Below are 57,671 nucleotides of genomic sequence, written 5' to 3' on the forward strand. Positions count from 1 at the left end.
CGCGGCGATGCATCCTGCGGCCACCATCGGCGAAGAGGGCGGTTGGGCGGTGGAGTTGATTCCGCTGGATTTCTATCTGGCGCGGTGAGGGCCCGAAAAGGGGCCGCGGCTCACGCCGGGATGCGATGCTCGTACTCCGCGCGCAGCCGCGTCCAGCCATCCCAGAACGGTTCCGGTGCCAAGCCGCTGGCGCGGGCGACGAGGGTGTCGAGGTGCTGGTGCCAACCGGCGCCGATCATCAGCAGGTTGTTGCGGTCGGAGATGCCGCGATGGGTGACGGTGAGCAGCACCTGCTCGCCGCGCGGTTCAAGTGTGAAGGTGACATCGCCGCCACCCCAGGTGAAGGCGAGCCGATGCGGTGGCTCGAAGACGGTGATGGTGCTGTCCATGCGGTGTTCGTCGCCGAAGCCTTCGGGCTTGTGGCCGGGCGGATCGGTGAGCTCGCTGTTGCGCCAGACCAGGGTGAACGCACTGTCTTCAGCCGCTTGCATGTCGCCGGCGGCCAGCCACTGTCGGCGCAGGTCGCTGTCGGTGAGGTAGTCCCAGATGCGCTCCACCGGACCGGGCAGCAGGCGCTGCAGGCGCACGGTCTGGGGTGCGACCACGCTGGCGTAGTCGGTCTCGGTCTGATGGGTCTGGGGATTCGCGTTCATCGCTTGGTCCTTGTCTTCGCGGAAGGGGTGCGTTTGCGCGCACGTGCAGGTTTCGCCGGTGCATCCGCCGCTCGCAGCAATGCGTCCAATGCATCCAGTCGGGTGGTCCAGAAGCGTTCGTAGTGGCGCAGCCATTCGACGCCTTCATGCAGCGGCGCGGCCTCGAGCCGGCAGGTATGCACGCGTCCCTGCACCTGGCGATCCAGCAGCCCGGCCTGTTCCAGCACCTGGATGTGCTTGGATGCACCGGCCAGCGAGATCGCATGCGGCGCGGCGAGCTCGCCGACCGTGCGCGGGCCGGCGGCCAGGTCCTGCAACATCGCGCGGCGGGTGGGATCGGCCAGCGCGCGGAACAGGTCGTTCAATCGGGCATCGGAATATTCAACCATGTGGTTGAATGTAAGCATCGAGAATTCGATTGTCAACCATCGGGTTGAATTTATCTTTTCGCCACGCGCATGGACTCAACGCCAGCGCGCGCACCACCCGTGGATCATCCCCGCCTGGTGGAAACGCAGCGGCGCATCGAAGCCGGCATCGTCCGGCAGCGTGTCGAGTACGCCGGCATGGAACGCGCAACGGTCGATGAAGCCGTCGCGCTGCGCACGCGCGCGTCCTCCGGCAGGTCGGCGAACACGGTTTCCAGCAGGAACGGCAGGCTCTCGCGGATCGGTGCCATCCGCACCCGTTGCGCGTCGTAGCCGGCGGCCTGCGGGTCGAAAAGGGCATCGAGTTCCTGCTGGTGCATGGGCGTCTCGGGGGGGCTTCATTCCACGATAAAGACGGTGTCGAGCAGGTCTGCGCGAGCCTCGACTCGTTGCGCCCGGGCGATGCTTCTGTGCGAGAGATTTCAGCCCGACAGAGGCAGGCATCGGGGCGCATGCGCGGACACGCATGCGCAAGGCGCGTCCCGCACAATCCGGGCCGTGACCCTGCCGTCCACCACCGATCCCGTTGCAACGCCGCGGCCGGCAGGCCGTACGGCCGAGGTCTTCCTTGCCTTCCTCATGCTGGGCCTCACCTCGTTCGGTGGGCCGATCGCGCATCTGGGTTACCTGCGCGAGGAATTCGTGCGCCGCCGCGGCTGGCTGGACGAGGCGCATTACGCGCAATTGCTCGCGGTCTGCCAGTTCCTGCCGGGACCTGCCAGCAGTCAGATGGGCTTCGCCATCGGCCTGTTGCGCGGTGGCTGGCGCGGGGCGCTGGCGGCGTTCGCTGGGTTCACCTTGCCGTCCGCGTTGCTGATGTTCGGCTTCGCCGCGCTGGCACCCTCGCTGGGCTCCGGCCTGGGTGCTGCCGCGCTGCATGGGCTGAAACTGGTGGCGGTGGTGGTGGTCGCACATGGCTTGCTGGGGATGTTGCGCCAGCTCGCACCGGACCTGCCGCGCGGGTTCATTGCGGCCACCGCGCTGGCACTGGTCGCGATGATCGGCAACGCGTGGATGCAACTGCTCGCGATCGCGCTGGGTGGCGTGCTGGGGCACTGGCTGTGCCGGCATGCGAGTGCGCCTGCGATGGCCATGTTCCCGCTGCGCCACGGGCGTCGCGCAGCAGCGGTGTTGCTGACCCTGTTCGTGGCCGGTCTGGCCGGCGCGCTGCTATGGCCGGCCACGCCATCGCCCACCACGCTTGGCCTGGCAGCGGCGTTCTATCAGTCCGGCGCGCTGGTGTTCGGTGGCGGCCACGTGGTCCTGCCGCTGCTGCAGCAGAGCGTGGTCGATCCCGGCTGGATCGCCGCCGACACCTTCCTTGCCGGCTATGGCGCGGCGCAGGCGATGCCGGGACCGATGTTCTCGCTGGCCGCGTTCCTGGGTGCCGAGATCCCGCTGGGCCTGCCGCCCGCCGCGGGCGCGGTGCTCGCCTTGCTGGCGCTGTTCCTGCCTGGCTTCCTGCTGCTGCTCGCGGTGCTGCCGTTCTGGGCGCGCCTGGCACGCCTGCGCCGCGCCGCGCGCACGATGGCCGGCATCAATGCGGCCGTGGTCGGCATGCTCGCCGCCGCATTCCTCGATCCGGTGCTGGTCGAAGGCGTGCGCGCACCGCTGGACGCGGCGATCGTCGCGATCGGCTTCGCCCTGCTGGCGATGTGGCGGGTTCCTGCCTTGTGGGTAGTGGCGTGGTGCGTGGTGGCGGCACTCGCCGCGGGATCGCTGGCCGGGGTGTAACGCGTTGCGGCTGCGATGTCACTCGCCGATGCGATGCTGCGGCCAGTGCCTCTTTCCCCCGCGTTTCGGCAACAATCCGCAGTCCTCGCCCACACCGAGCCGCCATGTTGCATCGCCTGCGCCTGCCTGCTTCGACCCTGCTCACCCTGATGCTGTTCCAGTCCTCGATGCCGGTCGTCGCGCAGCAGGCGCCCTCGACGCTGTCCACGCCGGACGACATCCAGAAGGATTTCGCCAGCGTTCCCTGCGACGACAAGGATCGCCTGGTCGCGGTCAGGGCGCTGTACGAAGGCGCAGGCGTTGCGGCATCGGACATCGCGCTGGACCAGCACGACAACGTCGAGAACCTGGTGGTGGTCAAGCAGGGCGCGTCGCCGGAACGGATCGTGATCGGCGCGCATTACGACAAGACCGCCGAAGGTTGCGGGGCGATCGACAACTGGACCGGCCAGGTTGCGCTGACCCATCTGTACCGGACGCTGAAGGACATCCCGCTCGAGAAGACCCTGGTGTTCATCGCCTTCGGGCGCGAGGAAAAAGGGTTGGTCGGCTCGAAGGCGATGACCAGGGCGATGAGCGAGGATCAGGTCACGCAGACCTGCGCGATGATCAACATCGACAGCCTGGGCCTGGGTCCGCCGCAGGTCGCCGACAACATGTCCAGCAGGAAACTGGCCGCGTTCACCGGTGAATTGGCGAAGGAGCTGGAGATCCCGTTCGCGCATGCCAGCATCGGGCGCGCGAATTCGGATTCCAGTTCGTTCGTCGCCAAGAAGATTCCCGCGGTGACGATCCACGGCTTGAACAAGGACTGGTCCCGCATCCTGCACAGCAAGCACGACCAGGTGGCGAAGGTGAATCCGGTCAGCGTCTATCTGGGTTACCGGCTGGCGCTGGCGATGATCGTGCGGCTGGATGCATCGGCCTGCGAGGCGTACCGGCAATGACGCCGGCTGCATCCGCGTGCGCAGGCAGGCGGAGCAGCCAGATCGCGATTCAATCGGCGGCAGGCGGGGCCATCGCTTCGGCAAGCGCCGCGTCGAGTTCGCCGGCACGGATCACTGCCGGGTGCGCGGACACGCGTTCGATGTAGGCCAGGATCACCGGCAGCCTGGGCACGATGCCGAACTCGGTGGTCCAGCGCAGGCCGGTGCCCCACAGCAGGTCGGCAGCAGTCAGCGTGTCGCCCAGGAGGTAATCGCCGCGCGACAGTTGCGCCACGAGGGTCTCGATGACGGTGTCGTAGTCGCGATACGGCGAGGTGGCCGGATCCAGCGGCGCGCGCTGGAACGCATGGTCCATCAACGCCGGCTCGAAACACGCGGCGTAGAACGCCAACCAGCGCAGGTACGGCCCGCGCAACGGGGCGTCGATGGCCGGTGCCAAGCCTGCAGACGGGAAACGGTCGGCCAGGTAGATCGTGATCGCGACCTGTTCGGTGATGACCGCGTCGTCATGCACCAGCGTGGGCAACTTGCCGAGCGGATTGATCGCCAGGAATTCGGGCGTGCGGTTCTGGCCGTTGGCGAAGTCGATGGTCTGCACGTCGTACGGCACGCCGAGCGCTTCCAGCAGCACCCGTGCACTGGCCGAGCGGGACTTGGGGTTGTGATACAGCGAGAGGTGGGGCATGGCGGGGTCCTGCAGAGGCGATGTGTGCGGCCAAGGTAGCGAGCATTGCGGACAGTATTTGTCCTCGATAGGCTGCGCCGATGCTCTCGACCTCGGCCCGTTTGTTGCGTCTTGCCAGCCTGCTGCAATCGCGCCGGCATTGGCCTGGCAGCGCGCTGGCCGACGAGCTCGGCGTGGATACGCGCACCGTGCGTCGCGACGTGGATCGCCTGCGCGAGCTGGGTTATCCGGTGCAAGCGTCATCCGGCGTCGGTGGTGGCTACGCGCTGGGCCGTGGTGCCGACCTGCCGCCACTGGTGCTGGACGATGAAGAGGCGGTCGCACTCGCGATCGCATTGCGCGCGGCGGGCGCGACCGTGGGCGGCATCGAAGCGACCTCGCTGCGCCTGCTCGGCAAGCTCGACCAGTTGCTGCCCACGCGGCTGCGGCGTCGCGCCACTGCGTTGCATGCGGTCACCTTGTCGCTGCGTGGCGGCATGCCGCCATTGGTGGATGCCGGCATGCTCAGCGAGATCGCCACCGCCTGCCGCGATACGCGGGTGTTGCGCTTCGGTTATCGCAGTCATGCCGGCGATCCCAGCCAGCGTCATGTGCAGCCCTCGCGCGTGGCGAACTATGGCCGCCGCTGGTACCTGATCGCCTGGGACATCGATCGCGGCGACTGGCGCAGCTTCCGCGTCGATCGCATCGACAAGGTGCGCGTCACCGGCGACACGTTCTTGCCAAGGCCGGTGCCTGCCGATGTCGCGACGCGCCTGGAACGCGGCATCGCCTATGAACCCTTCGCCTGCCGCATCTGCTTGCGACTGCAGGGCAGCGTGGACGAACTGCAGGCCGTGCTGCCGGTCTGGTGCGGCGTGCTGGAGCCGGAGACCGCCACCCACAGCCTGCTGCACGTGGGTGCCGAATCGCCCGAACACCTCTTGGCCCAGGTGCTGATGATCGGCCAGGACGTGGAACTGGTCGAAGCCGAGGCGATGGCGCCGGGATTGCAGCGGGTGCTGGCGCGGATGGCGGTGCTGTTCGGGGCTGCGGTGGCGGTGCCTGATTAGCCGTCACCACCGCGCATGTCGTCTGCCAGACTTCCAGCCAGGCCAAGACCCCCGACGTCTGTCGGCTCGCCCGAGATGGAGAACGGTGATTCCCGCAACGCCAGCAGCGACCAGCGAAACAGTGTGGCCGCATGCCGGCCTGCGCGCAGGCCTTGCGTTTGGTGTGGCGCTCGCTGCGTGCATGTGGCCGGCGATGCTGCTGGCGCAGGACACGGCGCGGACGCTGGACACCGTGGTGGTCACCGCCGCACCGCTGCCCAGCGATCGGTTGCGACAACCGAGTGCAACCTCGGTGGTCGATGGCGATGCGCTGCGCGCGCGCAATCCATTGTTCTCCACCGAGGAAGCGCTGCGCGGCATCCCCGGCGTCTCGGTGCGCGACCGCCAGAACGCCGCGCAGGATCTGCAATTGTCGATCCGCGGAGCCGGTGCGCGGTCCGCGTTCGGGATGCGTGGGGTACGCGTCATCGTGGATGGCATTCCGGCGACGATGCCGGACGGGCAGTCGCAACTGGGCCACCTCGACCTCGGCACCTTGCAGCGGCTGGAGATCCTGCGCGGACCGCTGGCGATCCTGCAGGGCAATGCCGCGGCCGGGGTGATCGTGGCCACCACCGAGCGTGGCCGCGAACCCACGGGCTTCGATGCGGACACCGGCATGGACAGCCTGGGCCAGCGACGTTGGGGTGCCGGCATGTCGACCGCGGCAGGTACCTGGGACCTGCGTGCGGGCATCGGCCGGTTGTGGGGCGACGGCATGCGTGCGCAGTCGGCGAGCGAGCGCGAGCATGCCAACCTGCGCAGCGGGTTCGAGCACGCCGCGCTCGGCCGCATCGACCTGATCGTCAACCACGTGCGTCAGTTCGCACAGGATCCACAGGGACTGACCCGCGCCGAGCTGGAACAGGATCCGACGCTGGCAGCACCTGCCGCGCTCGCCTTCGATACGCGCAAGTACAGCCGTCAGGACCAGGCGGGGTTCGCCTGGCACAAGGACCTGTCGGCATCGAGCGCGATCAACGTGGCGGTTTACACCGGCAGTCGCGACATCCTCCAATTTCAATCGATCCCGGTCGCGACGCAGGCAGCGCCCGGGCATGGCGGTGCTGTGATCGGTTTCGATCGCCGCTACGACGGCGTGGATGCGAACTGGCGCCATCGCGGGTCGAACGGGTGGCGTGCCAGCGCAGGACTCACCCGGGAGCACATGCGGGAAGACCGGCGCGGTTGGGAGAACTTCGTCCGCGACACGCGCAGCACCGTGCTGGGCGTGCGCGGCGTGCTGCGACGCGACGAGCGCAACCTGTTGCGCGCGGATGGCGCGTATGTGCAAGTGCAATGGCCGCTCGCGGAGGCGTGGTCACTGGACGCGGGCCTGCGCCACAGCCGCATCGACGTCGCCAGCCGTGATCGTTTCCTCGGCAATGGCGACGATGGCGGGAGCTTGCGCTTCGTGCGCAGTTCGCCGGTTGCCGCGCTGCACTGGCATTCGCGCGGCCCGCTGGCCCTGCACCTGGCGTGGGGTCGCGGCTTCGAAACGCCGACCTTGAACGAGCTTGCGTATGCGCCCGTCGGCGACGGCCCGAATCGCGCGCTGCGTCCGGCGGTGTCATCGCAATGGGAGTTGGCTGGGCGCTGGGTGGATGGCGCGCAAGAGTGGAACTGGGCGCTGTTCGACGTGCGCAGTCGCGACGAGATCGTGGTCGCTTCCAGCAGTGGCGGCCGCACCACCTATCGCAATGCCGCCAGCGGCGTGCGTCGGGGCGCGGAGCTGGGGTGGACGCTGCGTGGCGACCGCTGGGACGCGGCGTTGGCGTCGACCTGGCTGGATGCGCGCTTGCAGGACGCGGGCAGTGTGACGGAGCGCCTGCCGGGTACCGCGCGCGCATGGGGCTCGGCGGAACTGCGTTATCGCCTGGCGAACGATGTGGCGATCGGCATCGGGGTGGACGCCTCGACCGCGATCGAAGCGGGCGCTGGCGTGCGTGCGCCCGGCTTCGCCAAATGGCACCTGCTGGCCAGTCGTGCGTGGACGTGGCGTGGACGCCACGTCCAGGGCTTTGCCCGCATCGACAACGTGCTGGATCGACGCTTTGCGGGTTCGGTGATCGTGGCGCAGGCGCAAGGCCGCTATTTCGAGCCAGCGCCGGGTCGCTCGCTGGTGATCGGGATCGAAGTGGCGACGGGCGAACGTTGATACGGTGCATGCACGAACCGGCGGCGGTCAGTGCAATCTGGCGGCCGTCGTTTGCGCGGGTGCCATCGATGCCGCCACAAACGCACCACGCCGCTTCGCCATGCGCAGCAACCATAGCGTCGCCATGGCCGTGGTCGCGATCACCAGCCATGATGTTTCCGGGCCGAACATGCCGCCGGTCAGCCAGTCCGGGCCTGCCATGCGGCTTTCCATCGGCGCGAGTGCGCGCCAGTCCTCGATGCCGGACAGCGGCAGGCCGCTGAGCAGGATGGTGAAGTTCCACGCGGCATGATGTGCGGCCACCACCCACAGATTGCGGGTCAGCACGAACAGGCCGGCCCACAGCACGCCCAGCAGGCTGACCGACACCAGCATCGCGGCGAGGTCCAGCGCACTGCCTTGCGGCAGGTTTTCCAGATGACCGATGGCGAACACCAGTGCCTGCAGGAACAGCGCCGCGGTGGTGCCGACGGCACGCTCCAGCAACCGGAACAGCAACCCGCGATAGACCAGTTCCTCCAGCGTGGCGGCGATCACGATCAATGCGGCCACGCCCCACAATGCCGATGAGGCCCCACGCACCAGCACCGGTTCGTAGGCATCGATCGCGAACAGCATGGCGATCGGCAGGCCCACCATCAACGCGCCGCCGGCGGCACCCAAGGGCATGCCCAGCAGTGGCGGCTTCAATTCGGTCGGAGTGCGTTGTTCGTGCCAGCGCACATAGACCCAATATCCCGCGACCGCAGCCAGCAGGATCCCGATGCGCCGGATCGCGCTGAGCGTGTCGGCATCCGGCTGCAACCACGCGGCGATCAGCGGCAACAGCCCTTGGCGGAAAGCGAAGATCGAGCCCAGCACCGCCAAGCCACCGAGCAGCAAGGCGAGCAGCGTGCGCGCGGCAAGTCGCAACCGTGGCCAATCTGTCGCTGCGGGCGTGGTGGCATTCGAAGCGAGGGTCTCGGGCGGCATGGTGGCTTGTTCGCGTCTGCACGGTGCAGGGAGCGCAACGGTACGACGCATGCATGCGCCATCGTGGCGGCCTGCGACGAAGAAGGCGATGCGCGACGTGAATGCCCGCCAATGTGGATCGAGTGGTGAAGCCTGCCCACCGGATTGCGCCTAAGCTTGGTGGCTTCGCCCAGTGAGACTCGCCCGCATGCGCCATTCCCTGCTTGCCGCTGCCCTGCTGACAGCCATCGTTTCCGGCTGCAAGGCCGAAGCGCCCACGACTCCCGTTGCGTCGCCGACGTCCGCGACCGCGTCGTCCGCGCAGGCGGATGCGCAGTTCGCGGAACTGTCAAAGCGCTGGCTGGAAGGCTGGCTGCCGTTGAACCCGGTGGCAGCGACCCAGATCGGCGACCACCGTTTCGATGCCGAGCTCGACGATGTCAGTGCCGCCGGCCGCCAGCGCGCGCTCGACTTCAGCAAGAAGATCCTGGCCGAACTGGATGCGATCGATGCCGGCACGCTCTCGCGCGAGAACCAGGTCGACGCGTTGATCCTGCGCAACCAGCTGCGCGGCGACATCTGGTCCACCGAAACCCTGCAGGCCTGGGCGTGGGATCCGCAGGGTTACAACTCGCTGGCCGGCGGCGCGATCTACAACCTGATGGCGCGCGGGTTCGCGCCGCTGCCGGAGCGCCTGAAGTCTGCGACCGCGCGCATGGAGAAACTGCCGGCGATGTTCGTGCAGATGCGCGCGGAGATCGTGCCGGCACGGGTTTCGAAGATCCACGCGGAGACCGTGGCCAAGCAGAACGCCGGCCTGCTCAGCCTGGTCGATACCTTCATCACCCCCAGCGCCGACAAGCTGCAGGGCGACGACCGCACGCGCCTGGATGCGGCAGTTGCCGGCCTGCGCAAGGCAGTGGCGGAGCATCAAGCGTGGCTGGACAAGACGCTGGTGCCGAATGCGAAGGGCGATTTCCGCATCGGGCAAAAGCTCTATGACGAGAAGCTGCAGTTCTCGCTGAATTCCGAACTCACCCGCCCCGAGATCCGTCAGCGCGCCGAGGCCGAAATCGCCCGCGTGCGCGACCAGATGTACACCGTCGCGCGCGGCGTGCTGAAGGACAAGCCGAACGCCCCCGAGCTGCCGGAGAGCCCGACCGAAGAGCAGAAGCAGGAGGCGATCGAAGCTGCGCTGGAACTGGCCTACGCCGAGCGTCCGGCGCGCGACAAGGTGGTCGAGTACGCCACCCGGACCACCAAGGACGCCACCGACTTCGTGCGCGCCAAGGACCTGGTCACGGTGCCGGACGATCCGGTCAAGATCATCCTGATGCCGGAGTTCCAGCGCGGCGTTGCAGTGGCGTATTGCGATTCGCCGGGCCCGCTCGACAAGGGGCTGGACACCTACTACGCGATCTCGCCGATCCCCGATGAGTGGAGCACCGCGCAGGTCGATTCGTTCCTGCGCGAATACAACAACCGCATGCTGCACCTGCTGTCGATCCACGAGGCGATGCCCGGGCATTACCTGGAAGGCGTGCATTCGGCCGACCATCCCTCCGCCCTGCGCGCGGTGCTGCGTTCCGGCCCGTTCGCGGAAGGCTGGGCGGTCTACACCGAGGACATGCTGGCCGATGCCGGTTACCTGGACAGCGATCCGCTGTTCCGCCTGGTGCAGCTGAAGTTCTACCTGCGCGCGGTGGCCAACTCGATCCTCGACCAGGGCGTGCACGTCGACAACTGGACGAAGGAACAGGCCATGGACCTGATGGTCAACCAGACCTTCCAGCAGGAGCGCGAAGCCGCCGGCAAATGGGTGCGCGCACAGCTGACCTCGGCGCAACTGGCCACCTACTTCGTCGGCGCGCAGGAACACTTCGACATGCGCAAGGCGGTCGAGGCCAGGCAGGGCGCGGCCTTCAGCGCCAGGCAGTACCACGACAAGGTCCTGTCGTATGGCGCACCGCCGGTGCGCTTCGTGCGCCAGCTGATGCTCGACGAGCCGATCAAGTAATTCGCCGCGACAAACCACGACATCCCATCGGAGCCCGCCATGCACCGTTCGACCCTGTTCGTCGCACTGCTCTTCGCCACCGCACAGGTGTCGGCCGCCGAGCCACCGAAGGCGGACACCGCGGCTTACGCCGCGCGCGTGCTGGAAGCCAATTGCGACAAGACCGCGCCAGGCATGGCCGTGCTTGTGGCGCGTGGCGACGAGGTGCTCTACCGCGGTGCCTGCGGCAGCGCCAACGTGGAGTTGGGCGTGCCGCTCTCCGCCGACCAGGTGTTCCGGATCGGTTCGGTCACCAAGCAGTTCGCCGCCGCCGCGGCGCTGAAACTGGCCGAGGCCGGCAAGCTGTCGCTGGACGATCCACTGACGAAGTTCGTGCCCGGCTATCCGGGCGGCGACAAGGTCAACGTGCGCATGCTGCTCAACCATACCTCCGGCTTGCGCAGTTACACCGATATGCCCGGGGTGATGACCGGCACGCCGATCATGCGCGACGTCACCACCGCGGAACTCATCGACACCTTCAAGGCCGAGAAGCCCGACTTCGCACCCGGCGAAGGCTGGCACTACAACAATTCCGGCTACGTCCTGCTGGGCGCAGTGATCGAGGCCGCCAGCGGCAAGCCGTGGCACGTTTACATGGACGACGCCTTCTTCAAGCCGCTGGGCATGACGCACACGCGCTATGGCAACGTGCAGGATCGTGTGATCCCGGGCCACGTGGACGGCTACAGCCGCAAGGACGATGCATGGGCACGCGCCGGCTATCTCAGCATGACCCAGCCGCATGCGGCGGGTGCGCTGGTGTCCACGGTCGACGACCTGCTCAAGTGGAACCGCGCACTGCATGAAGGCAAGTTGCTGCAGGACGCCAGCTATCGCGCGATGATCACGCCAGTCGGCAAGGCGGTGGCGAGCAACTACGGTTTCGGGATTTCCACCGGCACCCTGCGCGGGGTCCCGCAGCTGCAGCACGGTGGCGGCATCCATGGTTTCAGTTCCTACCTGCTGTACATCCCGGGCAGCGACACCACCGCTGCGGTGCTCTACAACGCCGATGGCGGACGCCCGGGGATGCAGGGCGTTTCCACCATCGCCAACGTGCTCGCGGCATACGCGATCGGCAAGCCGTATCCGGAGAAGAAGGCGATCGCGGTCGACGCCGCCACGCTCAAGCAGTACGAGGGCATGTATCGGGTCGACAAGGACGTGGCGCGGGCACTGCGGGTGGTCGATGGCAAGCTGACGTCACAACGCACTGGCGGCGAGGCGTTCGTGTTGGTGCCGGTGGCAAGGGATGTGTTCCTCTTCGAAGAAGGCTACTCGCGGATGGCCTTCGAGCGTGGTGCCGATGGCGGCATCAAGGCGATGCGTTTCTTCCCCGAGGACGAAGGCCCGGGCGTGCTCGCGCCACGCAGCAACGAACCGCTGCCGTCGGGCCGCACCGCGATCGAATTGCCTGCCGAAGCATTCGCACGCATCGCCGGCGCGTACGCGCTGGAAGGCGCAACCCTGACCGTGACCAATGACGGCAGCGCGGCCAAGGCGCAACTGACCGGCCAGCCGGCGTTCGAGATCTTCCCCGAGTCGGCGTCGCGGTTCTTCCTGAAGGTCGTCGATGCGGTGCTGGTATTCGCGCCGGAAGACGGAAAGCCGGCAACCGTCACCCTGCACCAGGGCGGTCGAGAAATGGTGTTCAAGCGCGTCGATTGAGGCATGGCGCACATCAGGCGCGGCGCTGGACGCGCGTCCGCGCCGCTGCGCTTCCGTCGGCATCGCGATGCGGTGTTGACACGTGGTCGCCGACACTCCGCCATCGCACCATCACCCGGAGCCGCGCATGGACACCACCGAAAGCAACATGACCAACCTGTTCCTGCAGCTGGGCCTGCCGGCGGAGAAGCACGAGATCGCCGACTTCATCCGCAGCCATCAACTGCCGGAGGACGTGCGCGTCTCCGAGGCGGACTTCCTGAGCGACAGCCAGCGCCAGTTCCTGCGCGAGGAGTGGGTGGAGGATGCCGACTGGGCGATCATCGTCGATGAATTCAACGAAGCGCTGCACGCCGATGCGGTGACGGCGCGGGTGCAGGCGTCGAGTTAGCGTTTTCGGCGTCGATGCCCTTGCCGGTCGCGGCCCACCACAGCCCGCCGTAGAGGTGGTCGAGGTACAGGCGGTCGTCGTATGCGGCAGGCGTGTGGCCGAGCGCGGTGACGAACACGCGGCCGCCGTCGTAGGCGTGATACCAGGCCACCGGATGCTCCGCGCCCATCCCGCGTGCGACCTGCCCGGGCCAGATGCGGGTGGGGTCGTAGCTGGCTTCGTCCACCGACAGCACGGTACTCAGGCCGGGAAGCAGCGGCTCGCCGAACTCGTACCACTCGTCGCTCCAGGTCCAGCGCGCGGGCAGGCCGAACGTGGCCGGGAACGCGGGATCGCGCACGCGCACGGTGGCGGTCTGCACCATCGGGTGGATGCGGAATGCGCGGCCGATCAATTTCTCGAACCACGGCCAGTCGCCGGCCGGGTTGAAGATCAGTGCGCGATGCACGGCGACGATGCCGCCGCCGGCACGCACGTAGGCCTGCAATTTCTCGCGCTGCGGCTTCTGCAGGGCATCGCCTGGCGTGTTGAGCAGCACGATGGCGGCGTAACGGGACAGGTCTCCATCGAACGCGCTGTTGTTCCAGGCCCAGTCCATGTCGAAGCCGTGCCGTCGCGACATCTGCTCGAACTGCGGCTTGGCGACCACGGTGTAATCGTGGTGGTACTGGTTGGGGATGGCCACCACCAGCACCTTGAACTGGCCCTGCGCGAACGCGGGCAGGCAGGCGAGCAGGAGCAGCAGAAGGCAGGGCAGCAGGCGTTTCATGGGTCGATGCTAGCCGGGAACGGCGCTATCGTGCGCGCATGAGCGAGCCCGAACCCGTCCGCTTCACCGCCACGCTGCTGCGCCCCGCGCAGCCGAAGAACGCGGCGTGGCGGTTCCTGCGCATGCCGCCGGCCGCCAGCAAGCGACTGCCCTCGCGCGGGATGGTGAGCGTGAGCGGCATGCTGGAAGGCCACGCCTTCAAGGCCACGCTGGAACCCGATGGCGAAGGCAGTCACTGGCTGAAGGTGCCGCGCGCGTTGCATGAAGCAGCGGGAGTCGAGGCGGGCAAGAGCGTCGCGCTTGAACTGGTGCCGGTCGACAAGGACCCGGAACCGAAGCTGCCGCCCGATCTCAAGAAAGCGCTCGCGGCATCGCCCGCGGCGACCGTGCAGTGGAAGGCGATCACGCCCGCCGCCCGCCGCGATTTCATCCAGTGGATCGCCACCGCGAAGAAAGTGGAAACGCGCGAGCGCCGCATCCGCACCGGTTGCGACATGCTGGAAGTGGGCAAGAAGCGCATCTGCTGCTTCGATCGCTCCGGCATGTACAGCCGCGGCAACATCGGTGCGCCGGAGCCGGCCGCCGACTGATCAGTCGAGCGTCGCCTGCACCCGCCGCATCCTCGAAAACGGATAGCCGTTGCAGCCGGTCTTCGGTGTGTCGCGGCGGGCGATGTCGGCGCGCTCGGCATCGGCCTGCGTCGGTGCGTCCCATGCGCTCAGGCAGAACGCCCATTCGTACGGCGGCATGCCCGGCAACGCGACCCAGTCGATGCGTGTCCACTTTGCCGCATCGCTGCGGTTGCCGGCATCGTTGCGGGCGATGAGGAACTGCGCCTCGGGATGCCAGGCGACCACGCGATAGCGGGTGTCGGGACGCTGCAGCCATTCGCCCTCGGTGACGCGATGGCCGATGCCGTAGTCGTCGACGAAATCCCCGAGCATCGTCGCGGGTGGCGAGTGATGCGTGGTATCGGCATGCAACGCACAGCCGGCCATGCATGCGAGCACCGGCATCAGCGAGAAGTGGGCAAGGCGCATCGGCAGCATCGATCCTGCAAAGCAATGGTGGTGATTAAACCGCGGATCAAGCGCGACTTCCGGCACCTTGTCCGTGATCGCACGCGCATTAGACTCCGCCGCATCACCCCCGCAATGGAGTTCGCGATGAGCCAGTGGCACCTGCACGATCCCGCCAGCAACAACCGCCTCGGCCCGATGGATCTCGACGCCGCCCGCGCATACGCGGCGCGCAATCCGTCGCTGCTGGCGTGGAAGGACGGCATGGGCGACTGGTTGCCGGTGCGCAACATCGCCGAACTGGTCGATGGCGTGCCCGGCGATCCGGCCGCCGCGCCGCCGCCGCCGCCGCGCAACGGCGGCAAGGGTCGCGCCGACGAGATCGATTTCCGCATCCACGGCCAGGAAATGCAGTTCGTCGAAATCGAACTCGATCCCGGCGAATCCGCGATCGCCGAAGCGGGCTCGCTGATGTTCAAGGACAGCGCGGTGCAGATGGATACCGTGTTCGGCGACGGTTCCGCCAGTGGCCAGTCCGGCGGCTTCATGGACAAGCTGCTGTCCGCCGGCAAGCGCGTGATCACCGGCGAGAGCCTGTTCACCACGATGTACACGCACAGTGGCAACGGCAAGGCCAAGGTCGCGTTTGCCGCGCCGTATCCGGGTACGGTGATGGCGATGAAGCTGGACGAGCACGGCGGCCAGATCATCTGCCAGAAGGACAGCTTCCTGGCCGGCGCGCGTGGCGTGCAGGTCGGCATCCACCTGCAGCGCAAGATCCTCACCGGCCTGTTCGGCGGCGAGGGTTTCATCATGCAGAAGCTGGAAGGCGACGGCTGGGTATTCATCCATGCCGGCGGCTGCGTGGTGGAGCGCGATCTTGCCGCCGGTGAGCGCATCGATGTCGATACCGGTTGCGTGGTCGGCTACCACGCCACGGTCAACATGGACGTGCAGCGGGTGGCTGGCCTGAAGAGCATGTTCTTCGGCGGCGAAGGCGTGTTCCTGGCCACGCTCACCGGCCCCGGCAAGGTGTGGCTGCAGTCGCTGCCGTTCTCGCGCCTGGCCGGTCGCATGCTCGCCGCCGCGCCGCAGAACGGCGGCGCGCGTGGCGAAGGCTCGGTGCTGGGCGGAATCGGTCGGATCCTGGACGGCGACAATTCGTTCTGAAGCGGCGTCGCTCAGTCGGGTGCGAGGTGCCGCGCGGCCAGGCGCGCGAAGTCGCGCTGCATCAGTGCATCGAAATCGTGGGCGATGCCCGGATACGCCGAGAGCCTTGCATCGAACCCGATCGTGGCGAGTCCCGCGATGCCGCGAGAGGTGGCCACCATGGGCACGGTGACATCGTCCTGGCCATGCAGGGCATGGATCGACGGACAACGCATGCCGCATGACCGCGCGCCCGCCATCCACTCCGGCAGCAGGCGCGCGGCGACCGGGAATGTCGCCGCGAACATGTCCGGGTGCCGCAGCGCCAACAGGAAGGCGAGGTCGCCACCATAGGAAACGCCGACGGCCAGCGGCTTGCCGCGGGTCGGATACGCCTGCTGCAGTTCGGCGGTGAGCGCTGCCAGTCGATCGGCCATCGCGGTCAACTCGGCCGACTGCGTCGGCAAGTCGGGCGCGCCGAAACGCGCGCTGACCCAGGAACTGCCGTTGCGACGCGGCTGCGGGCCACGCGGCAGCACGATCCGCGCCGGGAAAGCGAGCGCGTTGAAGTAGTCGATGCTACCCCCGGGCGTGCCACCCGAATAATGCAGCCCGATGATCAGCGGCAACGTGGCATCGGCCGCCGCACCGCGGGTCTCGAAGACCAGATACTCGAATCCGCCGGCTGTCCTGATCCGCGCGGGTGGATCGGAGGCCATGACCCGCGGCGCACAAGCAAGTGCGATCAATGCGAACACCGTCGCCAGCAGGGTTGATCTCGAATGCATGCACGCCTCCGCCACGTGGAAGCCGTCGCCATGTGGCGCGGCTGTTACCCCCAGAGTATCCGGGCATCGGCGCGCGGGCCTGTGCCGGTCGTTGGCATGGCACCACGCGGCGACTGCATGTGCAGCGACGATTGATGCGGATCAAGCACGCTGTCGACGCCCGCGATCACCGACCGAAGCCCGCTTGCGGCAACGGCAACGACAGGATGCGATGTCCGTGCCGACCCTGCGGCGCTTCGCTGATCTTGCCGTTCGCGAAGACCTGCAAGTTCGGATCGGCGACGAACAGGAAACGCCGCCCGACCATCACGCCGGTGGTCGGGTTGCGCAGGTCGGGATGCTGGCGCAGCAGCAGTTGCAGGTCCTCGACATGAGCAGAGGTCGGGTCGATGCGGAACCGCCACACCCGCCCGCGCCCGACCAGGTTCTGGATCGCGACGATGTGCTCGCCATCGCGGGTCAGTCCGTCCATGCCGCCGAGGTAGCGGCCACCGGGGGTGGTGATCCGGCGCTTGCGCATCGGTGCCGGTGCCGACGGATCGACGAGCCACAACGCATGGAAATCGGTGACGACGAGTTGCCCATCGGGCAGCGCGACGATGCCGTTCGGGCCTTCGAAACTCCCGGTAGGCAGGAGCGCATGCAACACGGGCGATGCGGCGGAGGGATCGAGCAGGTACACCGTGCCGGCGATGCTGTCGGTCACCGCGATGCGTCCATCGGGCAAGAGGTCCAGATCGTTGAGCAGGCCGGGTGCCGGCGGTGCGAACGACGCCACCACCCGACCGCTAGCGAGGTCGATCCGGGACAGGTATGTCTCGCCTTGGGTGGCGGAACCTGGATCGCGCATGAAGGGTGCAGCGCCGCTGGCGACCCACAACGCGTCGCGAGTGGCGTCCACGTCCATGCCGAGGACCGCCAGCAACGTGTCATCGCCTGACGGCAACAGCTCACTGCAATGGCCATCGGCAGCGACCGCGATGACGTTGCGTCGGCGGCCGCTGGACATCAGGAAACGGTCGCGCGCTGAATCGAACGCCGCGCCTTCGGGCAACACGTCGAGGCACTGCGTCTCGGCGTGCAGCGTGGTCGTGCCTACCGCGCTGACGGCTTCCAGGCGTCGCGCGATCTCGCGGTAATCAGCGCGATCCGCCAACGACGCGAAGTCGGCGGGCTCCAGCGCGTCGTCGAAGCCTGCATCGGCCAATGCACGCAAGTAGGCGACGGCACGATCGCCATCGCCCGCGTTCGCCGCAGTGCGCGCGGCATGGTGGATCGCACCGATGTGCACCGGTTCGCGCGCAATCAATGCATCGAGTTCGGCGTAGCGATCATCGCCGTTGCGCCGCGCGTGGCCCATGCCCGCGAAACAGAGCAGCAGGAACAATGCAGCACGGGGAAGCGTCGACGGAGGCATGTGCGTTTCCGCGAGTGAAGCGGGGATTGTTCGCGCTGGCCGAGCCTGCGACCAGTAGCGTGAGGCTTTCCGACGATGCCCGCGACCCGATTGATTCGATTCGGCAAAGCGTGCCGGTAACGCGCTTGTATCGCGCGTCAGTGCCGCTCCAGCGCGCGTGCGCCGACCAGGATCATCCGCACCATCTGCGAGAGCTGTTCGACGACTTCGGCGTCGCGGTCGGCCGGTCGATCCAGCGCGGCGGCACCCATCGCGAACGCGAGGCGAGTGATCGCCTTCGCGGCCAGCGCCGGTTCGTGCAGGGTCACGCCGTCGGCCTTGGCGAAGCGGATCAGGTCGATCCGCAGTTCTTCCTCGAAGAACCCGAGTTCGCGGTCGACCGCGCTCTTGAAGGCGTCCGAGCCGACCGTGCCCTCGCGCAGCAGGACGTGCAGCAGGCGGTCGTCGGCGCGCAGCTGTTCCATGAAGGCCTCGACCGAGCCATGCACCAGGCTGCGCCCGCTGGTGGCGCGATGCCGGGCGGCCCCGACGATCCGTCGCAGCGATTGCCCGGCCAGGTCGATCAGCGCGACCGCCAGTTCATCGATGTCGCGGAACTGCCGGTAGAAGCTGTTGGGGGCGATGCCGGCCTCGCGGGCGACCTCGCGCAGGCTGAGGCTGGACACGCTGCGATGCGGGCCGATCAGGCGCAGCGCCGCGGCCAGCAGGTCCTCGCGGGAAATCGCGGCCTTGCGACCGACGTGGCCGCTGTCGTCGCTGGTGTCGGGGATGGCGGCTTGAGTCAAGGCAGGCGTCGCGAGAGGCAGTGCCGGATCATATCGGCAATCGTCAATGCACAACTGTATACACATGTGTGCATTCACGTGTATATTGCCCGCCATGAGCACTGGAATGACCGCCCGACCCCGTTCCGCCCGCCGTCTTGCGCGTGGCCTTGTGCGGCGCGTGGCGGACGTGATGGCACCGCCGCAGGCGCTGGCGTTCTGGGCCGACCGGTTGGTGCCGGGAATGGATGCAGGCCGCGCCCGCGTGCTGGAGCGCCGCCGGGCATCCGCCGATGCGGTCACCCTGGTGCTGCAGCCCGGCCGGGGCTGGGGCGGGTGCCGGCCCGGCCGGCACGTCAGCATCGGCGCCGAGATCGAGGGCCGCCGGGTGCGGCGCAGCTACAGTCCGACCGCCATTCGCGCGGATGGCCGCATCGAGATCACCGTGAAGCGCGTGGCAGGCGGCAAGCTGAGTGCATTCCTGTGCGATGACGTGGCGGTCGGGGCGTGGCTCGACATCGGCCCGGCCTTCGGCGAGATGACCTTGCCGGCGCAGCGGGATGCGCCGCTGCTGTTCCTCGCCGCCGGCAGCGGCATCACCCCGCTGATGTCGATGACTCGCGCATTGGCGGAGCGCGGCATGCCGGTGCGGCTGACCTTGCTGGTCTGGGCGCGGCGTCGCGACGAGTTGTGCTTCGTCGATGAGTTGCGCGGGTTCGCGCGCGACATGCCTGGCTTCGACGTGCGATTCATGCTGACCGGCGATACCGCGACGGAGGACGATGAAGGCATCGGTCGCATCGATGCTGCGCTGCTCGCGAAGCATGTGCCTGATATCGAGACGCGTCGCGTGCTTGCTTGCGGGCCGAACGACTTCGTCGACGTTGCTCGCAGGCTCGCGGCATCGCAGGCACTGGCGTTCGACAGCGAAGCGTTCACCCCGCCGCGCATCGCCGACGACATCGACACCAGCGGCAGCGTGCAGGTCACCCTGGCCGCCAGCCAGCGCGTGCTGACCTTGCCGCGCAGCAGTTCGCTGCTGGAAGCGCTCGAGGCCGCAGGGCTGGCGCCGGCGCACGGCTGCCGCATGGGCATCTGCAATACCTGCGCCTGCGGGAAGCGTTCCGGCAGTACCCGCCACCTGCACACCGGCGCGCTCGAACACGAGCCGGTGACCGCGCTGCGCCTGTGCGTGACCCGCGCCGCCAGCGACCTTGTCCTCGACCTGTGACCGCCATGACTTCGACCATCCGCAACCGCGTCCTGAGTGCCGCCGAACTCGAGCGCTTCGGCAACGAGATCGACGCCGTGCGTGCACGCACCGTCGCCACCCTCGGCCAGGGCGACGCCGACTACATCCGCGCCGTCGCCGCATCCGTGCGCTGGATCGGCCTGGCCGGGCGTCTGCTGTTGATGGTCGGCGCGATCGCAGGTGCATTGGTGCCCGCGCTGCTGTGGCCGGTGTGCATCGCCGGCACCTTGCTGCTGGCGCTGTCGAAGATCCTCGAGAACATGGAGCTCGGCCACAACGTCATGCATGGCCAGTTCGACTGGACCGGCGATCCGCAGCTCAACGGCCAGGCCTACGAATGGGACATCGCCGGCACCAGCGACAACTGGCGCAAGACCCACAACCACCATCACCACACCTGGACCAATGTGCGCGGGATGGACGACGACATCGGCTACGGCCTGTTGCGGCTGTTCCCCGAGCAGCGCTGGAAGCCGTTCCACCTGTTCCAGCCGGTCATCGCGGTGGTGTTCGCGGTCCTGTTCGAATGGGGCATCGCGATCCAGGACCTGCGCCTGGGGCGGTGGTTCGCCGGCAAGCTGCGTTTCGCCCAGCTGCGCGAACAGTTCCGTCCGGTCGGCCGCAAGATGGGCCGGCAGGTGCTGCGCGACTACGTGTTGTGGCCGCTGCTGGCCGGGCCGTTCTTCCTGCCGGTCCTGCTGGGCAACGTGGTCGCCAACGTCCTGCGCAACCTGTGGACTTACATCGTGATCTTCTGCGGTCATTTCACTGCGGATGCCGAGACCTTCCCGCGCGAGTCGGTGCGCAACGAATCGCGCGGCCAGTGGTACCTGCGCCAGCTGCGCGGGTCATCCAACCTCACCGGCGGCCGCCTGATGAACCTGATGACCGGCAACCTCAGCCACCAGATCGAACATCACTTCTTCCCCGACATCCCGGCCAACCGCTACGCGGCGATGGCGGTGGAAGTGCGCGAGATCTGCGCGCGGCATGGGCAGCACTACAACACCGGCTCGATGCCCGTGCAGTTCGGCCAGGTGGTCTGGCGGATCCTGCGCCACGCATTCCCGAGCAAGCCGCGTGCCGCGTCACTGGCGTTGCAAGCAAGCGCATGAGTGACTGACGCGCATACGTCCGTCGCCGCATCCCGCGTTTCGTCGCAAACGTCTTGCATGCAGCGACCGCAGATTGCGATGGTGCGATCGCTGCGCGTGCAGCGCCGACATCGCGAGACCCGGAGCCCATGAAGACGTTGATCGCCCTGATGCTGTGGTGCGTGCTGCTGGTTCTGTGCTGGCCGCTCGCGTTTCTCGCACTGGTGCTGTGGCCGATCGCGTGGCTGGTCTCGCTGCCGTTCCGCCTGGTCGGGATCACGTTCTCCGCGCTGTTCGCGTTCCTGCATGCGTTGTTGATGCTGCCGGCGCGCCTGCTTGGCTGGAAGCCGGCACCGTCGAATTCCGCGATGGCGTAACGCAGATGCGTGCAGGGCAGGCCTGAGCCTGCCCTGTTGCCATGAGTGGATGTCGTCAGTTGCGGTCGCCGGGCTCGCGTCCGGGCGATTGCTTCGCATTGCCGCCCTTGTCCATATCCTTCTGATCCCGAGCCTGCTTCGACGGATTGTTGCCAGCGAGTTGCTGGTCGCGTCCGTGCTGGTTCTGGTCCTTGTTGGTCTGCGGATTGTTCTGCGGGTTTGTGGGCATCGATTGCACTCCTGTGATGTGGGGGGCGTGGCCATCCTGACCACGTGTGCAGGATGCATTCCCGTGCATTCGAGATACGCGAAAAAAACGCAAAGATCGTATGAAGCGCCAGTCAGCTTGGTGATGGCGTTCGCGTTCCGGTGACGCTTGCGCGTCGTGGTCAGCCTTCGACGGATTCAGCCACTGCGCGGTAACGGAAGTCGTGCAGGCGCACCGCGCCCTTGCCCACCGCAAACAGGCCGACGCGCAGGCTGAGGAAACCGCCGAAGACGTTGTGGTGCATGCCCGAGACTTCCATGCGCGTGCCATGCACGGTCCAGCTGCGGCCGTCATCGTGCGAATACTCGAAGGTGACGACGTGTGCGTTGTTGGTCATGCGCACGCGCGGCGTCTTGTTCGCACGCGGGACGCGCGCCCACGGCAATTCCTCGGCGTACTGCCAGGTCCTGACGGTGTCGCTGGTGAAACCGAGGCCGATGAAGGCCTTGTGGTTGTAGAACAGCAGCAGGCCGGCTTCGACATCGCTGCCATCGAGCTCCATCGCCACCTCGACCTGGTAGGCGCGGTCGCCGACCAGGCAGACCAGCGGCGCGCTGTTGGCGGGTGACGTGCCTGAGGCGGCTAGGATCAATGCATCGCCATCGCGCGAGAGGCGTTTGTCTTCATCCGGGCCGGGTTGATGGAAGCACCATTGCACGCCGAAGCGCTCGGCCTCGAAGCCGCCGGACAATGCAAAACCGGCCACTCCGGCTTTTCCACCTGAGGGCTTGCGCAACGGCTTCGACAGGTCGCCGCCGGTCGCGCGGAACCAGCCGTCATCGGTCCACTCGACCGATTCCAGCAGGGCCTGGCGACCCAGTGTGCGGTAGCCGTTTTCGTAGCCGTGGTAGACCATCCACCAGTCGCCTGCCGGGCCTTCGACCAGCGTGGCGTGGCCGCGCGACCACCACGGTTCGTCGGCGGTCTGCGTGCGCACCAGCGGGTTGCGCGGGCAGTGTTCCCACGGGCCATGCACCGAGCGCGAACGCGCGGCGATCACCATGTGGCCGGTCGCGGGACCGGCGGTGCCGCCAACCGCGGTGACCAGGTACAGCCAGCCATCGCGCCACAACAGCTTGGGGCCTTCGGGCGCGAAGTTCTCGGTGATCCAGTGCTCGGGATAGCGCCACGGCTGGTACGCGTCTTCGAGTTCGCCATCGGTGGCCAGGCCGTCGTCGCGCAGGCGGATCTTGCGGATGCCGTTGACGAACAGATAGCGCCTGCCGTCCTCGCCGACCACGTGGCCGGGATCGATGCAGCCGCGGATATTCAGATCGACGGGCTCGCTCCACGGGCCGCGGATGTCGTCGGCCCAGATCACGAAGATCGACCAGCCATTTCCGGTGGGATTGGCCGGGAGGTAGATGAAGTAGCGGGCACCGTGCTTGCACAGGTCGACCGCCCAGATGTCGCCCAGATTCTTGTGCAACGCGGGGCCGATCGGCGCCCAGTTGACCAGGTCGGTGGAGTGCCAGAGCACCAGCCCCGGGTACGACAGGAACGACGAGAACGTCATGTAGTAGTCGTCGCCATCCTTGAGGATGCTCGGATCCGGATGGTCGCCGGCGATGATCGGATTGCGGTAAGTGCCGTCGCCAAGGTCGGCCTTGCGCTGGCCTTCGATGCCGCGCCCCCAGCCGGGCACGCGCGATGTGCAGGTGTCGGTCGATGCGGTGCCGGCAAGACCTTGCAGCGGTGCCGCGAGTGCGCCGACGGCCATGGCCTTGAACAGGTCCCTGCGGGTGGTCATCGGCATTTCCGTGCGAGCGTGGATCGCATCTATCCACGGGACCGCATCGGCATACCAGTCATGCGCTGGTGGAATAGTCGGGGAAGGCGACGGCGACGTGAAAAAGCCGGGCAATGCCCGGCTTTTTCACGCGCTGCGCGCTGTCGAAATCAGCTTGCCTTCTTGCTCGCGATCCAGCTGTCCACGCGCCGTTCCAGCAAGTCGAGCGGCAGCGCGCCGCCACCCAGCACCGCATCATGGAAGCCGCGGATGTCGAAGTTCGCGCCGAGTTCGGTTTCCGCCTTCTTGCGCAGGTGCTGGATGCGGATCATGCCGACCTTGTACGCGGTGGCTTGGCCGGGCATCACCAGGTAGCGCTGGATCTCGGACTTGATCGCCGCGTCGGGCACCGAACTGTTCGCGCGGAAATAATCGACCGCCTGCTGCTCGGTCCAGCCCTTCGCATGCATGCCGGTGTCGACGACAAGGCGGATCGCGCGCCACATCTCCGACATCAACCGGCCGTATTCGGAGTACGGGGTCTGGTAGGTGCCAGGCATCTCCTTCGCCAGCCACTCGGAATACAGGCCCCAACCTTCAGCGTAGGCGGTGTCGAACGCCTGGGTGCGGAAGGTCGGCACGCCGGTGAGTTCCTGCGCGATCGAGATCTGCATGTGATGGCCCGGCAGGCCCTCGTGATACGCGATGACTTCGAGCTCGGTCTTCGGCATCGAGTTCATGTCGACCAGGTGCGCGTAGTACACGCCGGGACGCGAGCCGTCCGGGGTGCCGGGGTAGTAATGCTGGGCCGCGCCGGGCTGTTCGCGGAAGGCCTCGACGCGCTTCACCACCAGGTCGGCCTTGGGCAGCAGGCCGAAGTAGTCCGGCAGGTGCTCCTTGATGTTGGCGATGTCGGCGGTGGCTTCGTCGATGTAGGCCTGGCGGCCGGCATCGGTGTTCGGGAACAGCCGCTCCGGATCGGCCTGCACGTGCTTGAAGAACGCCGGCAGGTCGCCCTCGACGCCCATCGTCTTCTGCACCTTCTCCAGTTCGCCACGCAGGCGCGCGACTTCCGACAGGCCGAGCTGGTGGATCTCGTCGGCGCTCATGCCGGTCGAGGTGTTCATCTTCAACTGATGGGTGTAGTACGCCGCGCCATTGGACTGTGTGGTGCCCACGCCGCCGGGATTGACCGCGGCCTTCGGCAGTTCCTCGCGAGCGAACGCGATGATCCTCTCGTAGGCCGGCTTGATGTCGTTGAGCAGCGCCTTGCGCGCCTCCGCCTTGAGGGCTATGGCGCGTTTGGCGGTGACCTTGCCGTCCTTCGCCAGGGCGTCGGCCTTGGCCTGCGCATCGGCCCACAGCGCACTGTCCTTGCCACCGTCGAACGGTGCGCCGGCGATGATCTTGCTCGATTGGTCGATCACGCCCTCGAATGCGAATTTCGGTGGACGGATGCCCCCGCGGCCGATGCGCGCGCGCGTTCCAGCGCCTGATCGAACGCCGTGCCCAGCTTCTGCAGGCGCCCGATATAGGCGATGTAATCGTTTTCGTCCGCGACCTTGTGGAAATTGATCATGAAGGTGGGCGCGAAGCTCTGCATGCCACCCATCTGCTCGAACGGATAGCCGTTGCCCAGGAATGCCATGCCGTCGCGGGCGTTCTCGTACTGCTTCTTCCACAGGTCCCAGGACAGCTGCGTTTCCGGATCCAGCGCCTTGTAATCGAAGCCGGCTTCCATCTCTTTCACCGAGACCTCCTGCCAAGCCAGTTGCCTGCGCATGCCGGCTTCCGACATGTCGTCGATCTGGTTGTACAGCTCCTTGCGGCCGAGCATGGTCAGCTGGATCGGGCTGAATTGCAGTTGTTCCTCGTACTTTTTCTCGAACCAGGCATTCAGCCGCGCGGATTCGGCCTTGATTTGCTCGGCGCTTGGCGCGGCGGCGACGGTCGTTGCCGCGGCAGTGTCGGTCGCCGGCTTCGAGCAGGCGGACAGGCCCACGCCCAAAGCGACGGCAAGGGCGAGGGCAGTGCGGGACAGGACGGGCGGCATCGGAGGTTCCTTGGGGGAATAGGCAGCCCGATTGTGTGGCCTATGGACGGGCGATGCGTATGCGGATCGTCACCCGGCGCGGTCAACCGCATCGAAATGCGGGCTGCGCCACGTTTCGCCGCGGCACTGCGCGGCTCAGGCGAGTACGGTTTGCCTGTGCGCGATGTCGTCGTCGTGCAGGTCGTCGCCGATGCGCGACGCCCGCTCGAGTTCCGCGCGCGCGGCGTCGGCGGCGCGGTGTTGCGCCTGCTGGCATTCGCGGCGCTTGTCCGGGCATTGCAGCTGCATGTAGTCGGCGTCGTAGTCGAAGCGTTCCATCAGGAAATCGATGAACGCACGCACCTTCGGCGACTGCACGCGGCCGCGCGGGAAGACCGCGTTGAGTTCGTATTCCGGGCCGTTCCACGCCGGCAGCACGCGGCGCAGGTAGCCGCGTTCGACGAACGGCTTGACCATCACGTCGTTGGCAAGCATCAGGCCTTCGCCGCACAGCAGCGCGCCGCGCAGGCCGGCCGGATCGTTGGCCACGAACACCGGGTCGATGCGGAACTCGCTCATGCCCGCACCATCGTCCAGCGGCCAGCAGAAGCCGCCGTTGCGGCGCTGCTTGGTCATCGCCAGGGTGCGGTGGTGCTGCAGGTCGTCGGGATGCAGCGGTTCGCCGTGGCGTTCCAGGTAGGCGACGCTGGCGAACACCTGCGTGCGCAGCGTGGCCAGCGACCGCGCGATGAAGGTCGAATCCGGCAACGGCCCGACCCGCAGCGCGATGTCGAGTTCCTTGTCGATGATGTCGACGGTCTCGTTGGTCAGCAGCATCTCCACGCGCACGTCGGGATGCAACGTGTGGAACTCGCCGAGCAGTGGCGCGATGCGTTCGATGCCGAGCGAATACGGCGCGGTGATCCGCAGCCAGCCGCGCGGTCCCTGCTGCAACTGGCCGACCGCGCTTTCCGCTTCGTCGAGTTCGCGGGCGATGCGCTGGCAATGTTCGAAATAGATGTTGCCGGCCTCGGTCAGGCCGAGCTTGCGGGTCGTGCGATGCAGGAGTTGCGCGCCGAGGCGCGTCTCCAGGTCCTGCACCTTGCGGCTGACCGTGGTCTTGGGCAGCTGCAGCGAACGCGCGGCGGCGATGAAGCTGCCGTGTTCCACCACCCGGACGAAGACGAGGGTGTCGTTGAGATCGCGTGACATGGCAGACGCCTTTGGAGGGTGGCAGGGCATTGGACCAATGCAGGGACAATTATTCCCCGATTCAGTGGCTAATCAAGTGCCGCGTCGGCGCGTACCTTGGCGCCACTCCTCCCCGACGAGCCGTGTCATGCGTTCCACTTTTTCCTCCCGCCTGCGTCGCCACGCCCTGCTCGGCTTCCTCGCCATCGACATGCTTGGCCTGGTCGCTCTCGTTGTGGATCAAGTGTTTAGCACCGATCCGGTGTACCCGTGGATCATCGCGATGGGGCTGGTGATCGCCGCCCTGCCGCTGCTGGCGCAGGCGGTCGACTACGTGTTGAGCACCCCCGCCGACGCCGCCATCGTCCCGGATACGGGAGAAAAAATCCCGTGAACGGGATAATGGCAAACGGGACAATGCCGCTCGAGACCCGCCGCCTCGCGGTGGTCGTGCTGGACGCCACCGGCGTGATCGGCCGTGGCCTGCTGGCGGCGGCGCTGGATGCCGGCCACCCGGTGATCGCGGTGGATCGCAACCCGGCCATGTTGGCGACGCTGGCGGCCGAGCATCCACGCGGCAGCCTGTCGGTGCTGGCGGGCTCCGCCGCGGGCGAGGCCGATGTACGCGCGCTTGCCACCGCATTGCGCGGGTTGGGCATGCCGTTGGCGGCGGTGATGTCGGCGGTCGATGCCAGCAATCTGCGCGGCCGCCTGATCGACCAGCCGGCCGACGCCACCTGCAATGCCTTGCAGTGCGCGTTGGCTCCACAACTCGCAGCGGTCCGCCACCTGCTGCCACTGCTCCGCCATGGCGGTCGCTACGTGCTGGTCGGCGGGCCCGGCGGCCAGCATCCGTGGGCCGGCCAGGGCCAGCGTTCGCTGGTCGAAGCCGCGCTGCGGATGCTCGCCCGCGTCCTGCACGACGAAGCCCGTGCCGTCGGCACCCGCCTGCAACTGTTGTCGGTGGCCACCCCGACCTGCGGCCTGCATGCCGGCGCGCCGCGCCCGCATTGGCCGACCGCGCTGCAGATCGGCCAGCGCGCGGTGCAACTGCTCGCGGAACGCCATGGCGATCCCGTCGTTGATTTCGCCCTCGCGCCGATCGATCCCCCGGTCGTCGCCAATACCTCTCCCGCAGGTTGCCTGCGCGATGCACGCGCCCTGCTCGGCCGCCTGACCGCGGCGGCCACTCATTCGTACAAGGAAGCTTCCCCATGATGACCCGACGTGTTCCCGCCTTCCCCGAGGCGATCCGTTCCGGCGTGCCGCAGGCACCCGCGCAACGCGCTTCGATGCCGCCACTGCTCGCCGGTCTGGCGGTCGCGGTGCTGGTCGCGCTGGCGGCCTCCGCTTGCAGCAGCCAAGCCGCACCCGCCGCCGGCCCGCCGCCGCCGGACGTCAGCGTGGCCAGCGTGCTGACCAAAAACGTGAGCCAGTGGGACGACTTCACCGGCCGCGTCGCCGCGGTGGAAAGCGTGGAGCTGCGGCCGCGGGTCAGCGGTTACGTGCAGCGCGTGGCGTATGCCGAGGGCGAGGAAGTCCACAAGGGCGACCTGCTGTTCGTGGTCGATCCGCGCCCGTACCAGGCCACGCTGGATCGCGCACTGGCCGAGCTGGCCCGTGCGCAAGCCGAATCCCGCCTGGCCGGCGCGCAGGACGCGCGTGCGCAATCGCTGATCGAAGTGAAGGCGATTTCGCGCGAGGAGTTCGAGCAGCGCAAGGCCAACAGCGCCGGCGCGAGTGCCGCGGTCCGTGCCGCCGAGGCCGCGGTCGCCGCCGCGCGCCTGGACCTGCAGTTCACCCAGGTGCGCTCGCCGATCGATGGCCGTGCCGGTCGCGCGCTGGTCACCCAGGGCAACCTCGCCCAGGCCGACGCCACCCTGCTGACCACGGTGGTTTCGCAGGACCCGGTGTTCGTCTACTTCGAAACCGACGAGCAGACCTGGCTGCGCTACGCCGAGCTGGCCCGCAAGGACGGGCGCAGCGCCGGCGACCACCCGGTACGCGTCGGCCTGTCGAGCGAGACCGGCTATCCGCACGCCGGCACCCTGGACTTCGTCGACAACCAGGTCGATCCGCGCACCGGCACCCTCCGCGCGCGGGCGGTGCTGCGCAATCCCGACCGCCTGTTCACCCCCGGCCTGTTCGCCCGCGTGCAATTGCAGGGTAGCGGCCAATCCTCGGCGATGCTGGTCGACGAGAAGGCCGTACTGACCGACCAGGATCGCAAGTATGTCTACGTGGTCGGCGCCGACAACACCGCGCAGCGCAAGGACGTGGTCCTGGGTCGCAGCGTGGATGGCCTGCGGGTGATCCAGTCCGGCCTGGCGCCGCGCGACCGGGTGATCGTGCAGGGCGTGCAGAAGGTGTTCTTCCCGGGCATGCCGGTGCTGCCGAAACAGGTGGCGATGGGTGCGCCAGCGCAACCCGCGGTGGCCGTCGCCGCCCGCTGATTCCCGCCGCCGCGACCGGCCGCCGGTCGCGCGTTTTCGCTTGCTGCCGTCGATCCCTTCCGCGTCCCCTTCCTCCGCGGCGGGGATCGGCGGCCCTTTCCACCGGCCCGCATCCGCGGGTCCGAGGACATGCCATGGATTTCTCCCGCTTCTTCATCGACCGGCCGATCTTCGCCGCCGTGTTGTCGATCGTGATCTTCGCCGCCGGCCTGATCGCGATCCCGTTGTTGCCGATCGGCGAGTACCCGGAAGTGGTGCCGCCGTCGGTGGTGGTGCGCACGGTGTATCCGGGCGCCAATCCCAAGGTGATCGCCGAGACCGTGGCGACGCCGCTGGAAGAGGCCATCAACGGGGTCGAGGACATGATGTATTTCAAGTCCGTCGCCGGTTCCGATGGCGTGCTGCAGCTGACCGTGACCTTCAAGCCGGGCACCGATGCCGATGAGGCCGCGGTGCGCGTGCAGAACCGCGTGGCGCAGGCACTGGCACGGTTGCCGGAGGACGTGCGGCGGCAGGGCGTGACCACGCAGAAGCAGTCGCCGGTGTTCCTGATGGTGGTGCACCTGGTGTCGAAGGACGGCAAGTACGACTCGCTGTACCTGCGCAACTACATGCGCCTGCACGTCAAGGACGAACTGGCGAAGATCGCCGGCGTGGGCGATGCGCAACTGTTCGGCGGTGGCGACTACGCCATGCGCCTGTGGCTGGATCCGGACAAGGTCGCCGCGCGCGGCCTGACCGCCGGTGATGTGTTGCGCGCGGTGCGCGAACAGAACGTGCAGGTCTCGGCCGGCCAGCTGGGCGCGGAGCCGATGCCGAACGGCAGCGATTTCCTGCTGCCGATCAATGCCAAGGGCCGCCTGGAAACCGTGGCCGAGTTCGGCGACATCGTGCTGGAGAGCGGCGCGGATGGCGAGATCGTGCGCCTGCGCGACGTCGCCCGCATCGAGCTGGCCGCCGGCGATTACACCTTGCGCGCACGCCTCGACGGCAACAACGCGGCGGCGATCGGCATCTTCCAGGCGCCGGGCGCGAATGCCCTGCAGATCCGCGATGCGGTGGTGGCGAAGATGGACGAACTGCGTCCGACCCTGCCGCCGGGGTGGAGATCCAGTCGATCTACGACACCACGATCTTCGTGCGCGACTCGATCAAGGCAGTGGTGACCACGCTGCTGGAAGCAACCTTGCTGGTGGTACTGGTGGTGATCCTGTTCCTGCAGACCTGGCGCGCCTCGATCATTCCATTGCTGGCGGTGCCGGTATCGGTGGTCGGTACCTTCGCGGTGCTGTACGTGCTCGGGTACTCGATCAACACGCTGACGTTGTTCGGGTTGGTGCTGGCGATCGGCATCGTGGTCGATGACGCGATCGTGGTGGTCGAGAACGTGGAGCGCCACATCGAACACGGGTCTTCACCGCTGGAAGCCGCGCACCTGGCGATGCGTGAAGTGTCCGGGCCGATCATCGCGATTGCCCTGGTGCTGTGCGCGGTGTTCGTGCCGATGGCGTTCATGAGCGGCGTCACCGGCCAGTTCTACAAGCAGTTCGCGGTGACGATTGCCATCTCGACGGTGATCTCGGCGATCAATTCGCTGACCCTGTCGCCGGCCCTGGCGGCCAAGCTGCTGAAGCCGCGCGATGCGGCGAAGGACGCGCCGTCGCGGCTGATCGATCGTGCGTTCGGCTGGTTGTTCCGCCCGTTCAATCGCTTCTTCAAGCGCAACTCGGAACGTTACGAAGGCGCGGTGTCGCGCGCGCTGGGCCGTCGCGGCGCAGTGTTCGCGGTGTACGCGGTGTTGCTGGTCGGTGCGGCCTTCATGTTCAAGATCGTGCCCTCGGGCTTCATCCCGGTGCAGGACAAGCTGTACCTGATCGCCGGGGTGAAGATGCCGGAAGGTGCCTCGATCGAACGCACCGATGCCGCGCTGAAGAAGATGGCGGCGATCGCGAAGGGCGTGGACGGCGTGGCCCATGAGGTCGCCTTCCCCGGCCTCAATCCGCTGCAGTTCACCAACACCCCGAACAGCGGCGTGGTGTTCTTCACCCTGGATCCCTTCAGCGAGCGCTCGCGCAGCGCGGCGGAGATCACCGCCGAGCTCAACCAGAAGTTCTCGAGCATCCAGGAAGGCTTCACCTTCGCCTTCATGCCGCCGCCGATCCAGGGACTGGGCAATGGTTCGGGCTGGTCGCTGTTCGTCGAGGACCGCACGCGGCTGGGCTACGGCGAATTGCAGGGCGCGGTGCAGGCCTTCCAGGGCGCGGCCTCGCAGGCACCGGGGCTGGGCTTCCCGATCAGCAGTTACCAGGCCAACGTGCCGCAGCTGGATGTCGAGGTCGACCGGGTCAAGGCGAAGGCGCAGGGTGTGCCGCTGACCGAGTTGTTCGACACCCTGCAGGCGTACCTGGGCTCCGCTTACGTCAACGACTTCAACATGTTCGGCCGCACCTGGCAGGTGATCGCCCAGGCCGATGGTTCGTTCCGCGACAACGTGGAGGACATCGCCAACCTGCGCACCCGCAACGCCGCCGGCGAGATGGTGCCGCTTGGCAGCATGGTGCAGGTGAAGCAGAGCTACGGCCCGGACCCGGTGATCCGTTTCAACGGCTATCCCGCTGCCGATCTGCTCGGCGAGGCCGACCCGCGCGTGCTGTCCTCCGGCGAGGCGATGGCCAAGGTCACCGAACTGGCGCGGCAGGTGCTGCCCACCGGCATGGCGATCGAATGGAGCGACCTGAGCTACCAGCAGGCCACCCAGGGCAAGGCCGCACTGGTGGTGTTCCCGCTGGCGGTGCTGCTGGCCTTCCTGGTGCTGGCCGCGCTGTACGAAAGCTGGACCTTGCCGCTCGCGGTGATCCTGATCGTGCCGATGACCCTGCTGTCCGCGCTGTTCGGCGTGTGGCTGGCCGGCGGCGACAACAACGTGTTCGTGCAGGTCGGCCTGGTCGTGCTGATGGGACTGGCCTGCAAGAACGCGATCCTGATCGTCGAGTTCGCCCGCGAGCTGGAACTGCAGGGCAAGGGCATCGTCGAGTCCGCGCTGGAAGCCTGCCGCCTGCGCCTGCGGCCGATCGTGATGACCTCGGTCGCGTTCATCGCCGGCACCGTGCCGCTGGTGCTGTCGCATGGCGCCGGCGCCGAAGTGCGCTCGATCACCGGCATCACCGTGTTCGCCGGGATGCTCGGCGTGACCCTGTTCGGGCTGTTCCTGACCCCGGTGTTCTACGTCGCCCTGCGCAAGCTGGCCAACCGTCCGCTGGTGTCGCATGCGCCGCATGCCATCGCGGCACCGGCGCATTCCTGATCGATGTCGATTCCCCGATCTCTTCTTCCACTTTCCCCCGACGAATTTCCTCCCCGCACAAGGCAAACCAATGAACGCGAATACGAACAAGATCGCCCTCGTCACCGGCGCCACCCGTGGCATCGGCCTGGAAACCGTCCGCCAGCTCGCCGCGACCGGCGTGCACACGCTGCTGGCCGGTCGCAATCGCGACAAGGCGGTCGAGGCCGCACTCACCCTGCAGGCGCAAGGCCTGCCGGTCGAAGCCATTGCCCTGGACGTCACCGACAGCGCCAGCATCGCCGCGGCCGCGCAGGAGATCGAACGAAAGCACGGCAAGCTGGACATCCTGGTCAACAACGCCGGGATCATGGTCGATGAGGCGGACAAGGGCGTGTCCGGTCAGTCGCTCGCCACCTGGCGCACGACGTTCGATACGAACCTGTTCGGCCTGATCGACACCACCCAGGCGCTGCTGCCGCTGCTGCGCAAGTCCGATGCCGGCCGCATCGTCAATGTCTCCAGCCTGCTCGGCTCGATCTCCGAACACCAGAACCCGGCGTCCTTCATCTACGAGTTCAAGGGCGTGCCGGCCTACAACGTGTCGAAAAGCGCAGTGAACGCGTGGACCGTGCACCTGGCGCACGAATTGAAGGACAGCGGCATCAAGGTCAACACCATCCATCCGGGCTACGTGCAGACCGACATGAACAAGTCCGGCGACCAGCAGAACGGCGAGCTGTCCGTACCAGATGGCGCGCGCACCAGCGTGCAGCTGGCCCTGATCGGCAACGACGGTCCCACCGGTGGTTACTACTACTTCGATCAGGTGCTGCCGTGGTGATTCGCCCGCTCGCGTTGGCGCTGGTTACCGCGTTGCTGTCCGCGTGCGCGGTCGGTCCCGACTTCGTGCGTCCCACGCTGGCGGTGCCGGCGCAGTTCATGCATGCGGCGAACGCCGACACGACAGCGAACGCAGCGACCACGGCCGAAGATGCCGAATTCTGGCGCGGCTTCGACGATCCGCTGCTGACGCAGTTGGTCGAGCAGGCATTGGTTGCCAATCACGACCTGCGCATCGCCTTGGCGAATGTCGATCGCGCGGAGGCGATGCGTCGCGGCAGCCGGCTCGACGCGCTGCCGCAGATCACCGCGGATGCCGATGCCTCCAGGAGCCGCGCCAGCGCCGATCAACTGCCTGGCGCTGCGCGCAACGATCGCGATGTGGACAGCGTCGCAGCGAATGCGCGTGCGTCATGGGAACTGGATCTGCTCGGGCGCGTGCGCCGCGGCATCGAGGCCTCCAATGCCGATGCCGCCGCATCGCATGCCGATCTGCGCGCCATGCAGGTCGCGATCGTCGGCGACATCGCGCGGAGTTACGTCGGCTTGCGCGGCTTGCAGGAACGCGCGCGGGTCGCCCGCGCGAACGCCGACAACCAGCGCGAGACATTGACACTGGTGCAGGCGCGCTTCGACGCCGGCCGCGACAACGCGTTCGACACCGCCCGCGCACGCGCGCAACGCGAGGCCACGCTGGCGCAGGTGGCCGCACTCGACGCCGAAGTCGGCATCGCCATCCATCGAATCGCCGTGCTGGCCGGACGCATGCCGGACGCACTGGATGCCGAACTGTCCGCGGTCGCGCCGCTGCCCGCGGTGCCGGCTGCGCCGGATCCCGGCACGCCAGGCGAATTGCTGCGCCGCCGTCCTGACGTGGCCGCCGCCGAGCAACGCCTGCACGCGGCCACCGCGCGCATCGGCGTGGCCACCGCCGACCTGTTCCCGCGCTTCACCCTGGGCGCATTGATCGGCTCGCAGGCAGCGACCGGCAGCGCATTGTTCGGCGGCGACAGCGAGACCGGCCTGGTCGCGCTGGGGATCGACTGGAGCTTCCTCGACGCCGGTCGCGTGCGCGCACGCATCGCCGCCGCCGATGCCGATGCACAGGCGGCGCTGGCGCAGTACGAACGCAGCGTGTTGCTCTCGCTGCGCGACACCGGTGATGCGCTGCTGCGACTCGACCAGGCGCGCATCGAGGACACGCATCTGCAGCAGGCCGCCAGCGACAGCGCCGAGGCCGCACGGCTGGCGCGGGTGCGCTTCCAGGCGGGAGCCTCCGACCTGCTGGAAGTATTGGACGCCGAACGCACGCGCCTGTCCGCCGAAGATGCCTTCGCCGCGGCGCGCACCCGCTCGGTCGCCAGTGCCATCGCCTTGCACCAGGCGCTGGCGGGTGGCTGGCCGCAGCGTTCGCCGCGCCGCATCGGCGTGGCCGACACGGATTGAGCCACGCATCGACGCCGCAGCCACCGCGGTTCGCTACCATGCCCATCCCCACGCAAAGCCGGAGCCGCCATGGCCGATGACGATCGCCGCACCGATGACGTCCGCAACGCGGTCAGCCGCGCGCAGGCCGAGGACGCGGTGCGCGTCCTGCTGCGCTGGTCCGGCGACGATCCCGAGCGCGAGGGCTTGCTGGACACGCCCAAGCGCGTGGCCAAGGCCTACGAGGACTGGTTCAGCGGCTACGCGCTGGATCCGGACGAGTACATGGCGCGCACCTTCGAGGAAGTCGCCGGCTACGACGAGATGATCGTGCTTCGCGACATCGAATACGAAAGCCATTGCGAACACCACATGGCGCCGATCATCGGCAAAGTCCACATCGGCTACCTGCCGGACGGTAAGGTGGTCGGCATCAGCAAACTCGCGCGCGTGGTCGAGGCCTATGCGCGGCGCTTCCAGGTGCAGGAGAAGATGACCGCGCAGATCGCCAACTGCATCCAGCGCGCGCTGCATCCGCGCGGCGTGGGCGTGGTGGTGGAAGGCGCGCACGAATGCATGACCACCCGCGGCATCCACAAGCGCGGGGTGTCGATGGTGACCTCGAAGATGCTCGGCGGCTTCCGCGACGACGCCCGCACCCGCAGCGAATTCCTGCGTTTCATCGATGTCGGCGGCAAGCGCTGACGACCTGCTCGACGTGCTTGTGGTCGGCGCCGGTCCTGCCGGGCTGACCGCCGCCACGTATCTCGCGCGGTTCCATCGGCGCTTCGCCGTGGTCGATGCCGGCAAGAGCCGCGCGCGCTGGATCCCGACCAGCCACAACTGCCCGGGGTTTCCTTCAGGCATCGGCGGCGATGCCCTGCTGGGCAAGTTGCGCGAGCAGGCGGAAAGCTTCGGCGTATGCATCGACGAAGGCCGGATCGAACGCCTGCAGCACGATGGCGACGCATTCGCAGCGACCGCCGCGGATGGCCGCACGTGGCGCGCGCGCTTCGTGTTGCTGGCGACCGGCGTGGTCGACGTGATGCCGGCAATGGACGGCCTGGAGGCCGGGATCGCCTCGCATGCAGTTCGGCTGTGTGCGGTTTGCGACGGCTACGAAGCCAGCGACGCCGAGATCGCGGTGCTGGCGCCGGTCGATGACGCGATCCGCCACGCCGCGTTCCTGCGCAGTTTCTCGCAACGGGTTGCGGCGATTCCGAGCGAGGCCGGCGCGCCCTCGCCCGAATGCGTCGAAGTGGCGAAACAGGCCGGCATCGAACTGCTGCCGACGGCGCTTGCGATGCACTGCGACGACAGCGGTTGCGTGGTCGAGACCGAAGCCGGTACCCGCCGCTTTGACACGCTCTACCCGGTGCTGGGCAGCGATGCGCAGTCGCAGTTGGCCAGCGAGCTAGGCGCAGCGGTGGACGACAACGGCGAGCTCATCGTCGACGCACGCATGCAGACCAATGTCGACGGGCTGTACGCCGTCGGCGATGTGGTCAGCGCGCTCAACCAGATCAGCGTGGCGATGGGTCATGCGGCGATCGCGGCCTCGGCGCTGCACGGCCGACTACCGGCCAACTGGCGCGAGCGGCAGGTTGACGTCTGATTTTGCCCGGATAAAATGAAGGCCTCGTTCCGGAGGTCGCATGTCCAGTCCATCCCTGCGTTGCACCGCGTTTTCCGGTCCGCAACGGATCGCCACGGGCGAGCTCCGGCATGTGGCGATGAAGGCCAAGCAGGCCTACGACCTGCATCCGGAGCGGCCGGTGCTGGTATTCGACGACGCCGACGGCCGCACCGTCGAGGTCCCGCTGGAACTGCCCGCCGCCGACCTGCTGCGCCTGCTCGCGCAACCGCAACTGGCGGCCAGCACGGACGCCGCGCCGGCACCGCGCAAGCCGGGCCGACCGAAGCTGGGCGTGGTCGCCCGCGAGATCACCCTGCTGCCGCGCCATTGGGATTGGTTGGCGGCGCAACCGGGTGGGGCCTCGGTCGCATTGCGGCGATTGGTGGAAGACGCGCGCAAGGTGTCCTCCGCCGACGACCGCCGCCGCGCCGCGCAGGAGGCGACCTTCCGCTTCATGCAGGCGATGGCCGGCGATGCACCCGGTTTCGAGGACGCGTCGCGCGCACTGTTCGCCGGCGACGTGTCCCGTTTCGAGGGACATGTCGCGCGCTGGGCCGACGATGTGCGCGATCACGCGATGTGGCTGGCCACGGATGCCTTCGGCAGCTGACAATCGCGCGTCGCGCCGATCGCGGCGCCAGCAACGAACGCGTCATCCGTCACCGAATGACGCAGTCCCTCAACGGAATTCCACTTGAACGCACTCCTGGCTCCAGGCGCACGCAATGCCGCGCTGGTCTTCATCTTCATCACCGTGCTGATCGACGTGCTGGCGTTCGGGGTGATCATCCCGGTGCTGCCGCACCTGGTGCAGGAATTCGTCGGCGGCGACACCTCCACCGCGGCGTACTGGACCGGTGCGTTCGCGTTCTCGTTCTCGCTGGTGCAGTTCTTCAGCGCACCGATCCAGGGTGCGCTGTCCGACCGCTACGGTCGCCGTCCGGTGATCCTGATTTCGTGCCTCGGCCTGGGCCTGGACTTCGTGTTCATGGCGCTGGCACCGAGCCTGGCCTGGCTGTTCGTCGGCCGGATCATCTCGGCGGTGACCTCGGCCAGCTTCACCACCGCGAATGCCTACATCGCCGACGTCACCGCGCCCGAGGGGCGGGCCAAGGCGTTCGGCATGATCGGCGCGGCGTTCGGGTTGGGCTTCATCGTCGGGCCGTTGATCGGCGGCGTGCTGGGCGACATCGACCATCGCCTGCCGTTCTGGTTCGCGGCGGGGCTCGCGCTGATCAACTTCTGCTACGGCCTGTTCGTACTGCCGGAATCGTTGCACAAGGACAAGCGCACGCCGCGCTTCGACTGGACCCATGCCAAGCCGATGGGTGGGGTGAAGATGCTGCGCGACTACCCGCAGATCTGGGGCCTGGTCGCGGTGGTGTTCATCGCCAACTTCGCCCACTACGTCTACCCGAGCACCTTCGTGCTGTTCGCCGACGCGGCCTACGGCTGGAAGGAAAAGCAGGCAGGCTATGTGCTGTCGGTGGTCGGCGTGCTCAGCGTGATCGTCAACGTGTTGCTGGTCGGCCGGCTGGTGAAGGCATTCGGCGAACGTCGCGCGGTGATGTTCGGGCTGGCCTGCGGCACGTTGGGATTCCTGATCTACGGACTCGCGGGCACCGGCTGGATGTTCATGCTCGGCCTGCCGATCAGCGCGCTGTGGGCGATCGCCGCGCCGGCCACGCAGGCGCTGATCACCAAGCAGGTACCGGCGGATGCGCAGGGCCGCATCCAGGGTTCGATGAGCAGTCTGGTGTCGCTGGCCGGGATCTTCGCGCCGGCGCTGTTCGCGGGCGCATTCGGCTTCTTCATCGGCCCGCTTGCGCCGGTGCGCATGCCCGGGATTGCGTTCCTGATCGCGTCGTTACTGCTGGCGATCGCCGCCTTCGTGGCCTGGCGGTTCACCGATTCCGCGCACCTGCCGGCGAAGGCCGCAGGCGAACCCGCGGCCTGAGCGCGCCGCGCGCGATCAGCCGCAGCTGATCCGTTCGATGGTGCCGCTCGCGTCCTGGTGGATGTTCACCCGGTCCTCGCGGTAATCCATCGTGACCGCCTGGCCGGGCTTGATCGAGCGCATGGTTTTCGCGCCGGAGGCCTTGAACGCGGCCTGCACATTGGCGTCGCTGGCGGGCTTGCCGACGTGCGACTGCGCGGGCTCGGCATTGCAGGTGCCGGTGCCGGCAGTGGCGTCTTCAGCCGCGGGTTGCGAGGCGCAGGCGGCCAGTGCGAACACGGTGGGCAGCAGAAACAAGGGGCGCAGCGACATGAGCGGATTCCCGGGAATGTGATGCTGTGAGCATGGTCGGGCGCGGATTAAGCCCGCGTGCATGGCTTCCGGCAGTCGCGATTCCGAAGCCGCGGACTACGATGGTCGATCACGTCCCTGCTCCGGAGTTGCCGATGAATCGTCGCCTGTTGCCCGTCGCCCTGTCGCTGCTGCTTGCCGGCGGCGTCCACGCGCAGGATCCGTCATCGATACCGCCGCCGCGCGACGTGGCGTACTCGCCGGGCACGATCCGGCTCGACGTCGATGCCACCAACCTCACCCAGCGCATCTTCAGGATCAAGCAGACCATCCCGGTGCACGCCGGCCCGCTCGCCTTGCTGTATCCGGCCTGGGTACCGGGCGGGCATTCGCCGCGCGGTGCGATCGACAAGATCGCCGGGCTGGTGTTCAAGGCGGACGGCCGCACCATTCCGTGGAAGCGCGACACCCTCAACGTGCACGCATTCCATCTCGACGTGCCGCAGGGCGTATCCGAGATCACCGCGGAGTTCGATTTCCTCACCGCCACCGGCAGCGGCCAGGGCCGGGTGGTGATGACCCCGCGCATGCTCAACCTGCAGTTCCTCTCCACCGTGCTGTACCCGGCCGGGCACTACGCCGGCAAGATCCAGTTCGACCCGCGGGTGACCTACCCGTCCGGCTGGACCGCGTTCACCGCGCTGCACGAACAGGGCCGCAGCGGCGACACGGTGGATTACGAAGACGTGCCGCTGGACATCCTGGTCGACTCGCCGGTGTATGCCGGCCGCCATGCGAAGAACATCGACCTGACCCCGGCCGGCAGCAAGGTGCCGGTGCGCCTGGGCGTGGTGGCCGATGCCGCGAAATTCCTCGAAGCCAAGCCCGCGCAGATCGCCATCCACAAGGCGATGGTCGAGCAGACATTGAAGCTGTTCGGTGCGCAGCACTACGACCACTACCAGTTCCTGTTCTCGCTGTCGGGACAGATGGGCGGCAACGGCCTGGAACACCAGCGCTCCAGCGAGAACGGCCTGGGCACCGACTACTTCACAGGCTGGAACGAGAAGTCCGGCTTCAGCGACCTGCTGGCGCACGAGTTCGTGCATTCGTGGAACGGCAAATACCGCCGTGGCGCCGACCTGTGGACGCCGAACTTCAACGTGCCGATGCAGGACAGCCTGCTGTGGGTCTACGAAGGGCAGACCCAGTACTGGGGCAACGTGCTCGCCGCGCGCAGCGGCATGCGACCGCTGGCGGCCTCGCGCGATGCGCTGGCGCTGGTCGCGGCCACTTACGCGGACAATCGCGCGGGCCTGCAGTGGCGCGGCATCCAGGACACCACCAACGACCCGATCGTGGTCGGTCGCGCGGCGCGCGCCTACCTGAACTACCAGATGAGCGAGGACTATTACCGCGGCGGCCAGATGATATGGCTGGAAGCCGACGCGCTGATCCGCGCGAAGAGCGCTGGCCGCAAGTCGCTGGACGATTTCGCGCGCGCGTTCTTCGGCGTCAACGACGGCGAATGGAAAGTGCAGAACACCTACACCTTCGAGGACGTGGTCGCCACGCTCGAAGGCGTGCAGCCGCACGACTGGAAAACGTTCCTGCGCGATCGCCTGGACGGCAAGGTCGGGCTCGCCGGCGGCATCGAGGCCAGCGGCTGGAAGCTGGTCTACAAGGACGAGCCGAACGCCTACGCCAAGGCCAGTGCGCGTGGCGGCGGTGCCGATTACACCTACTCGCTCGGTCTGTCGCTCAACAAGGAGGGCGTGATCGGCGACGTGCGCTGGGATGGCCCGGCGTTCAAGGCCGGCATCGGCAGCGGCACTACCGTGGTCGCGGTCAACGGCCTGGCCTACGACAAGGACGTGCTGGACGAGGCGGTGACCGCGGCGAAGACCGGTGCGCCGATCGAACTGATGCTGCGCGACTTCGACATCTATCGCACGATCAAGCTCGATTACCGCGGTGGCTTGCGCTATCCGCACCTGGAGCGGATCGAAGGCAAGCCGGACACCCTCACGCCGATCCTGAGCGCACGCAAGTAACCGCGTCGTTGCAGATCTGCCCGACACGCGCGTTGACGTTCAGTTTCAACGCGCGTGTTCAGCGACATCAACGCGGCGTGGCGGTTATCGTCGTGGCATGCGCACGTTTCGGTTCCCCGCCACCTTGCTCGCAGCCGCCTTGCTGGCGGGTTGCGCGGGTCCCGCGACGCGCAATGATGCGCCGGCGGCCGGCGTTGCAACCGTGTCCGCACCGGGCTTGATCGACACGACATCTTCGATGCCGCCATCGGCCACCCCCCGCCGATGCGCCTGCTCGAACGCCTCAACCGCCTTGCACCGGAACTCGATACCGGTGTGCTCGCATTGGCACTGGAAGCGCGCGCCTGCGCGCTGCGCAACGGCGAGGTGGATGACGACGCAAAACTTGCTGTCATCGACTACTCGCGCCCATCCACCGAAAAGCGCTTGTGGGTGTTCGACATGACCCGCGATGCGCTGCTGTTCAACGAACACGTGGCCCACGGTTCCGGCACCGGCGACAACCTCGCGACACGCTTCTCCAACGAGGAAGGCAGCCATGCCACCAGCCTGGGCCTGTTTCGCACCGCCGAGACCTACCAGGGCGGCAACGGCTATTCGCTGCGCATGGACGGACTGGATCCCGGCTTCAATGATCGTGCGCGGTCGCGTGCCATCGTCATGCACGGCGCCTGGTACGTGAACCCCGACCTGATCCGCACCCAGGGCCGCCTCGGTCGCAGCCAGGGCTGCCCGGCGTTGCGCGAACAGGTGGCGAAGGTCGTCATCGACACCCTCAAGCAGCGCCAGCTGCTGTTCGCCTACGCCGACGACGCCGCGTTCCTGCAACGTGGTCGCAGCTTTGCCTGCGATGGCCGCAGCGCCGGGCAGATCCTTGCCGCAGCGCGTGCGGGAACGGCATTGGGTGCGGGTGCATCGGTGGGCGCGGTCGCCGCGCCCTGAGGCGGCACGATTTCGCCGCCATCAGCAGCATGTCGTAGCCCGGGTAAGGCCAACGGCCGCACCCGGTTAAAAATTTGAACGGCACGAAGAGCCCCGGGTGCGCTTCGCTTGCCCGGGCTACGCTGGTTCGCTTGCGGTATGGAAAACGAAGCCCGCTTGCGCGGGCTTCGATGTTTCAGTGCTTCGGCGGGCTCAAGCCGCCTGCACCACCCGCAACGGATTCGCCCATTCCCTCAACAACTCGGCTTCGCGCGCCTTGGCCTTGTGCAGGTGCGCTTCCTTGACGTGGCCGTAGCCGCGGATCTGTTCGGGGATGCTGGCGATGTCGGCGGCCAGGTCGACGTTGCCTGCGTCGAGCTTTTCGAACAGCGCGCTGACGGTCTTCTCGTATTCGCCGATCAGCGCACGCTCGCCACGGCGTTCGGCGGTGTAGCCGAACACGTCCAGCGGAGTGCCACGCAGGCCGCGCAGCTTCGCCATCAGGCTGAAGGCAGTGAGCATCCAGCTGCCGTATTCCTTCTTCTGCAGCTGGCCCTGCGCGTTCTTCTTCGCGAACAACGGCGGCGCGAGGTGGAAGTGGATCTTGTAGTCGCCCTCGAACTGCTGCTGCAGCCGGCGCTTGAAATCGCCGCTGGTGTACAGGCGCGCCACTTCGTACTCGTCCTTGTAGGCCATCAGCTTGAAGAAGTAGCGGGCCACCGCTTCCGACAGGTCGGTGCTGCCCGGGGCCTTCGCGGTTTCCGTCGCGCGCACCTTGGCCACGAAGTCGCTGTAGCGCTTCGCGTAGCCGGCGTTCTGGTATTCGGTGAGGAAGGCGACGCGACGCGCGATCACTTCGTCCAGCGAACGCGACAGGCGCGCGTCGTCCAGCGGCAGGAAGGCGATCTCGCCGCTGTTGCTGGCCGGCACGTGGCGCAATTCATCCTCGCTGCGGGTGGCGACCGCATGCGGATTGAGGCCGGACTCGGCACCTTCATTGTTGGTGGCGCCGAGCATCGGCAACGGCAATGCGGTGCGTTCGGACGTCGTCTGCGCATTGCGGACGATGCCGGCCGCTTCGACCACCGCGTCGAGATCCACCACGGCCAGTCGGCCCCAGGCGAATGCGGTCTTGTTCATCTCCACCGCAGCGCCGTTGAGTTCGATCGCGCGCATCAGCGCATCGAACGAGATCGGCACCAGGCCCTGCTGCCAGGCGTAGCCGAGCATGAACAGGTTGGCCGCGATCGCATCGCCCATCAGCGCGGTGGCGATGTGGGTGGCGTCGATCAGCAGCGGTGCCTCGCCGTTGAGCGCGGAGCTCACGGCTTTCACGATGTCGGCGGCGGGGAACTGCATGTCCGGACGGGTGGTGAACGTGCCCGGCATCGCCTCGTAGGTGTTCATCACCACGGTGCTGCGCTCGGGACGGATCTTCGACAGCACCCAGTAGTCGTTGACCACCACCATGTCGCAGCCCAGCACCAGGTCGGCTTCGCCGGCGGCGATGCGCACTGCGTGGATATCGGCCGGCGATTTGGCGATGCGGATATGCGTGGTGACTGCGCCGCCCTTCTGGGCGAGGCCGGTCTGGTCGAGCACGCTGGAGCCCTTGCCTTCCAGGTGCCCGGCCATGCCGAGCAATGCGCCGATCGTCACCACGCCGGTGCCACCGACACCGGTGATCAGGATGTTCCAGGGCTGCGACAGATCGCTGCGGATTTGCGGCGCGGGAATCGCCGCCAGCTTGTCGGCGGCGTTCACTTTCCTGCCCTTGCGCGGCTTGCCGCCGTGCACGGTGACGAAGCTGGGGCAGAAGCCCTCGACGCAGCTGTAGTCCTTGTTGCAGTTGCTCTGGTCGATCTCGCGCTTGCGGCCGAACTCGGTGTCCTTCGGCAGCACGCTGACGCAGAAGCTCTTGACGCCGCAATCGCCGCAGCCTTCGCAGACCAGCGAATTCACCACCACGCGCTTCTGCGGATCGACGACCTTGCCGCGCTTGCGGCGGCGGCGCTTCTCGGTGGCGCAGGTCTGGTCGAAGATCAGGATCGAGACGCCCTTCACCTCGCGCAACTGCTTCTGCACGGCGTCGAGTTCGCGCCGGTCGTGGAAGCTGACGCCGCTCGGGAAGATCGACGGATCGGTCCATTTGTCGATGTCGTCGCTGAGCAACACGATCGTCTGCACACCCTCGGCGCGCATCTGGTGGGCGATCTGCGGCACGGTCAGGGTGCCGTCGACCGGCTGGCCGCCGGTCATCGCCACCGCGTCGTTGTAGAGGATCTTGTAGGTGATGTTGGCGCCAGCGGCGATCGACTGGCGGATCGCCAGCGAGCCACTGTGGAAGTACGTGCCATCGCCCAGGTTCTGGAAGATGTGCTGCGTCTCGGTGAACGCCGCCTGGCCCGCCCAGGTCACGCCTTCGCCGCCCATGTGGGTGAAGGTGTCGGTGCTGCGGTCCATCCACGTGACCATGTAGTGGCAGCCGATGCCGCCCTGCGCGCGCGAGCCTTCCGGCACCTTGGTGCTGCTGTTGTGCGGGCAGCCGGAGCAGTAATGCGGCACGCGCGGGAAGTTGGCGCGCGGCAGGGCGAGCTCGCCTTCCTTGTTCTCCATCCAGCGCAACACGTCGCGGATGTGTTCGCTGTCGTGGAAGCGCTGGATGCGCTTGGCCATGACGCCGGCGATGCGCGCGGGCGTGAGTTCGCCAGTGCTCGGCAGGATCCATTCGCCGGATTCGTCGTACTTGCCGACGATGCTCGGGCGCTTGCCGTCGAAGTTGTAGAACAGCTCCTTCATCTGCGACTCGATGAAGGAATGCTTTTCCTCGACCACGAGGATGTCTTCCAGCCCGCGCACGAAGGCGCGAATGCCGACCGGCTCCAGCGGCCAGGTCATGCCGACCTTGTACACGCGGATGCCGAGGTCGCGGCAGGCGGCTTCATCCAGACCGAGGTATTCCAGCGCCTGCAGCACGTCGAGGTACGACTTGCCGGTGGTGACGATGCCGAGCCGCGCATTCGGCGAATCCACCACGATGCGATCGATGCCGTTGGCGCGCGCGAATGCCTGCGCGGCCTTGACCGCGTAGCGATGCAGGCGCATCTCCTGGTCCAGCGGCGGATCCGGCCAGCGGATGTTGAGGCCGCCGGCGGGCATCTCGAAGTCGGCATCGCCCGGCACCACGATCTGCATCGCGAACGGATCGACATCCACCGAGGCCGACGACTCCACCGTTTCCGCGATGGTCTTGAAGCCGACCCAGCGCCCAGTGAAGCGCGACATCGCGAACCCGAGCAGGCCCATGTCGAGGATGTCCTGCACGCCGGCCGGGTTGAGCACCGGCATCATCGCGCTGACGAATTCGTGCTCGCTGCCATGCGGCAAGGTCGAGCTGCGGCAGTTGTGGTCGTCCGCGGCGAGTGCGAGCACGCCGCCGTTGCGCGAGGTGCCCGCGGCATTCGCGTGCTTGAACACGTCGCCGCAGCGATCCACGCCCGGGCCCTTGCCGTACCACATGCCGAACACGCCATCCACGGTCGCGCCCGGGAACAGGCCCGGCTGCTGGGTGCCCCAGACCATGGTCGCGCCGAGGTCCTCGTTGAGGCCGGGCTGGAACTTCACCTTGGAGGATTCGAGGTGCTTCTTCGCCCGCCACAGCTCCAGGTCGAAGCCGCCCAGCGGCGAGCCGCGATAGCCGCTGATGAAGCCGGCGGTATTCAGCCCGGCGCGTTCGTCGCGCAGCTTCTGCATCAACGGCAGCCGCACCAGCGCCTGCACCCCGCTCAGGTAGATGCGCCCCTGGGTGCGGCGGTACTTGTCCTCCAGCGTGTAGTCGGCATCCACAACCGAATTGGTGAGGGCGGTATTCGCCGAAGAGGGCGAGGAGAGTTCGGCGGTGCTGGTCATGGCGGCGGCTTGATCCGGCAGGGCGCGTGTCAGGCGCTTGGGCAAAGACCGGCCATTTTAGCAGCGGCCCGGACGCACCCCATGCGCCGGCGGATGGCGGCTAAGATCGCGCCGATGAACATGCCACCGCAACGGATTGCCCTGGTCGCCATCGTGGTGTTGTTGCTGGCGGGTGGGGCTGCGTGGTGGTGGCAGGCCAGGAAGCTTGCTCCGGGTGTGCAGGCGGCGCGTACCGAGGCTCGGGCTGTCGCTGCGAAACCCGCATCGCGGATGCATGGCGCGTCGTCTGTCGCATCCGGCGAAAGCAAATCCGATCCGGTGGTGATGGCGGCGATGGAGCAGTGTGGCGAGGCTCTGATGGCAGGCATGCGCGAGCGGGCGAGGCAACTGTCCGTGCGCGATGACTCGGCGTCTCAGCTGGCGTCCGCGCTGACCCCGTATCTTGAGGATGGGACGCCTCCGAGCCGGGACGAGGATCTCGAACGCCTGCTGGCCGAACGCCAGGTCAAACAGCAGCGCGCCTTCAAGCGTGCACGCGAACTGGATCCGACCCATCCCGACATCACCTGGCTGGCTGCGGAAAAGTGTGTCGAGGGTCCCGGGTGCGAAGCGGTACAGCAGGCTGCGCTGCAAGCGGAGCCGGACAATGCTGCAGTCTGGTTGCGTGCGATGACCTGGGCGCGCATGCGCAAGGACGATGCCGCGATGGAGAACGCCTTCAAGCGCGCGGTTGCCGCCCCGCACTACGACACACACCGTGGCAGCACCCTGTTGGCGGTCATGGAGGGCTATGCGGGCCTGGCCACACCGCCGATCTGCATGGCCCCCGGGGTGCAGGCGCTCGCAAGCCAGGAATTGCCGGGCGGACGCTCGCTCGATGCCATGACGTTCGTCGAAATCATGGCGATGGCCGGTGAGGCGGCGAACGTCATGTACGGGATGGAGCTGCGCACCCTGTGCAAGTCAGGGGAAGGGGACGTCCTGCCGCGCGGCCGCCAGGCCGACTGCGTGCGGCTCTACAGCACGATGGCCAGCGACCCAAGTGCGGTGGAGCAGTGGAGGGCGCTTTCGCAGCTGGTTGAGCTGACCGCCGATGCGCCCGAAGGGCCGGCGCATCGCGAGCGATTCCGTCAGTTGCAATGGCTGATGCAGGAGCAACGCAAGGACTGGAAGCAGTTCGGCATGGACTCCGATGGGGTTGAGGCCATGCAGGAAACGCTGGCGAAGGTCGGCCGCTGGCCTCCGCCGGCAGAGTGGCTGCCAAAGGACGAGCGCGCCCGTAGCCTGATCCTGACCGGCCGTCCGCCGCCGGAAAAGAAACCCAAGTAACCCCGTAGCCCGGGTAGAGCGCAGCGAACCCCGGGGCTTCTGAACCGACGACGGCAATTCGCGCCTGACCGATCCGTTCCGGGAGATCGTTGGAGCGACCGGTGTGCCGATGTTGTGTCCCGGGTTTCGCTGCGCTCTACCCGGGCTACAACAGCCGTGGCGTTATTCCCTGCCACCAATCCAGCTACGCTGCACGTGCATGTCGCTATCCAGCAGCACCAAATCCGCGCGATAGCCCGGCGCGATGCGCCCACGTTCGCCGCCGATGCCGAGAAACTCGGCTGGATACTGCGCGGCCATGCGGCAGGCTTCCTCCAGCGGCAAGCCGAGCAACTGCACGCTGTTGCGCACGGCGCTGGCCATGTCCAGCGCGGAACCGGCGAGCGCGCCGGCGGCGTTGCGGACCACGCCGTCGACCGCGGTGATGGTTTCGCCGTAGAGATCGAACGACGGATCATCCGCACCGACCATCGGCATCGCGTCGGTGACCAGGAACACCTTGCCGCGCGGCTTGGCCGCCAGCGCGACGCGCAAACTCGCCGGGTGTACGTGCACGCCATCGACAATCACGCCGCACCAGCAGCCGTCGTCTTCCAGCGCGGCACCGACCGCGCCGGGATCGCGGCCCTGCAGTGGCGACATCGCGTTGTAGAGGTGGGTGAAGCCGGTGATGCCGGCATCGATGCCCGCGCGGATTTCGTCGTAGTTGCCGGCGGTGTGGCCGGCAGTGACGATGCCGCCACGTTCGACGATCGCGCGGATCGCTTCCGCCGGCACGCGTTCCGGTGCCAGCGTCAGCAGGCTGATGCCGTTGTCGAGCGACGTTGCCATCGCGAGTTCGTCCGCGTCGGGCACGCGGAACTTGGCGTCGTCGTGGGTACCCTTCCTTGCCGGCGCCAGATACGGGCCTTCCAGGTGGATGCCGAGCACGCCGGGCACGCCCGTGGCGATCGCATCACGGGTGGCGTTGATCGCGCGCTGCATCACTTCGGCATCGTCGCTGATCAACGTGGGCAAAAATCCGGTGGTGCCGAACCGGCGATGCGCGCGGCCGATCGCGGCGATGGCCTCGACCGAGGTGTCGTTGTTGAACAGCACGCCGCCGCCGCCGTTGACCTGCGCGTCGATGAAGCCGGGCACGAGGTAGCCGCCTTGCAGATCGATAGCTTCGCCGGCCGGTGGTTCGCCGTGCAGCACCGCGACGATGAAGCCGTCTTCCACCAGCACGCACACGTCGCGCTCGAAGCCGCGTTCGGTGAGGACGTGGGCGTTGTGGAAGATCTGCGTCGTCATGTCAGGTGGTCTCAGTGACCTTGTTGAGGTGCGGCGGCACGTCGGGATCATGCCCGCGCGCGATCGAGAGCGCATTCGCCGCGCCGTAGAACGCCTGCACGGTGAGGATCGGCGTGCAGGCCGGATGCGGCGACGGCGGCAGCGGCAACACGCCGGGTCCACTGGCGCCGGGCCGGGCCAGCCAGACTGGCGCGCCGCGCGCCTGGAACTCCGCGGCAACTGCGGCAGTGCCGGCACCGATGTCGTCGTCCTGCGCGAACACCAGCACCGGGAAGTCCGGGCCGACGATCGCCATCGGCCCGTGCTTCACCTCGGCGGAGGAGAACGCTTCCGCATGCAGGCCGCAGGTTTCCTTGAACTTCAGCGCGGCTTCCTGCGCGCCGGCGAGGCCGAGGCCGCGACCGAGCACGAACAGGTGGTCGGCCAGGCGCAGGCCGGACACCAGCGGCGACCAGTCCTGCGCCCAGGCCGCGCGCATCGCCGCAGGCAATGCATCGACCGCTGCGAGCAGTTGGGGATCGCCGCTCCAGCGCGCGGTGAGTTGCAGCAGTGCCGCCAGCGAACACAGATAACTTTTGGTCGCGGCCACGCTGGTCTCGGGGCCTGCGTGCAGCGGCAACACCGTGTCGGCAAGTTTGGCCAGCGGCGAATCCGCGACGTTGACCATCGCCAGCACGTGCGCGCCGCCGGCCTTGGCGATCTCCGCGTTGCGCAGCAGGTCGGGGCTCTTGCCGGATTGGGAGATCACCACGAACAGCGCGTCGTCCAGCCGCGGCTGCACCGCATACACCGAGCCCACCGATGGCGATGCCGACGCTGTCACCAGTCCCAGCGTGGTCTCGAACAGGTACTTGCCGTAGGTCGCGGCGTGGTCGGAACTGCCGCGCGCGCAGGTGACGATGAAGCGCGGTGGATGCGCGCGCAGGCGCTCGACCAGGGTGTCGATGGTCGCGGCGTTGGCGGCGAACTGGCGGGCGACGGCGCTCGCCGCCTCCGCCGCTTCGCTGTGCATCCAGGTGTCGGCGGCGGCGTGCATGGGCGTGGTTCCGAAGGAAAAAGGATCGAGGGATGCCGCGGGAAGGAGGTCGAGGCTCATGGGGCATGCAACTCGGCGACGAAGTCGTAGGCATCGCCGCGGTAGAAGGAACGGGTGAACTCGACCACGCGTCCGTCGTCGAGGAAGGCGCGGCGTTCGATGAAGAGACAGGGACTGCCTTCCGGCAAACCGAGCAAACGCGCCTGCTCGGCATCGAAGGCGATCGCACGCAGGCGTTGCAGCGCGCGGGTCGGGCGGATCCCGCGCAGGGCGAGCGCTTCGTACAGCGAATCGCGCAGCAGGGTCGGGTCGGGCAACACCGCCAGCGGCACGCTGCTGCGCTCCAGCGCCAGCGGCTGGCCGGCGGCGGTGCGCAGGCGATGGAAGCGCGCGACCTGCACGCCGGGCGACAGGTTCAGCGCCATCGCTTCCTCGGGCGTGGCCGCGCCGATCCCGCGTTCCAGCATCACCGACTTCGGGTCGAGCCCGCGCGCGCGCAGGTCGTCGCTGAAGCTGGTCAGCTGCGAGGACGACTTGACGATGCGTTCGGCGACGAAGGTGCCCGAGCCCTGCCGCTGCAGCAGCAGGCCGTCGGCGACCAGACCGCCGATCGCCTTGCGCACGGTGACCCGCGACAGCCCCAGCAGCGCGGCCAGTTCGCGCTCCGGCGGCAAGGCCTGGCCGATGCCGAGTACGCCGTGTTCGATCGCGTGCTGGAGGGCGCGCCGCAGGTGCTGGTAGGCCGGCGCGCGATGCGCATCGGCCTGGCGACGGAATTCGGCGAGGAGATAGCTATCCACGCCGAAAGAATACCAATCAAATACCAAATGGCAAGATCAGGGCGAAAATTGGCCGTCTCCACATGATTGGTATCTGATTCAGGCCTTCGGGCGCGGCGGTGCGGTCGAACCGCGGACCACCAGTTCGGGGCTGAAGCCCTCGTTGCGGGTGTGCCCGGGCTGTTCACGGATCTCGTCGAGCAAGCGCCGCGCGGCGTGGCGGGCGATGTCCTCGGTGGCCTGCTTGGCAGTGGTCAGCGGCGGCCAGCTCTGCTTGGAGAACGGGCTGTCCTCGAAGCCGGCGATCGACAGGTCGTACGGGACGTTGAGGCCACCCGAGCGCGCCGCGGCGAGCACGCCGGCGGCGATCTCGTCGTTGCTGCCGAAGATCGCGGTCGGCGGCTGCGCCAGTGCCAGCAATCGGCGAGCGCCGCGGAAACCGTCGTCGAAGGAATAGTCGCCCTCGACCACCAGTTCCGGATCAATGGTGATGCCGTAATCGCGCAGCGCTTCTTCGTAACCTTTGTGGCGCTCCCACGAGGAGCCGTGCGACTTGCCGCCCCACAGGAAGCCGATCCGCGCGTGGCCGAGCTGGATCAGGTGCTGGGTGATCTCGTAGGCGGCGTCGCGGTCGTCCACGTAGACGCAGGCGCTGCCGCCCTGCGGATCGGTGGCGGCGGAGACGATGCGCACCAGGCGCACGCCCTGCGCGACCAGCGCATCGACCAGTGGCTGCCGCTCGGACATCGGCGGTGCCAGCACGATGCCGGCGAGGCGCGCGTGTTGCACCAGCTCGACGATCTCGTTTGCCAGGTTCGGCGACGACGAATCGCAGGGATGGATCTGCAGGCCGTAGCCGGACTCGCGGCAGACCGAGAGCACGCCGTTCTGCATCGCGATCACGTAGTACGGGTTCGGGTTGTCGTAGAGCAGGCCGATCGCATACGACTGCGCGGTGCGCAGGCTGCGCGCCGATTGGTCCGGCAGGTAGCCGAGCCTGGCGATGGCCTGCTGCACGCGCTCGCGGGTGCGCGCATGTACGCCGGTTTCATCGTTGACGACGCGCGAGACGGTCTTCAGCGAAACCTCCGCCTGGGCGGCGACATCCTTGATCGTGGGTTTGCGCAACGTGGCCTCGCGTGGGAGCACCGGCCGCGTGGTCGCGGGCCTGGCGTGGGTAGGGCGGCGCATAGGGTAACGGTCGCCAGTTAAGCAGAAGTTTGCACGCCTGCCTCAGCCGCGACCCACCCGATGCCCGCGCACCGCGAAGAACAGGATGTACAGGTAGCACGGCACCATCAGCAGCAGGAACACCAGCTGGAAGTCATGCGCCTGCTTCAGCCCGGCGAACAGCCGCGGAACGATCGCGCCACCCACGATCCCCATCACCAGCAACGCAGAACCGAGTTCGGTATGGCGGCCCAGGCCCTTGATCGCCAGCGGGAAGATCGCCGGCCACATCATCGCGTTGGCGAAGCCCAGCGCGGCCACGAAGCCCACCGACACGTAGCCTTCGGTGAAATACGCGCCCAGCACCAGCAGCACGCCGAGCACGGCCGACCATTTCAGGTAATCCTGCTGGGACACGTATTTCGGGATGGCGATCAGACCGACCACGTAGCCAAGCAACATCGCGCCCAGGGTGAACGAGGTCAGGAACTTGGTCTGATCCAGCGGCAGCCCGAACGCCGTGCCGTAGGTACCGATCGCATCGCCCGCCATCACCTCGGCACCGACGTAAGTGAAGATGCACAGCGCGCCCAGCCACAGGTGCGGGAAGCGGAAGATGCTGCTGTCGTTACCCGCGGCATCGTCTGCGCCGGTCGTCGCGTTCGCGGTCTTCGGGTCGATTGCCGGCAGCGGCGAGAACAGCACGCCGACCGCCAGCAGCGCCAGCAGGCCAGCCATCGCCAGGTAGGGCGCGTGGATCTTCGCGGCGAATGCATCGAGCAACTGCTCCTTCGTCGCGGGATCCGCGGCCGCGACCTGCGCCGACAGGTCGCCGATGCCGTCCATCACCAGCATGCCGATGGCGATGGGTGCCAGGATGCCGGCGATCTTGTTGCAGATGCCCATCACCGCGATGCGCTGCGCCGCGCTTTCGATCGGGCCGAGGATGCTGATGTACGGGTTCGATGCGGTCTGCAGCAGCGCCAGCCCGCCGCCGATCACGAACAACCCGCCGAGCGCGCCCGGATACCAGCGCTGCGTGCAGAACTCGCCGAACAGCGCCGCGCCGACCGCCATCACGAACAGGCCCAGCGCCAGGCCCTTCTTCATGCCGGTGCGCTTGAGGATCCACGACGACGGGATCGCCAGGAAGAAGTACGACAGGAAGAACGCGGTCAGGATCAAGAAGGCGTTGACCTCGTCCAGCTCGAACGCCAGCTGGGCGAAGGTGATCAGCGGCCCGTTGAGCCAGGTGACGAAGCCGAAGATGAAGAACAGCGCGCCGATGATCGCGATCGAGCCGACTTGGCCACGCGCGGTGATGGACGAAGGCGCGGCGGACGTAAGCGTGGACATGCGGTTTCCCTCCCAGGAATGGCGAGTCGTCCGATGCCTTGCAGACGACGATCTGGCCTGGATTGACGCATACGACAGCTTTGCGTGCAACGTTGTCGGTATTTGACCTGTCCTCGATTTCGAACATCGCAATAACCGCAGAAAACATGGATGTATGGCAGTCAGTGGCACGTCAAATCGATGTTGCGAAGCAGCATAAATCGATCATTTCACGCCTGAATGGGGCTTTCTGGAATTATTTTTTGACAGGTTCTTGACAACGTTGTCTAACGCGCCGCACATTCGCTTCGCCGCACTGGCATGGGGATGTTGGAATGGGCGATACGGCAAGCATCGGGGAGAGGCGGAGGTGGTCGCACTGCGGCCGCAGGCGTCATTCGCTTCGTCGCCGGCCGTGCCTGCCTCGCGTTTCGTGGCTGCCGACGTGGGCGGCACCAATGCCCGCATCGCCCTGGTCGAATCCGACGGCGAGCGCATCGAGATCCTCGACTACCGCCGCTATCCCTGCGGCCAGTACCCCAGCCTGACCGCGATCCTGTCCGACTTCACCGGCCGCCAGCTGGACGCCGGCCAGCCGCGCACTGCGTTCGAGCGCATGGCGATCGCGAGCGCAGGCGTGGTGCTGGATGGCGAAGTCATCAATTCCAACCTGCCGTGGCGGATCTCGCTGCAGGACCTGCGCGACACCCTGGACCTGCGCGAGCTGCACGTCATCAACGATTTCGCCGCCGCGGCGCACGGCACCCAGCGCCTGGATCCGGCGGATTCGCGGCTGCTGACCCCCGGCGTGACCTTGGCCGAAGCCGGTCCGGCGCTGGTGGTCGGTCCGGGCACCGGACTGGGCGCGGCGGTGTGCATCCCGCATCGGCACGGCACTGTGGTGCTGCCGACCGAAGCGGGCATGACCGCATTCGCGCCGGGCACCGATCGCGAGGTCGAGATCCTGCGCTGGATGCAGCGCCATGGCAGCCGCCATGTGTCGACCGAACAGCTGGTCTCCGGCCCCGGCCTGGTGAACCTCTACCAGGCCCTGTGCGAACTGGAATGCACGCGCCCGCTGCTGCGCGCACCGGCGGCGATCAGCGAAGCCGCACGCGTCGGCGACCCGACCTCGCTGGAGGCGGTGCGCACGTTCTGCGCGCTGCTCGGCAGCGTGATCGGCGACCTCGCCGTGGTCAGCGGCGCGCGCGTGGTCCACGTCGCCGGCGGCATCGTCCCGCAGCTCGTGGACTTCATCCCGCACAGCGACTTCCACGCGCGTCTGGTCGACAAGGGCGCGATGCGCGCCGTGCTCGAACGGGTACCGGTGCGACTGATCGAAAACGAACGACTCGGCGCGCTCGGCGCGGCGAGCTGGTACCTGCAGCAAGAGCAAGACCGCATCGAGCAAGACCCGATCAAACAAGACATGGCCACGCACGGACAGGCCAGCGCGTACTGACGAACCAGCCAAGGGTCCCGGAACCGGACTCTAAGCCACTTACTGCCCCGGGAGAGGAAACAATGAAAGTCCGCAAGAATGTTTTGACGATGAGCATCGTCGCCGCGCTTGGCGTCTGCGGCACGGCCGTGGCGCAGGACAGGCCAGCCACCCAGGAGGCCGCCACCGACCTCGACAAGGTGGTCGTGACCGGCATCCGCGGCAGCTTGCAGCAGGCGCTGGAAGCCAAGCGCGAAGCCAATGCCATCGTCGATGCGATCACCGCGGAGGACGTCGGCAAGTTCCCGTCCACCAACGTGGCCGAGGCGATGACCATCATCCCCGGCGTGACCATCGACAAGGCCTTCGGCCAGGGCGAGAAGGTCAGCATCCTGGGTACCGACCCGGCGTTGAACCGCACCCTGCTCAACGGCCAGACCATCGCGTCAGCCGACTGGTTCATTTCCGACCAGCCGGGTCGCACCTTCAACTACTCGTTGCTGGCGCCGCAGATCGTCGGCAAGGTCGAAGTGTTCAAGTCGCCGGAAGCGCGCATCGACGAGGGCTCGATCGGCGGCACCGTGATCGTGACCACCCGCAAGCCGCTGGACCTGGAGGCGAACACCATCTCCGGCCAGGTCAGCTACCTGTGGAACGACCGCGTGCAGAAGGGCGACCCGCAGGCATCGCTGATGTACAGCTGGAAGAACAGCGCCAGCACCTTCGGCCTGCTGCTGTCCGCGCAGAAGTCCACCGAGAACATCCGCCGCGACGGCATCGAATCCTACGGTTCGGTCAGCGCACTCGATTACCGCGATGGCCAGGGCGGCGGCGGTTCGGTCAACAACCGCCCGATGGACTGGTCGATCGGCCAGCCGAAGCCGCAGGTATGCGTGGGTGCATGCGAATCCACCCTGCAGAACAACCTCACCGCGCGTGGTCCGAACTCGCTGAGCGCGCACTACTTCGAGCAGGAGCGCAAGCGCGACACCGTCTCGCTGGGCCTGCAGGCGAAGCCCACCGAGAACTTCGAGATCGAGCTCAACGCGCTCAAGGTCAAGGCCGGCTACGACAACATGAGCCACTCCATGTTCGCCTTCATGGGCAACGCCTGGAACGGCCTTATGAACCTGACCGACGTCACCATCACCGACGGCGTCATCACCAAGGGCACCTTCGACAATGCGCTGGTGGTCTACGACCTGATCAACCGCAAGGCCACTGTCGATACCAATGCCTATGACCTCAAGGCCAAGTGGTATGGCGAAGGCTGGTTCGCTGCGGTCGAGGCGGGCACCAGCAAGGCCACCGGCGGTACCGGCCAGCAGGTGTTCGGCGAGTTCCTCAACTGGTCCGACTACACCTACGACATCAGCGGTGCCCCCGGTGATCCGGGCAGCGTGACCTTCCATGGCAGCAACCCGTTCCTGGATCCGGCCGCGTTCCAGATGGACGGTGGCTGGGGTGCCGACCCGAACAGCGCAGCCACCTGGAACCCGGGTTGGGGCGGCAACATCGTGTTCAAGCCCACCGCCGACAAGGAGCGCTACCTCCAGTTCGATTTCGGCATGGAATTCGATGCGCCGATCTACCAGCTGCGCTTCGGCTACAAGCAGCGCGAGCACCAGACGTCGCAGGTGATGGGCGGCGTGTCGCTGGCCGCGGTGGCCGGTTACGGCAATTCGACCGCTGCGCAGTTCGACCCGCGCCCGCTGCCGGGCAACTACCTGAGCGGCTTCAACAACGTCGGCAACCTCGACAAGCGCTTCACCATCGATGGCTGGGCGCTGGCCGACCACATCCTCAGCGGCGACTGGCTGGCACCGTGGCAGACCATGCCGGTGCCCAGCACCTTCAACGATCCGTCGTTCGCGGCGAACACCTTCACCATCGATGAAGACATCAAGGCGGCCTATGTGCAGGCCGACTTCGAAGTGGGCAAGCTGCGCGGCAACGTCGGCGTGCGCTACGTGCAGACCGAATCCGAAAGCGGCAGCTGGGCCTGCACCACCAATGTCAGCGTGTGCCCGGCGACGGGGTATGCGTGGGCCACCACCAAGAAGAAGTACAACGACGTCCTGCCCAACATCAACCTGGCCTACGAGCTCAACGACGACGTGGTGTTGCGTGCATCGGCGGCGAAAGTGATCGCGCGCCCGAACTACGGCGACATGTCCACCTACCTGTGGCTGGGCGATCAGACCCTGACCGGCGGCGGTGGCAATCCCGACCTGAATCCTTACGAGTCCACCAATCTCGACTTCTCGGCGGAGTGGTATCTCTCCAAGAACTCGATCCTGGCCGGCTCGGTGTTCTACAAGGACATCGGCAGCTACATCCTGGTCACCACCCGCCCGGAGACGCACTTCAACCAGGCCCAGCAGTCCGACACCGTGTACCAGGTCGCACGCCCGTTCAATGCCGGCTCGGCCAAGGTCAAGGGCATCTCCCTGGCCTACCAGCAGAGCTTCGACAACGGCTTCGGCGTGATCACCAACTACACCTACGCGAACGGCGAGTCCGACACCGGCGCACCGCTGCCGTACAACTCGAAGGGCCAGCTCAACGTCAGCCCGTTCTTCGAGAACGAGCGCTGGACCGCGCGCCTCACCTACTCGTACCGCTCCAAGTACTTCACCAACATCGATCGCGGCGACGCGCTCTGGACCCGCGAGTACACCTCCCTCGACGCCACCCTCGGCTTCAAGATCAACGACCACCTGACCGTGAGCCTGGATGGCATGAACCTGCTGGACGAGGTCTACCACAGCTACGCGACCGACGAAGTGTTGACCCGCGGTGCCTACCGCACCGGTCGTCGCTACATGGCGACCCTGCGCTTCCAGTTCTGAACTCCCAGTGTGTGACCCTCTGGGCCCGGCGTTGTCCGGGCCCTTTTTTTCCCAGCCGCCGCGAGAGAGGATCCCGACGATGCCGACACCCGCCCGTTCGTTGACGCGCAATGCACTCGTGGCCGCGATGACGGCCTGCCTGCTGGTACCGCTGGCGGCCTGCAGCACATTGCCGGCGTCGTCCCTCACGACATCGGCGTCCGACCTTTTGCCTACCGCCGACGCCGGCACGCTGATCCCGGCACCGGCGTCGCTGCAGGCGCGCGAGGGCTGGTTCCGGCTCGATGCGCGCACCGTGCTGCACGCACGCGGCGAGGCCGCCACTCGCGTCGCACGTCGCTTCGCCGCCGATGTGCAGGCGAGCAACGGCATTGCCCTGGCGGTGGTGGAAGGCGAGGCGAATGGCGGGATCGATTTCGCCATCGATCCGGCATTCCAGTCGGCGTCGAAGGAAGCGTATTCGCTGGATATCGCGGCCGGCGGCGTGACCGTGCGTGCGGCGGATCAACGCGGGCTCGCCCATGGCGCGACTACGCTGTGGCAACTGGCGGCCTCGTTGCGCGCCGAAGCACTGGCCTTGCCGGCAGTGCGCATCGAGGATGCGCCGCGCTTCGGATGGCGCGGTTTGATGCTGGATTCGGCGCGGCACTTCCAGTCGGTCGAGCAGATCAAGCAACTCATCGACGTGATGGCGTTGCACAAGCTCAACACCCTGCACTGGCACCTGACCGACGACCAGGGCTGGCGCATCGAGATCCCGAAGTACCCGCGCTTGATGTCGGTGGGTGCCTGCCGCATCCCCGCAGGCGAGGCCGGCACCGATCCGGCCACCGGCAAGACGCGTCCGTATTGCGGTTACTACACGCAGGCGCAGATCCGCGACATCGTGGCGCATGCGACCGCGCGCAACATCGACGTGGTCCCGGAATTCGACATGCCCGGCCATGTGCAGTCGGTGGTCGCCGCATATCCGCAGTACGGCTCGCTGGGCAACACACCGCCGGTGTCCAACGAATGGGGCGTGCACCAGTACCTGTTCAACGTCGACGA

47 protein-coding genes and 3 pseudogenes (2 of these 50 only partly in view) are annotated in these 57,671 nt (G+C 67.3%); 29 read left to right on the forward strand and 21 right to left on the reverse strand.

Annotated features, from left to right (window positions below; all coding sequences use genetic code 11):
• Positions 1-88: the final stretch of a YciI family protein gene (locus H9L16_RS05465; RefSeq protein WP_187553539.1), read on the forward strand. Its footprint begins 284 nt before the window's first position; only the last 88 of its 372 coding nucleotides appear in the window; the start codon falls outside the window, past its left edge; it ends in the stop codon at positions 86-88.
• A gap of 22 nt (positions 89-110) precedes the next feature.
• Here H9L16_RS05465 and H9L16_RS05470 read toward each other — a convergent pair whose 3' ends face one another.
• The 3 genes from H9L16_RS05470 to H9L16_RS05480 form a co-directional block, all read right to left on the reverse strand.
• Entirely contained in the window at positions 111-653 is a 543-nt protein-coding gene (locus tag H9L16_RS05470; protein ID WP_187553540.1) for an SRPBCC family protein, read from the reverse strand.
• On the reverse strand, positions 650-1,042 hold the full coding sequence (locus H9L16_RS05475; RefSeq protein ID WP_187553541.1) for an ArsR/SmtB family transcription factor: 393 nt from the start codon (positions 1,040-1,042) through the stop codon (positions 650-652). The genes H9L16_RS05470 and H9L16_RS05475 overlap by 4 nt, the downstream gene beginning before the upstream one ends.
• A gap of 104 nt (positions 1,043-1,146) precedes the next feature.
• Positions 1,147-1,401 (reverse strand): hypothetical protein, encoded by a 255-nt coding sequence (locus H9L16_RS05480; protein ID WP_187553542.1) that lies wholly within the window; start codon positions 1,399-1,401, stop codon positions 1,147-1,149.
• 178 nt (positions 1,402-1,579) lie between these two features.
• Between H9L16_RS05480 and chrA the strand changes: the two genes are divergently transcribed.
• Both chrA and H9L16_RS05490 read left to right on the forward strand, forming a co-directional pair.
• On the forward strand, positions 1,580-2,815 hold the full coding sequence (chrA, locus tag H9L16_RS05485; RefSeq protein WP_229796553.1) for a chromate efflux transporter: 1,236 nt from the start codon (positions 1,580-1,582) through the stop codon (positions 2,813-2,815).
• 104 nt (positions 2,816-2,919) lie between these two features.
• Positions 2,920-3,762, forward strand: a complete 843-nt coding sequence (locus H9L16_RS05490; RefSeq protein WP_187553544.1) for a M28 family metallopeptidase — start codon at positions 2,920-2,922, stop codon at positions 3,760-3,762.
• Positions 3,763-3,811: 49 nt separating this feature from the next.
• Here H9L16_RS05490 and H9L16_RS05495 read toward each other — a convergent pair whose 3' ends face one another.
• Positions 3,812-4,447: a glutathione S-transferase family protein gene (locus H9L16_RS05495; RefSeq protein WP_187553545.1), complete on the reverse strand. Its 636-nt coding sequence runs from the start codon at positions 4,445-4,447 to the stop codon at positions 3,812-3,814.
• An 80-nt stretch (positions 4,448-4,527) separates the two neighbouring features.
• Between H9L16_RS05495 and H9L16_RS05500 the strand changes: the two genes are divergently transcribed.
• Together H9L16_RS05500 and H9L16_RS05505 are read left to right on the forward strand one after the other, a co-directional pair.
• The gene (locus H9L16_RS05500) at positions 4,528-5,499 is read left to right on the forward strand and encodes a helix-turn-helix transcriptional regulator (RefSeq protein ID WP_187553546.1); all 972 of its coding nucleotides are present in this window, start codon (positions 4,528-4,530) and stop codon (positions 5,497-5,499) included.
• Between the two features lie 181 nt (positions 5,500-5,680).
• Entirely contained in the window at positions 5,681-7,696 is a 2,016-nt protein-coding gene (locus H9L16_RS05505) for a TonB-dependent receptor family protein (RefSeq protein WP_187553547.1), read from the forward strand.
• 27 nt (positions 7,697-7,723) lie between these two features.
• On the opposite strand, the gene H9L16_RS05510 is transcribed toward H9L16_RS05505, so the two are convergent.
• Complete coding sequence (locus H9L16_RS05510) at positions 7,724-8,668, reverse strand: CPBP family intramembrane glutamic endopeptidase (protein ID WP_187553548.1); 945 nt, start codon at positions 8,666-8,668, stop codon at positions 7,724-7,726.
• Between the two features lie 187 nt (positions 8,669-8,855).
• Between H9L16_RS05510 and H9L16_RS05515 the strand changes: the two genes are divergently transcribed.
• The 3 genes from H9L16_RS05515 (at position 8,856) to H9L16_RS05525 (ending at position 12,765) form a co-directional block, all read left to right on the forward strand.
• A complete protein-coding gene (locus H9L16_RS05515; protein ID WP_187553549.1) occupies positions 8,856-10,664 on the forward strand; it encodes a DUF885 domain-containing protein in 1,809 nt (602 codons plus the stop codon).
• Positions 10,665-10,703: 39 nt separating this feature from the next.
• On the forward strand, positions 10,704-12,374 hold the full coding sequence (locus tag H9L16_RS05520) for a serine hydrolase (RefSeq protein ID WP_187553550.1): 1,671 nt from the start codon (positions 10,704-10,706) through the stop codon (positions 12,372-12,374).
• 127 nt (positions 12,375-12,501) lie between these two features.
• Positions 12,502-12,765, forward strand: a complete 264-nt coding sequence (locus tag H9L16_RS05525) for a DUF2789 domain-containing protein (protein ID WP_187553551.1) — start codon at positions 12,502-12,504, stop codon at positions 12,763-12,765.
• On the opposite strand, the gene H9L16_RS05530 is transcribed toward H9L16_RS05525, so the two are convergent.
• Positions 12,710-13,534 (reverse strand): ThuA domain-containing protein, encoded by an 825-nt coding sequence (locus H9L16_RS05530; protein WP_187553552.1) that lies wholly within the window; start codon positions 13,532-13,534, stop codon positions 12,710-12,712. The genes H9L16_RS05525 and H9L16_RS05530 overlap by 56 nt on opposite strands.
• 38 nt (positions 13,535-13,572) lie before the next feature.
• On the opposite strand from H9L16_RS05530, the gene H9L16_RS05535 reads away from it, so the two are divergent.
• A complete protein-coding gene (locus H9L16_RS05535) occupies positions 13,573-14,124 on the forward strand; it encodes a YdeI/OmpD-associated family protein (protein WP_187553553.1) in 552 nt (183 codons plus the stop codon).
• Here the strand turns inward: H9L16_RS05535 and H9L16_RS05540 are convergent, their stop codons facing one another.
• Positions 14,125-14,574: a hypothetical protein gene (locus H9L16_RS05540; RefSeq protein ID WP_187553554.1), complete on the reverse strand. Its 450-nt coding sequence runs from the start codon at positions 14,572-14,574 to the stop codon at positions 14,125-14,127.
• A 126-nt stretch (positions 14,575-14,700) separates the two neighbouring features.
• Here H9L16_RS05540 and H9L16_RS05545 point away from each other — a divergent pair, with 126 nt between their 5' ends.
• Positions 14,701-15,723 (forward strand): TIGR00266 family protein, encoded by a 1,023-nt coding sequence (locus H9L16_RS05545; protein WP_187553555.1) that lies wholly within the window; start codon positions 14,701-14,703, stop codon positions 15,721-15,723.
• A gap of 11 nt (positions 15,724-15,734) precedes the next feature.
• Here the strand turns inward: H9L16_RS05545 and H9L16_RS05550 are convergent, their stop codons facing one another.
• The 3 genes from H9L16_RS05550 to fabR form a co-directional block, all read right to left on the reverse strand.
• On the reverse strand, positions 15,735-16,490 hold the full coding sequence (locus tag H9L16_RS05550; protein WP_187553556.1) for an alpha/beta hydrolase: 756 nt from the start codon (positions 16,488-16,490) through the stop codon (positions 15,735-15,737).
• A 166-nt stretch (positions 16,491-16,656) separates the two neighbouring features.
• Entirely contained in the window at positions 16,657-17,907 is a 1,251-nt protein-coding gene (locus tag H9L16_RS05555; RefSeq protein ID WP_187553557.1) for a hypothetical protein, read from the reverse strand.
• Between the two features lie 137 nt (positions 17,908-18,044).
• Positions 18,045-18,692: an HTH-type transcriptional repressor FabR gene (gene fabR / locus H9L16_RS05560; protein WP_229796554.1), complete on the reverse strand. Its 648-nt coding sequence runs from the start codon at positions 18,690-18,692 to the stop codon at positions 18,045-18,047.
• Positions 18,693-18,798: 106 nt separating this feature from the next.
• Between fabR and H9L16_RS05565 the strand changes: the two genes are divergently transcribed.
• The 3 genes from H9L16_RS05565 (at position 18,799) to H9L16_RS05575 (ending at position 21,394) form a co-directional block, all read left to right on the forward strand.
• Complete coding sequence (locus H9L16_RS05565) at positions 18,799-19,902, forward strand: flavin reductase family protein (protein ID WP_187553559.1); 1,104 nt, start codon at positions 18,799-18,801, stop codon at positions 19,900-19,902.
• Positions 19,903-19,907: 5 nt separating this feature from the next.
• Positions 19,908-21,038, forward strand: a complete 1,131-nt coding sequence (locus tag H9L16_RS05570; protein ID WP_187553560.1) for a fatty acid desaturase family protein — start codon at positions 19,908-19,910, stop codon at positions 21,036-21,038.
• Positions 21,039-21,166: 128 nt separating this feature from the next.
• Complete coding sequence (locus H9L16_RS05575) at positions 21,167-21,394, forward strand: hypothetical protein (protein ID WP_187553561.1); 228 nt, start codon at positions 21,167-21,169, stop codon at positions 21,392-21,394.
• Positions 21,395-21,449: 55 nt separating this feature from the next.
• Here the strand turns inward: H9L16_RS05575 and H9L16_RS05580 are convergent, their stop codons facing one another.
• The 4 genes and pseudogenes from H9L16_RS05580 to H9L16_RS05595 form a co-directional block, all read right to left on the reverse strand.
• The gene (locus H9L16_RS05580) at positions 21,450-21,623 is read right to left on the reverse strand and encodes a hypothetical protein (RefSeq protein ID WP_187553562.1); all 174 of its coding nucleotides are present in this window, start codon (positions 21,621-21,623) and stop codon (positions 21,450-21,452) included.
• Between the two features lie 160 nt (positions 21,624-21,783).
• Positions 21,784-23,418 (reverse strand): family 43 glycosylhydrolase, encoded by a 1,635-nt coding sequence (locus tag H9L16_RS05585; RefSeq protein ID WP_187553563.1) that lies wholly within the window; start codon positions 23,416-23,418, stop codon positions 21,784-21,786.
• A gap of 143 nt (positions 23,419-23,561) precedes the next feature.
• Positions 23,562-25,444 (reverse strand): annotated as a pseudogene (locus H9L16_RS05590) (DUF885 domain-containing protein).
• A gap of 135 nt (positions 25,445-25,579) precedes the next feature.
• Positions 25,580-26,635: a LysR family transcriptional regulator gene (locus H9L16_RS05595; protein ID WP_187553564.1), complete on the reverse strand. Its 1,056-nt coding sequence runs from the start codon at positions 26,633-26,635 to the stop codon at positions 25,580-25,582.
• Between the two features lie 127 nt (positions 26,636-26,762).
• Between H9L16_RS05595 and H9L16_RS05600 the strand changes: the two genes are divergently transcribed.
• From H9L16_RS05600 to H9L16_RS05645, 10 genes and pseudogenes are all read left to right on the forward strand, one after another.
• Entirely contained in the window at positions 26,763-27,008 is a 246-nt protein-coding gene (locus H9L16_RS05600) for a hypothetical protein (RefSeq protein WP_187553565.1), read from the forward strand.
• A 23-nt stretch (positions 27,009-27,031) separates the two neighbouring features.
• Complete coding sequence (locus H9L16_RS05605) at positions 27,032-27,832, forward strand: SDR family oxidoreductase (RefSeq protein ID WP_187553566.1); 801 nt, start codon at positions 27,032-27,034, stop codon at positions 27,830-27,832.
• A 74-nt stretch (positions 27,833-27,906) separates the two neighbouring features.
• Entirely contained in the window at positions 27,907-29,067 is a 1,161-nt protein-coding gene (locus tag H9L16_RS05610; RefSeq protein ID WP_187554064.1) for an efflux RND transporter periplasmic adaptor subunit, read from the forward strand.
• A 134-nt stretch (positions 29,068-29,201) separates the two neighbouring features.
• Positions 29,202-32,371, forward strand: a pseudogene (locus H9L16_RS05615) (efflux RND transporter permease subunit).
• 70 nt (positions 32,372-32,441) lie between these two features.
• Positions 32,442-33,194 (forward strand): SDR family oxidoreductase, encoded by a 753-nt coding sequence (locus tag H9L16_RS05620; RefSeq protein WP_187553567.1) that lies wholly within the window; start codon positions 32,442-32,444, stop codon positions 33,192-33,194.
• On the forward strand, positions 33,188-34,639 hold the full coding sequence (locus H9L16_RS05625) for an efflux transporter outer membrane subunit (RefSeq protein ID WP_223158176.1): 1,452 nt from the start codon (positions 33,188-33,190) through the stop codon (positions 34,637-34,639). The genes H9L16_RS05620 and H9L16_RS05625 overlap by 7 nt, the downstream gene beginning before the upstream one ends.
• 69 nt (positions 34,640-34,708) lie before the next feature.
• The gene (gene folE, locus H9L16_RS05630; RefSeq protein WP_187553568.1) at positions 34,709-35,323 is read left to right on the forward strand and encodes a GTP cyclohydrolase I FolE; all 615 of its coding nucleotides are present in this window, start codon (positions 34,709-34,711) and stop codon (positions 35,321-35,323) included.
• A complete protein-coding gene (locus H9L16_RS05635) occupies positions 35,304-36,233 on the forward strand; it encodes an NAD(P)/FAD-dependent oxidoreductase (protein ID WP_229796555.1) in 930 nt (309 codons plus the stop codon). Before folE ends, H9L16_RS05635 begins: the two co-directional genes overlap by 20 nt.
• A gap of 40 nt (positions 36,234-36,273) precedes the next feature.
• On the forward strand, positions 36,274-36,864 hold the full coding sequence (locus H9L16_RS05640) for a DUF2239 family protein (protein WP_187553569.1): 591 nt from the start codon (positions 36,274-36,276) through the stop codon (positions 36,862-36,864).
• An 84-nt stretch (positions 36,865-36,948) separates the two neighbouring features.
• Positions 36,949-38,211, forward strand: coding sequence for a TCR/Tet family MFS transporter (locus H9L16_RS05645; RefSeq protein ID WP_187553570.1), 1,263 nt, complete (start codon positions 36,949-36,951; stop codon positions 38,209-38,211).
• 15 nt (positions 38,212-38,226) lie between these two features.
• Here H9L16_RS05645 and H9L16_RS05650 read toward each other — a convergent pair whose 3' ends face one another.
• Positions 38,227-38,523, reverse strand: a complete 297-nt coding sequence (locus H9L16_RS05650; RefSeq protein ID WP_187553571.1) for an I78 family peptidase inhibitor — start codon at positions 38,521-38,523, stop codon at positions 38,227-38,229.
• Positions 38,524-38,657: 134 nt separating this feature from the next.
• Here H9L16_RS05650 and H9L16_RS05655 point away from each other — a divergent pair, with 134 nt between their 5' ends.
• Both H9L16_RS05655 and H9L16_RS05660 read left to right on the forward strand, forming a co-directional pair.
• A complete protein-coding gene (locus tag H9L16_RS05655) occupies positions 38,658-40,556 on the forward strand; it encodes a M61 family metallopeptidase (RefSeq protein ID WP_187553572.1) in 1,899 nt (632 codons plus the stop codon).
• 97 nt (positions 40,557-40,653) lie between these two features.
• Positions 40,654-41,498: pseudogene (locus tag H9L16_RS05660) on the forward strand (murein L,D-transpeptidase catalytic domain family protein).
• A gap of 192 nt (positions 41,499-41,690) precedes the next feature.
• Here the strand turns inward: H9L16_RS05660 and H9L16_RS05665 are convergent.
• Positions 41,691-45,386 carry an indolepyruvate ferredoxin oxidoreductase family protein gene (locus H9L16_RS05665; protein WP_187553573.1) on the reverse strand — a complete coding sequence of 1,232 codons (3,696 nt, stop codon included), beginning with the start codon at positions 45,384-45,386 and terminating at the stop codon, positions 41,691-41,693.
• A 9-nt stretch (positions 45,387-45,395) separates the two neighbouring features.
• On the opposite strand from H9L16_RS05665, the gene H9L16_RS05670 reads away from it, so the two are divergent.
• On the forward strand, positions 45,396-46,715 hold the full coding sequence (locus H9L16_RS05670) for a hypothetical protein (protein WP_187553574.1): 1,320 nt from the start codon (positions 45,396-45,398) through the stop codon (positions 46,713-46,715).
• A gap of 162 nt (positions 46,716-46,877) precedes the next feature.
• Here the strand turns inward: H9L16_RS05670 and nagA are convergent, their stop codons facing one another.
• The 5 genes from nagA to H9L16_RS05695 all read right to left on the reverse strand — a co-directional run bounded on the left by nagA (position 46,878) and on the right by H9L16_RS05695 (position 52,349).
• A complete protein-coding gene (gene nagA / locus H9L16_RS05675; protein ID WP_187553575.1) occupies positions 46,878-48,008 on the reverse strand; it encodes an N-acetylglucosamine-6-phosphate deacetylase in 1,131 nt (376 codons plus the stop codon).
• 1 nt (position 48,009) lies between these two features.
• A complete protein-coding gene (locus H9L16_RS05680; protein WP_229796556.1) occupies positions 48,010-49,044 on the reverse strand; it encodes an SIS domain-containing protein in 1,035 nt (344 codons plus the stop codon).
• A 56-nt stretch (positions 49,045-49,100) separates the two neighbouring features.
• Positions 49,101-49,844 carry a GntR family transcriptional regulator gene (locus H9L16_RS05685; protein ID WP_187553576.1) on the reverse strand — a complete coding sequence of 248 codons (744 nt, stop codon included), beginning with the start codon at positions 49,842-49,844 and terminating at the stop codon, positions 49,101-49,103.
• Positions 49,845-49,922: 78 nt separating this feature from the next.
• The gene (locus H9L16_RS05690; protein ID WP_187554068.1) at positions 49,923-50,951 is read right to left on the reverse strand and encodes a LacI family DNA-binding transcriptional regulator; all 1,029 of its coding nucleotides are present in this window, start codon (positions 50,949-50,951) and stop codon (positions 49,923-49,925) included.
• A 105-nt stretch (positions 50,952-51,056) separates the two neighbouring features.
• Entirely contained in the window at positions 51,057-52,349 is a 1,293-nt protein-coding gene (locus H9L16_RS05695; protein ID WP_187553577.1) for a sugar MFS transporter, read from the reverse strand.
• A 349-nt stretch (positions 52,350-52,698) separates the two neighbouring features.
• Between H9L16_RS05695 and H9L16_RS05700 the strand changes: the two genes are divergently transcribed.
• The 3 genes from H9L16_RS05700 to H9L16_RS05710 form a co-directional block, all read left to right on the forward strand.
• On the forward strand, positions 52,699-53,790 hold the full coding sequence (locus tag H9L16_RS05700; RefSeq protein WP_187553578.1) for a glucokinase: 1,092 nt from the start codon (positions 52,699-52,701) through the stop codon (positions 53,788-53,790).
• A gap of 89 nt (positions 53,791-53,879) precedes the next feature.
• Positions 53,880-56,621, forward strand: a complete 2,742-nt coding sequence (locus H9L16_RS05705; protein ID WP_229796557.1) for a TonB-dependent receptor — start codon at positions 53,880-53,882, stop codon at positions 56,619-56,621.
• A gap of 79 nt (positions 56,622-56,700) precedes the next feature.
• Positions 56,701-57,671, forward strand: partial view of a beta-N-acetylhexosaminidase gene (locus H9L16_RS05710; protein ID WP_187553580.1) — the 5' end (the start) only. Its footprint extends 1,393 nt past the window's final position; only the first 971 of its 2,364 coding nucleotides appear in the window; the start codon lies at positions 56,701-56,703; its stop codon lies beyond the right edge, outside the window.

Origin of the sequence: Thermomonas carbonis, assembly GCF_014396975.1 — a bacterium.
In the GTDB taxonomy this organism is placed as follows: domain Bacteria; phylum Pseudomonadota; class Gammaproteobacteria; order Xanthomonadales; family Xanthomonadaceae; genus Thermomonas; species Thermomonas carbonis.

Excerpts from the sequence above, each read along its gene's own strand:
- H9L16_RS05470 (WP_187553540.1), bottom strand. The coding sequence starts at position 653 with ATGAACGCGAATCCCCAGACCCATCAGACCGAGACCGACTACGCCAGC.
- H9L16_RS05475 (WP_187553541.1), bottom strand. The coding sequence starts at position 1,042 with ATGGTTGAATATTCCGATGCCCGATTGAACGACCTGTTCCGCGCGCTG.
- H9L16_RS05480 (WP_187553542.1), bottom strand. The coding sequence starts at position 1,401 with ATGCACCAGCAGGAACTCGATGCCCTTTTCGACCCGCAGGCCGCCGGC.
- H9L16_RS05490 (WP_187553544.1), top strand. The coding sequence starts at position 2,920 with ATGTTGCATCGCCTGCGCCTGCCTGCTTCGACCCTGCTCACCCTGATG.
- H9L16_RS05495 (WP_187553545.1), bottom strand. The coding sequence starts at position 4,447 with ATGCCCCACCTCTCGCTGTATCACAACCCCAAGTCCCGCTCGGCCAGT.
- H9L16_RS05500 (WP_187553546.1), top strand. The coding sequence starts at position 4,528 with ATGCTCTCGACCTCGGCCCGTTTGTTGCGTCTTGCCAGCCTGCTGCAA.
- H9L16_RS05505 (WP_187553547.1), top strand. The coding sequence starts at position 5,681 with ATGTGGCCGGCGATGCTGCTGGCGCAGGACACGGCGCGGACGCTGGAC.
- H9L16_RS05510 (WP_187553548.1), bottom strand. The coding sequence starts at position 8,668 with ATGCCGCCCGAGACCCTCGCTTCGAATGCCACCACGCCCGCAGCGACA.
- H9L16_RS05515 (WP_187553549.1), top strand. The coding sequence starts at position 8,856 with ATGCGCCATTCCCTGCTTGCCGCTGCCCTGCTGACAGCCATCGTTTCC.
- H9L16_RS05520 (WP_187553550.1), top strand. The coding sequence starts at position 10,704 with ATGCACCGTTCGACCCTGTTCGTCGCACTGCTCTTCGCCACCGCACAG.
- H9L16_RS05525 (WP_187553551.1), top strand. The coding sequence starts at position 12,502 with ATGGACACCACCGAAAGCAACATGACCAACCTGTTCCTGCAGCTGGGC.
- H9L16_RS05530 (WP_187553552.1), bottom strand. The coding sequence starts at position 13,534 with ATGAAACGCCTGCTGCCCTGCCTTCTGCTGCTCCTGCTCGCCTGCCTG.
- H9L16_RS05535 (WP_187553553.1), top strand. The coding sequence starts at position 13,573 with ATGAGCGAGCCCGAACCCGTCCGCTTCACCGCCACGCTGCTGCGCCCC.
- H9L16_RS05540 (WP_187553554.1), bottom strand. The coding sequence starts at position 14,574 with ATGCGCCTTGCCCACTTCTCGCTGATGCCGGTGCTCGCATGCATGGCC.
- H9L16_RS05545 (WP_187553555.1), top strand. The coding sequence starts at position 14,701 with ATGAGCCAGTGGCACCTGCACGATCCCGCCAGCAACAACCGCCTCGGC.
- H9L16_RS05550 (WP_187553556.1), bottom strand. The coding sequence starts at position 16,490 with ATGCATTCGAGATCAACCCTGCTGGCGACGGTGTTCGCATTGATCGCA.
- H9L16_RS05555 (WP_187553557.1), bottom strand. The coding sequence starts at position 17,907 with ATGCCTCCGTCGACGCTTCCCCGTGCTGCATTGTTCCTGCTGCTCTGT.
- H9L16_RS05565 (WP_187553559.1), top strand. The coding sequence starts at position 18,799 with ATGACCGCCCGACCCCGTTCCGCCCGCCGTCTTGCGCGTGGCCTTGTG.
- H9L16_RS05570 (WP_187553560.1), top strand. The coding sequence starts at position 19,908 with ATGACTTCGACCATCCGCAACCGCGTCCTGAGTGCCGCCGAACTCGAG.
- H9L16_RS05575 (WP_187553561.1), top strand. The coding sequence starts at position 21,167 with ATGAAGACGTTGATCGCCCTGATGCTGTGGTGCGTGCTGCTGGTTCTG.
- H9L16_RS05580 (WP_187553562.1), bottom strand. The coding sequence starts at position 21,623 with ATGCCCACAAACCCGCAGAACAATCCGCAGACCAACAAGGACCAGAAC.
- H9L16_RS05585 (WP_187553563.1), bottom strand. The coding sequence starts at position 23,418 with ATGCCGATGACCACCCGCAGGGACCTGTTCAAGGCCATGGCCGTCGGC.
- H9L16_RS05595 (WP_187553564.1), bottom strand. The coding sequence starts at position 26,635 with ATGTCACGCGATCTCAACGACACCCTCGTCTTCGTCCGGGTGGTGGAA.
- H9L16_RS05600 (WP_187553565.1), top strand. The coding sequence starts at position 26,763 with ATGCGTTCCACTTTTTCCTCCCGCCTGCGTCGCCACGCCCTGCTCGGC.
- H9L16_RS05605 (WP_187553566.1), top strand. The coding sequence starts at position 27,032 with ATGCCGCTCGAGACCCGCCGCCTCGCGGTGGTCGTGCTGGACGCCACC.
- H9L16_RS05610 (WP_187554064.1), top strand. The coding sequence starts at position 27,907 with ATGCCGCCACTGCTCGCCGGTCTGGCGGTCGCGGTGCTGGTCGCGCTG.
- H9L16_RS05620 (WP_187553567.1), top strand. The coding sequence starts at position 32,442 with ATGAACGCGAATACGAACAAGATCGCCCTCGTCACCGGCGCCACCCGT.
- folE (WP_187553568.1), top strand. The coding sequence starts at position 34,709 with ATGGCCGATGACGATCGCCGCACCGATGACGTCCGCAACGCGGTCAGC.
- H9L16_RS05635 (WP_229796555.1), top strand. The coding sequence starts at position 35,304 with ATGTCGGCGGCAAGCGCTGACGACCTGCTCGACGTGCTTGTGGTCGGC.
- H9L16_RS05640 (WP_187553569.1), top strand. The coding sequence starts at position 36,274 with ATGTCCAGTCCATCCCTGCGTTGCACCGCGTTTTCCGGTCCGCAACGG.
- H9L16_RS05650 (WP_187553571.1), bottom strand. The coding sequence starts at position 38,523 with ATGTCGCTGCGCCCCTTGTTTCTGCTGCCCACCGTGTTCGCACTGGCC.
- H9L16_RS05655 (WP_187553572.1), top strand. The coding sequence starts at position 38,658 with ATGAATCGTCGCCTGTTGCCCGTCGCCCTGTCGCTGCTGCTTGCCGGC.
- H9L16_RS05665 (WP_187553573.1), bottom strand. The coding sequence starts at position 45,386 with ATGACCAGCACCGCCGAACTCTCCTCGCCCTCTTCGGCGAATACCGCC.
- nagA (WP_187553575.1), bottom strand. The coding sequence starts at position 48,008 with ATGACGACGCAGATCTTCCACAACGCCCACGTCCTCACCGAACGCGGC.
- H9L16_RS05680 (WP_229796556.1), bottom strand. The coding sequence starts at position 49,044 with ATGCACGCCGCCGCCGACACCTGGATGCACAGCGAAGCGGCGGAGGCG.
- H9L16_RS05695 (WP_187553577.1), bottom strand. The coding sequence starts at position 52,349 with ATGTCCACGCTTACGTCCGCCGCGCCTTCGTCCATCACCGCGCGTGGC.
- H9L16_RS05705 (WP_229796557.1), top strand. The coding sequence starts at position 53,880 with ATGAGCATCGTCGCCGCGCTTGGCGTCTGCGGCACGGCCGTGGCGCAG.